The 57,671-nt window shown below is 51.4% G+C and carries 45 protein-coding genes and 1 pseudogene (1 of these 46 only partly in view); 12 read left to right on the forward strand and 34 right to left on the reverse strand.

The window, feature by feature from the left end; all coding sequences use genetic code 11:
* Positions 1-840: 840 nt before the first annotated feature.
* Positions 841-999: a hypothetical protein gene (locus DFP94_RS25515; RefSeq protein WP_181873118.1), complete on the forward strand. Its 159-nt coding sequence runs from the start codon at positions 841-843 to the stop codon at positions 997-999.
* 76 nt (positions 1,000-1,075) lie between these two features.
* Here the strand turns inward: DFP94_RS25515 and pgmB are convergent, their stop codons facing one another.
* The 13 genes from pgmB to DFP94_RS11985 all read right to left on the reverse strand — a co-directional run bounded on the left by pgmB (position 1,076) and on the right by DFP94_RS11985 (position 21,867).
* A complete protein-coding gene (gene pgmB / locus DFP94_RS11925) occupies positions 1,076-4,096 on the reverse strand; it encodes a beta-phosphoglucomutase (protein ID WP_181873119.1) in 3,021 nt (1,006 codons plus the stop codon).
* Positions 4,097-4,147: 51 nt separating this feature from the next.
* Positions 4,148-5,242 carry a carbohydrate ABC transporter permease gene (locus DFP94_RS11930; RefSeq protein WP_114496691.1) on the reverse strand — a complete coding sequence of 365 codons (1,095 nt, stop codon included), beginning with the start codon at positions 5,240-5,242 and terminating at the stop codon, positions 4,148-4,150.
* Positions 5,242-6,324, reverse strand: coding sequence for a carbohydrate ABC transporter permease (locus DFP94_RS11935; RefSeq protein ID WP_114496692.1), 1,083 nt, complete (start codon positions 6,322-6,324; stop codon positions 5,242-5,244). The genes DFP94_RS11930 and DFP94_RS11935 overlap by 1 nt, the downstream gene beginning before the upstream one ends.
* 488 nt (positions 6,325-6,812) lie before the next feature.
* Complete coding sequence (locus tag DFP94_RS11940) at positions 6,813-8,228, reverse strand: ABC transporter substrate-binding protein (protein WP_114496693.1); 1,416 nt, start codon at positions 8,226-8,228, stop codon at positions 6,813-6,815.
* 329 nt (positions 8,229-8,557) lie between these two features.
* Positions 8,558-9,562 carry a LacI family DNA-binding transcriptional regulator gene (locus DFP94_RS11945; RefSeq protein ID WP_114496694.1) on the reverse strand — a complete coding sequence of 335 codons (1,005 nt, stop codon included), beginning with the start codon at positions 9,560-9,562 and terminating at the stop codon, positions 8,558-8,560.
* Between the two features lie 230 nt (positions 9,563-9,792).
* Positions 9,793-12,204 (reverse strand): ABC transporter permease, encoded by a 2,412-nt coding sequence (locus DFP94_RS11950; RefSeq protein ID WP_114496695.1) that lies wholly within the window; start codon positions 12,202-12,204, stop codon positions 9,793-9,795.
* Positions 12,205-12,208: 4 nt separating this feature from the next.
* Complete coding sequence (locus DFP94_RS11955; RefSeq protein WP_114496696.1) at positions 12,209-12,967, reverse strand: ABC transporter ATP-binding protein; 759 nt, start codon at positions 12,965-12,967, stop codon at positions 12,209-12,211.
* 118 nt (positions 12,968-13,085) lie between these two features.
* Positions 13,086-14,525 (reverse strand): sensor histidine kinase, encoded by a 1,440-nt coding sequence (locus tag DFP94_RS11960; protein ID WP_114496697.1) that lies wholly within the window; start codon positions 14,523-14,525, stop codon positions 13,086-13,088.
* Between the two features lie 2 nt (positions 14,526-14,527).
* On the reverse strand, positions 14,528-15,253 hold the full coding sequence (locus tag DFP94_RS11965) for a response regulator transcription factor (protein WP_181873120.1): 726 nt from the start codon (positions 15,251-15,253) through the stop codon (positions 14,528-14,530).
* 34 nt (positions 15,254-15,287) lie between these two features.
* Positions 15,288-17,702: an outer membrane protein assembly factor BamB family protein gene (locus DFP94_RS11970; protein WP_114496698.1), complete on the reverse strand. Its 2,415-nt coding sequence runs from the start codon at positions 17,700-17,702 to the stop codon at positions 15,288-15,290.
* Between the two features lie 620 nt (positions 17,703-18,322).
* Positions 18,323-19,069 (reverse strand): IS110 family RNA-guided transposase, encoded by a 747-nt coding sequence (locus DFP94_RS11975; RefSeq protein ID WP_342768247.1) that lies wholly within the window; start codon positions 19,067-19,069, stop codon positions 18,323-18,325.
* A 212-nt stretch (positions 19,070-19,281) separates the two neighbouring features.
* The gene (locus DFP94_RS11980; protein ID WP_114496699.1) at positions 19,282-20,595 is read right to left on the reverse strand and encodes an S-layer homology domain-containing protein; all 1,314 of its coding nucleotides are present in this window, start codon (positions 20,593-20,595) and stop codon (positions 19,282-19,284) included.
* A 309-nt stretch (positions 20,596-20,904) separates the two neighbouring features.
* Complete coding sequence (locus DFP94_RS11985) at positions 20,905-21,867, reverse strand: DMT family transporter (protein WP_114496700.1); 963 nt, start codon at positions 21,865-21,867, stop codon at positions 20,905-20,907.
* Between the two features lie 118 nt (positions 21,868-21,985).
* Between DFP94_RS11985 and pdxR the strand changes: the two genes are divergently transcribed.
* Entirely contained in the window at positions 21,986-23,473 is a 1,488-nt protein-coding gene (pdxR, locus tag DFP94_RS11990) for a MocR-like pyridoxine biosynthesis transcription factor PdxR (RefSeq protein WP_114496701.1), read from the forward strand.
* A 42-nt stretch (positions 23,474-23,515) separates the two neighbouring features.
* On the opposite strand, the gene DFP94_RS11995 is transcribed toward pdxR, so the two are convergent.
* The 4 genes from DFP94_RS11995 to DFP94_RS12010 form a co-directional block, all read right to left on the reverse strand.
* Positions 23,516-24,286: a protein-glutamine gamma-glutamyltransferase gene (locus tag DFP94_RS11995; RefSeq protein ID WP_114496702.1), complete on the reverse strand. Its 771-nt coding sequence runs from the start codon at positions 24,284-24,286 to the stop codon at positions 23,516-23,518.
* A 369-nt stretch (positions 24,287-24,655) separates the two neighbouring features.
* Positions 24,656-25,099, reverse strand: coding sequence for a hypothetical protein (locus DFP94_RS12000; protein ID WP_114496703.1), 444 nt, complete (start codon positions 25,097-25,099; stop codon positions 24,656-24,658).
* 193 nt (positions 25,100-25,292) lie between these two features.
* On the reverse strand, positions 25,293-27,038 hold the full coding sequence (locus DFP94_RS12005; protein WP_114496830.1) for an ABC transporter transmembrane domain-containing protein: 1,746 nt from the start codon (positions 27,036-27,038) through the stop codon (positions 25,293-25,295).
* A 28-nt stretch (positions 27,039-27,066) separates the two neighbouring features.
* Entirely contained in the window at positions 27,067-28,827 is a 1,761-nt protein-coding gene (locus DFP94_RS12010) for an ABC transporter ATP-binding protein (RefSeq protein ID WP_114496704.1), read from the reverse strand.
* 156 nt (positions 28,828-28,983) lie between these two features.
* On the opposite strand from DFP94_RS12010, the gene DFP94_RS12015 reads away from it, so the two are divergent.
* From DFP94_RS12015 to DFP94_RS12025, 3 genes are all read left to right on the forward strand, one after another.
* Positions 28,984-29,853 (forward strand): LysR family transcriptional regulator, encoded by an 870-nt coding sequence (locus tag DFP94_RS12015; protein ID WP_114496705.1) that lies wholly within the window; start codon positions 28,984-28,986, stop codon positions 29,851-29,853.
* A 355-nt stretch (positions 29,854-30,208) separates the two neighbouring features.
* On the forward strand, positions 30,209-31,147 hold the full coding sequence (locus DFP94_RS12020) for an aldo/keto reductase (RefSeq protein ID WP_114496706.1): 939 nt from the start codon (positions 30,209-30,211) through the stop codon (positions 31,145-31,147).
* A gap of 285 nt (positions 31,148-31,432) precedes the next feature.
* Positions 31,433-33,292 carry a hypothetical protein gene (locus DFP94_RS12025; RefSeq protein ID WP_114496707.1) on the forward strand — a complete coding sequence of 620 codons (1,860 nt, stop codon included), beginning with the start codon at positions 31,433-31,435 and terminating at the stop codon, positions 33,290-33,292.
* Positions 33,293-33,413: 121 nt separating this feature from the next.
* On the opposite strand, the gene DFP94_RS12030 is transcribed toward DFP94_RS12025, so the two are convergent.
* On the reverse strand, positions 33,414-33,635 hold the full coding sequence (locus DFP94_RS12030; protein ID WP_114496708.1) for a helix-turn-helix domain-containing protein: 222 nt from the start codon (positions 33,633-33,635) through the stop codon (positions 33,414-33,416).
* The gene (locus tag DFP94_RS12035; RefSeq protein ID WP_114496709.1) at positions 33,587-33,928 is read right to left on the reverse strand and encodes a sigma-70 RNA polymerase sigma factor region 4 domain-containing protein; all 342 of its coding nucleotides are present in this window, start codon (positions 33,926-33,928) and stop codon (positions 33,587-33,589) included. Before DFP94_RS12035 ends, DFP94_RS12030 begins: the two co-directional genes overlap by 49 nt.
* A 183-nt stretch (positions 33,929-34,111) precedes the next feature.
* On the opposite strand from DFP94_RS12035, the gene DFP94_RS12040 reads away from it, so the two are divergent.
* Together DFP94_RS12040 and DFP94_RS26285 are read left to right on the forward strand one after the other, a co-directional pair.
* Entirely contained in the window at positions 34,112-34,324 is a 213-nt protein-coding gene (locus DFP94_RS12040; RefSeq protein ID WP_181873121.1) for a hypothetical protein, read from the forward strand.
* 280 nt (positions 34,325-34,604) lie between these two features.
* Positions 34,605-35,438, forward strand: coding sequence for a methyl-accepting chemotaxis protein (locus tag DFP94_RS26285; protein ID WP_114496711.1), 834 nt, complete (start codon positions 34,605-34,607; stop codon positions 35,436-35,438).
* A gap of 84 nt (positions 35,439-35,522) precedes the next feature.
* Here the strand turns inward: DFP94_RS26285 and DFP94_RS12050 are convergent, their stop codons facing one another.
* Positions 35,523-36,518, reverse strand: a complete 996-nt coding sequence (locus tag DFP94_RS12050) for a Gfo/Idh/MocA family protein (protein ID WP_114496712.1) — start codon at positions 36,516-36,518, stop codon at positions 35,523-35,525.
* An 89-nt stretch (positions 36,519-36,607) separates the two neighbouring features.
* Positions 36,608-37,603, reverse strand: coding sequence for a Gfo/Idh/MocA family protein (locus DFP94_RS12055; RefSeq protein WP_114496713.1), 996 nt, complete (start codon positions 37,601-37,603; stop codon positions 36,608-36,610).
* 173 nt (positions 37,604-37,776) lie between these two features.
* Here DFP94_RS12055 and DFP94_RS12060 point away from each other — a divergent pair, with 173 nt between their 5' ends.
* Complete coding sequence (locus DFP94_RS12060) at positions 37,777-38,274, forward strand: hypothetical protein (RefSeq protein WP_114496714.1); 498 nt, start codon at positions 37,777-37,779, stop codon at positions 38,272-38,274.
* 451 nt (positions 38,275-38,725) lie between these two features.
* Here the strand turns inward: DFP94_RS12060 and DFP94_RS12065 are convergent, their stop codons facing one another.
* Complete coding sequence (locus DFP94_RS12065) at positions 38,726-39,607, reverse strand: DUF6612 family protein (protein WP_114496715.1); 882 nt, start codon at positions 39,605-39,607, stop codon at positions 38,726-38,728.
* A gap of 227 nt (positions 39,608-39,834) precedes the next feature.
* On the opposite strand from DFP94_RS12065, the gene DFP94_RS12070 reads away from it, so the two are divergent.
* Positions 39,835-40,407 (forward strand): SLOG family protein, encoded by a 573-nt coding sequence (locus DFP94_RS12070; protein WP_114496716.1) that lies wholly within the window; start codon positions 39,835-39,837, stop codon positions 40,405-40,407.
* Positions 40,408-40,477: 70 nt separating this feature from the next.
* On the opposite strand, the gene DFP94_RS12075 is transcribed toward DFP94_RS12070, so the two are convergent.
* The 5 genes from DFP94_RS12075 to DFP94_RS12095 all read right to left on the reverse strand — a co-directional run bounded on the left by DFP94_RS12075 (position 40,478) and on the right by DFP94_RS12095 (position 46,357).
* Positions 40,478-41,908, reverse strand: coding sequence for a YfcC family protein (locus DFP94_RS12075; RefSeq protein ID WP_114496717.1), 1,431 nt, complete (start codon positions 41,906-41,908; stop codon positions 40,478-40,480).
* A 56-nt stretch (positions 41,909-41,964) separates the two neighbouring features.
* On the reverse strand, positions 41,965-43,563 hold the full coding sequence (locus tag DFP94_RS12080; RefSeq protein WP_114496718.1) for an amidohydrolase: 1,599 nt from the start codon (positions 43,561-43,563) through the stop codon (positions 41,965-41,967).
* 137 nt (positions 43,564-43,700) lie between these two features.
* A complete protein-coding gene (locus DFP94_RS12085; RefSeq protein ID WP_114496719.1) occupies positions 43,701-44,414 on the reverse strand; it encodes a GntR family transcriptional regulator in 714 nt (237 codons plus the stop codon).
* Positions 44,415-44,515: 101 nt separating this feature from the next.
* Positions 44,516-45,331 carry a fructoselysine 6-kinase gene (locus tag DFP94_RS12090; RefSeq protein ID WP_114496720.1) on the reverse strand — a complete coding sequence of 272 codons (816 nt, stop codon included), beginning with the start codon at positions 45,329-45,331 and terminating at the stop codon, positions 44,516-44,518.
* A gap of 57 nt (positions 45,332-45,388) precedes the next feature.
* Positions 45,389-46,357, reverse strand: coding sequence for an SIS domain-containing protein (locus DFP94_RS12095; RefSeq protein ID WP_114496721.1), 969 nt, complete (start codon positions 46,355-46,357; stop codon positions 45,389-45,391).
* 365 nt (positions 46,358-46,722) lie between these two features.
* Between DFP94_RS12095 and glgP the strand changes: the two genes are divergently transcribed.
* Positions 46,723-48,339, forward strand: a complete 1,617-nt coding sequence (glgP, locus tag DFP94_RS12100; RefSeq protein ID WP_114496722.1) for an alpha-glucan family phosphorylase — start codon at positions 46,723-46,725, stop codon at positions 48,337-48,339.
* Between the two features lie 201 nt (positions 48,340-48,540).
* A pseudogene (locus DFP94_RS12105) lies at positions 48,541-49,694 on the forward strand (phosphodiester glycosidase family protein).
* An 88-nt stretch (positions 49,695-49,782) separates the two neighbouring features.
* Here DFP94_RS12105 and DFP94_RS12110 read toward each other — a convergent pair.
* Positions 49,783-50,772 (reverse strand): Gfo/Idh/MocA family protein, encoded by a 990-nt coding sequence (locus DFP94_RS12110; RefSeq protein WP_181873122.1) that lies wholly within the window; start codon positions 50,770-50,772, stop codon positions 49,783-49,785.
* Positions 50,773-51,057: 285 nt separating this feature from the next.
* Here DFP94_RS12110 and DFP94_RS12115 point away from each other — a divergent pair, with 285 nt between their 5' ends.
* A complete protein-coding gene (locus DFP94_RS12115) occupies positions 51,058-51,810 on the forward strand; it encodes an SGNH/GDSL hydrolase family protein (RefSeq protein ID WP_245954752.1) in 753 nt (250 codons plus the stop codon).
* Between the two features lie 108 nt (positions 51,811-51,918).
* Here DFP94_RS12115 and DFP94_RS12120 read toward each other — a convergent pair whose 3' ends face one another.
* The 6 genes from DFP94_RS12120 to DFP94_RS12145 form a co-directional block, all read right to left on the reverse strand.
* Positions 51,919-53,463 carry a helix-turn-helix domain-containing protein gene (locus DFP94_RS12120; protein WP_181873123.1) on the reverse strand — a complete coding sequence of 515 codons (1,545 nt, stop codon included), beginning with the start codon at positions 53,461-53,463 and terminating at the stop codon, positions 51,919-51,921.
* Positions 53,464-53,583: 120 nt separating this feature from the next.
* Complete coding sequence (locus DFP94_RS12125) at positions 53,584-54,207, reverse strand: nitroreductase family protein (RefSeq protein ID WP_114496725.1); 624 nt, start codon at positions 54,205-54,207, stop codon at positions 53,584-53,586.
* Between the two features lie 11 nt (positions 54,208-54,218).
* Positions 54,219-55,208 (reverse strand): FecCD family ABC transporter permease, encoded by a 990-nt coding sequence (locus DFP94_RS12130; protein WP_114496726.1) that lies wholly within the window; start codon positions 55,206-55,208, stop codon positions 54,219-54,221.
* Positions 55,205-56,215, reverse strand: coding sequence for a FecCD family ABC transporter permease (locus tag DFP94_RS12135; protein WP_114496727.1), 1,011 nt, complete (start codon positions 56,213-56,215; stop codon positions 55,205-55,207). The genes DFP94_RS12130 and DFP94_RS12135 overlap by 4 nt, the downstream gene beginning before the upstream one ends.
* A gap of 24 nt (positions 56,216-56,239) precedes the next feature.
* Complete coding sequence (locus DFP94_RS12140) at positions 56,240-57,259, reverse strand: ABC transporter substrate-binding protein (RefSeq protein ID WP_114496728.1); 1,020 nt, start codon at positions 57,257-57,259, stop codon at positions 56,240-56,242.
* A gap of 206 nt (positions 57,260-57,465) precedes the next feature.
* Positions 57,466-57,671 carry the 3' end of a CYTH domain-containing protein gene (locus DFP94_RS12145; RefSeq protein ID WP_114496729.1) on the reverse strand. Its footprint extends 292 nt past the window's final position, so only the last 206 of its 498 coding nucleotides appear in the window; the start codon falls outside the window, past its right edge; the stop codon is at positions 57,466-57,468.

Here is a 57,671-nt window from a genome sequence, read left to right on the forward strand (position 1 = left end):
TACCTTAACCTGACGCTCCGCTTGAATAGGGCTAGGATTTGCTTTCCGGCCAGCGACATTGTTGGTGCGAGCGGCTACTGGTTTTTAAGGTGCGTCGAGTGGAGTAAATATGATTCGGGAGGGCATTGGGGCGAGGGCCTGCCGGTTGGTTAGTGCGTAGGATGGATGGAATGTGGGGGGTTGCGAGTAACTGGGATGTTGGAGGAAGGTTGAGCCGAGAACGTCAGTTGGTTAAGTGCGTGGGATGGATGGAATGTGGGGGTTGCGAGTAACTGGGATGTTGGAGGAAGGTTGAGCCGAGAACAACCAGTTGGTTAAGTGCGTGGGATGGATGGAATGTGGGGGTTGCGAGTAACTGGGATGTTGGAGGAAGGTTGAGCCGAGAACAACCGGTTGGTTAGTGCGTGGGATGGATGGAATGTGGGGGTTGCGAGTAACTGGAATGTTGGAGGAAGGTTGAGCCGAGAACAACCAGTTGGTTAAGTGCGTGGGATGGATGGAATGTGGGGGTTGCGAGTAACTGGTAGGTGAGGAGACGTTCACTTGAGGGGTTTCTGAAAAATGGAAAGTTTCATCGCGCTACTGAAATGTTGTAGCGTAATAGCTCCTTCTGCCCAAAACAGGGATTGCAAAAAATAACTGGATAACCTGCAGTTAATTAAGACTTCGGAGCCTTCCTCGAGCAATTAACTGGAAAAACTACAGTTAATTCGGAAGAATTTGTCCTGTAGTCGCAAGACAAACATAAATAACTGGAGGATTTCCAGTTATTTCTTCCAAAATGTATATTTAGGGCAAATTAGCTAGAGGTTTTCCAGTTAATTCTTTCGCGAGCCGAAAATGACGCGGAAAACACGACCAAAGGCCGCTTCGTCCGACATGCGGTCGGCGGACGAAGCGGCCTTTGAGTTATGGCGGTGCGATACGGGCCGATTGCTGCCGCCAAGAGACCTCGCGGCCAGCAGCCCTCCCGGGGCTCGGGGAGCGCTGCGCTGCTGATATGGCCGAAGCCAGGCGGCCACCGGCTCGCGCGCCGCACAAGCAGCGCGGCTCCGGGCACCGCCCGTGAGGGCCGCTAGCGGAACAGCGCCAGCAGGCGTTCCGCGCTAAGCTCGGCGGTCGACGCGAGCAGCAAGTCGGTCCCGCTGAGCCGGTCGGCGCTTCCGATGCCGACCGCCTTCATCCCGGCGGCGTTGATCGCCGCGATGCCTGCGGCCGCGTCTTCGACGCCGACGCAGTTCTCCGGCGGCACGCCGAGCAGTTCAGCCGCCCGGAGAAATATCTCCGGGTCCGGCTTGCCCTTGGTGACGCCGGCGGGGTCAGCCACCGCTTGGAACCAGGAGCCGGCGTCCAGCCGCTCCAGGATCAGCGGGGCGTTGTGGCTGGCCGACGCCAGCCCGGCGGCGATCCCCCGCTCGCACAGCGCGGTCAGCAGCTCGCGGATGCCCGGCAGCAGATCGCCGGGTGTCAGCTGACCGATCAGCCGCCGGTAACGGTCGTTCTTCCGCGCAGCGAGGTCCTCTTTTTCCGCGGCGGTCCAGGAACGACCGCTCTTCTCCAGCAGGATGTCCAGCGACTCGCTCCGGCTCACTCCCTTTAGCCGTTCATTAACATTCCGGTCAAAGGGAATGCCCAGTTCGTCGGCAAGCTCCTTCCAGGCAAGATAATGATACTCCGCCGTGTCCGTAATCACGCCGTCCAGGTCGAAAACCACCGCTTCCAGCCGTGCAGCCAGTGAAATCGCAACTTTCTTTCCCGGTGGCAGATGGAGCAGCTCCCCCTTGTGACGGATCGTAAATGCCTCGCCCTCAAGCAGCGTGTATCCAACTTCATCTCTCCCGATACAAACCTCCAGCAATCTGCCGCGGTTCGTCACTTTGAACCGGCAGCTCTCCCACTGCGGCGGCAGTGAAGGCGAGAATGAAAGCATGCCGTCCCCGAACAATCGCAGACCGCCGAAGCCGTTCACGACCGACATCCATGAACCCGCCATCGCGGCGGTATGAAGACCGTCTTTTACATTCTTATTGACGTCGTCCAAATCCATCCTTACCGTCCGGTTAAAATAATTGTACGCCCCCTCCAAATCGCCGATCTCCGCAGACACGATGCTGTGGATGCAGGGCGATAAGGATGAATCATGCGTAGTCAACGGCTCGTAATATCGGTAATTCCGGATTTTTTCAGCTAAGGAGAACCGATCTCCGAGCAAAAACGTCGCCATCACAAAATCAGCCTGCTTCAGCACCTGATGGCGGTAAATAACGAGCGGGTGGTAATGCAGCAGCAGCGGATACTTATCCGCAGGCGTGCCTGCAAAGTCCCATTTTTTCTTCGACAAAAAGGTATCATCCTGCGCATAAATCCCCAGTTCGACGTCAAACGGAATAAACATAAGGTCGGCCGCTCTCTTCCAATCCGTTACCTCAGTCTCCGTGAGCCCGATTTCCCGCTGCAGACGGCCGTAATGCTCCGGAAAACTCTTTTGCAGCAGACTCACCGTTTCGCAGGCATACTTCAACTGTTCACGGACCATCAGGTTCGTATAGGCGTTGTTATTGACGATGGCCGTGTACTCGTCCGGTCCGGTTACGGCATCGATGCAGAACGCCCCGCCTCGGGCCGGGTTGAAATGTCCGAGATCAGCCCAGAACCGGGACGTCTCGAACAGAATTTCCGCGCCTTTCTCCGCGAGGAACATCACATCTCCCGTAGCCAGCACATATTGCCTGATTCCGTAAGCAATATCGGCATTGATATGCGCCTGCGCCGTTCCCGCCGGGAAGTAGGCCGAATTCTCCTCACCTGCGATGGTCCGCCAAGGATACAGCGCTCCTTTCTGCGACATCTCCGCCGCGCGTTCCCGCGCTTTGTCCAGCGTCGCATAGCGGAACTCCAGCAATGCCCGGGCAATCTCCGGCTGGGTAAACGTAAAGAAAGGCAGCATGTACATTTCCGTGTCCCAAAAATAATGCCCCTCGTAACCTTCGCCGGTCAGCCCCTTAGCCCCGATATTCGTAACGCCGTCACGTCCCACCGACTGCAGCAGACCGAAGGCATTGAACCGCATTCCCTGCTGAAGCGCCGGATCGCCCTGAATCTCCACATCCCCCCGGCTCCAGAACCGCTCCAAATACGAACGCTGTTCAGCGGCCAGCGCTTCGAAGCCCCGTTCCTCCGCTTCCGCCAGCACCTCCGTATTGCGGGCAGTGAGTTCCTCCTCCGGATAGTCCCTGGAAGTATGGTAGGCAATAAACTTGGTAAGACGCGCCGTCTCCCCGCTTTCCAGCGGAAACACATACTGGATCCCTTTACGGGGGCCGTCCGCGATTCTTTTATCCTCTACTTCTCCCGGAGCTTCCAGGGAGTGCCGTATTCCCGTCACCAGAGCAAATCCGGTATGCCGCGTCCGGTGCTTCATCCAACACCCGGCGGCATCCCTTCCGCTCTCTTCCAACAGCAGGCTGGGCTCCAAGCGGCGCGCTCCCACTCTCGGATCGCCCTGAGAACCTCCTTCCGGTCCGGCGACCTCCCCGTTAATCATCGAGATCAACCGCACTTCTCCATCAAAATTAAGCGCTGTAACCTCATAAGAGAACGAAGCAAGGTGCTTGCGTTCCAAAGACACTAGGCGCCGGATTTGGATCCTTACCCGGTGACCGGCTGGCGATTCCCATTCCACCAGCCGATGCAGCAGTCCGCCTTTCATATCCAGCTCCCTACTATGCTTGTGGACGGTTCCGCTCTGCAAGCTGAAGGAATATCCTTCAATCTCAAGCCGGACGATTTTGGCGTCCGGCACATTCAGCATCGCGTGGTTACGGGCCGGATATCCGTACGCGCCTTCCGGATAATGGATCGGCTCCGAATCATAAAATCCGTTCAAGTAGTTTCCGGTAACCGATGTGCCCTCCGTTCCATGGTACCCTTCTTCAAAATTGCCGCGCAGCCCGATATAGCCGTTCCCGAGCGCGAAAACGCTCTCGTTTCTCTGATGATTTTTCTCGGAATAACTCTCTTCCCGGATACGCCACGCTTCGTAAGGATACAAAGCTTCCGGATGCGTGCCCTGCTCCATCTTAATCTTGGTTTTCATCGATATGAGGCTCCTCCCGAAACGAAACTGGTTTCTGAAAAGACAGCAAAATCAGCCCTTCACCGAACCGCCCATCAGCCCTCTGACAAAGTATTTTTGCAGCAGGAAAAAGATCGCGAGCGGCATCAGCATCGAAATAAACGCGGCCGAGGTCAGCAAGTGCCAGTCATTGCCGCGCGAGCCGACGAGATCGGCAATTTTCATCGACATGACCTGCACGCCGGGCTGGTTCCCGATAAAAATGAGCGAAACGAGATAGTCGTTCCACACCCACAGGAATTGAAAAATGCCAATGGAAGCTAGCGCCGGTACAGACAGCGGTAAAATCAGCCTCGAGAAAATCGTGAAATGGCTCGCCCCGTCTATAAAAGCCGATTCGAACAAATCCTTTGGCAGTTGGCTGATGAAGTTATACATAAAATAGATCACGAGCGGTAGGCCGAAGGCTGTGTGTGCCAGCCAGATTCCGAGGTAACTCCCGTTTAGGCCCAGGGAAGTATAATCCTTGAGTACCGGAATCAACGCCACCTGCAACGGAATGACAAGCATGGCGATAATGACGACGAACAGCGTCTTCCTGCCGGGGAAACGGAGCCATGCAAATGCGTAAGCGGCAAAAGAAGATATCAGGACCGGAATCACCGTGGCAGGGACCGCGATCGTCAGTGTGTTCCAGAACGCCTGGGACAAGCCACTGCCTTTTTGCACCGTTTCGCTGCCGTCGGCATTTTTCAGTTTATACTCTTTCCCGGAAAGCACATTTTTGTAATTGTCCAGCGTCAGCGCCGGCTTGAATTCCCAGCCCTGCTCCATCACGCTTAGCGTACGGGCTCTGCGGTTCTCCCACATCAGGCGGTCGCCGTCTACGGTCACCCCCGATTTCAGTTGATCATCGGAGAACGTTTTGCCGGCCACTTCGATCGGCTGCCGCAAATCCGTTTCTTTGGACAACTGGATGCTCTCGCCGGATTTCTTCCATTCCTGATGGGGGAACACGTTCCACCAGCCGGTTTGAAGAATGTCCGCCGCAGGCCGGAAGGAAGAAATAAACAAGCCAAGGGTAGGAATCAGCCAAAGCAGGCAAATGAAACCAAGGACGAGATTGACGACGGTTTTGCTTCCTTTTCTCTTTTTTCTGCCGACCATTAAAATCCCCCCTGCTTGCGGAACTGACGCAAATTAATGATGATCACCGGCAAGACGGCAATGAGTAACACGATCGCCAGGGTCGAACCGTACCCGAAGTTGCGGTACATGAAAAACTGCCGGTAAAACTGCGTAGCTACGACTTCCGTATCGTATTGACCGCCTGTCATAACCATGACGACGTCAAATATTTTCAGCGTAAAGACGATAATCGTTGTGGTTACCGTAAGAATTGTCGCGGAGATATAAGGAATCATGATGCCGAAAAAGATTTTCACTTCCCCCGCCCCGTCCACGCGCGCCGCCTCCAAAATATCCTCGGGAACACCCTTAATGGCGGCGGAGAAAATCACCATGGCAAAACCGGTTTGCATCCAGATCAGTATGAGAATGAGAAAAAAGTTGTTCCATGGCTGGATCATACTGGTCCAGGCCTGCGGTTCGCCCCCGAAAAAGGTAACGATCGCATTGAGCAACCCTATTTGCTCATCACCAGGCTGGTAGTAGTAGACAAACTTCCAGATCACCCCGGCGGCCACGAAGGAAATGGCCATCGGCATGAAAATGATCGATTTAGCCAGTTTTTCGAAGCTGCTACGGTCCGCCAATATCGCGATGAGCAAACCAAGACCTACGCAGGCGAGGGTCCCGACGAACACCCACAACAAATTGTTTCGTAGCGCAATGCCCATCAATCGGTCGCTGAAGATAGCGGCGTAATTCGCCAGACCGACGAATTTTTCCGAGGATGCATTGAAAAAACTCAGGTAAAGCGTACGTAGAGCGGGTAAAACCAGCAGCCAGCCTAGCAAGATCGCCCCCGGACCGATGAAAATATACGGCAGAACTTTTCGGCGCACCCGCTCGGGGTATTGTTCGGCCGCGAAATTCAGCGTATAGTACAGCAGATACACGCCCAGTACGCCCCAAATGACCGCCAGCACGGCCGTCACCAGCGGGTTCAACGTCGAATCGCGGAAAAACATAAAGATCGCGCCATGAACCACGAGATTGCCCAAAAGGATAACGACCGACAATAGCACGGCTTTCAGGCTAATTCCCTGCTTCGCTTGTGCACTCATAATGGCTCCTCCTTAAAGTTTTGCGGAGCAAAACTGACTTCGTAAACATGTGCTTAGTTTGCGGAGCAAACTACTTCGTAAACATTCGCCAAGTTTGTTGGCTTCGATGAAAAAAGAGGGGCCTACTCACGGTTAAGTCAGCCCCTCTCCGATTCCGGTGCCTTTCGGCAGGCACTTCCATTCCCCTATCAGCTCAAACCTAACGGACACCAGGGCCGCTATCGGATCAAAAAAAGCGCTTTTACAAATCTAACGGACATACGGGCCCTTAACTCACTCCATTGACCCGAAAATATACCTTCAATATGCATTTAAGGGCTGTCATGTCCGTTAGAATTCGAAATGCTGTGATTTCGGCGTTTTAACGTCCGTGGTGTCCGTTAGCTGTTGATCGCGCCTATTATTGAGCTATCAAGCGTAATCAGTGTGCTATCAAGTGTAATCAGTGAGCTATCGAGCACATTCAGCAGGTTTTCGAGCGTGATCGGTTAGTTGTTCCAGCCCGCCTGGATCTGTTCCAGCGCCTTATCCAAAGTTGCCGTTCCGCTCACATAGTCCGTCATGCCTTTCCAGAACGTCCCTGCGCCGACTTGGCCCGGCATCAGGTCCGATCCGTCGAAGCGCAGCGTGGAAGCTTCCTGAACGAGCTTCGCCATGCGGCGGTCGGATTCCGAGCTGTACCAGTCCAACGCTGCGTCGTTCATCGGCGCGATGACGCCGCCGGATTGCACCCAGGTCTTGATCGATTCGCCGGTTGTAAAGAATTCCATCACCGCGCGCACTTCCGGCCGGTCGTTGAACATCGCGTAAATGTCGCCCGCGACAAGTACCGGTTTGCCGTACTGCTCATCGATCGGCGGCAGATAGAACCAGTCATAGTCCACGTCTACTTTGGCCGTTTCCGGGAAGAAGCTTGTGATAAAGTTGCCTTGACGGTGGAACCAGGATTTCGGCGGATTATCGAACATCGGTGCAGGAGCGTCGCCGAAAGCGGTCGTTACGATCGATTTGGTACCTCCGTATACATAGTCCTTGTTCAACCAGATCTCGGACATCACTTCCACCGCATGTTTCACTTCAGGAGAGGTAAAAGAAAGCTCCCCTTTCACCCATTTGTCGTAATTTTCAGGCGACGTGGTGCGGAGCATAATATCTTCCACCCAGTCGGTAGCAGCCCAGCCCGTGGCGGCTCCGCTTTCGATGCCGATATTCCAGGCCGCGTCCCCGTCCTTGGCGATTTGCTCGGTCAGGGCCATCAATTCGTCCCAGGTTTCGGGCACTTCGTAACCGGCTTCCTCAAATTGCTTTTTCGGATACCACACCAAGCTCTTCACATTGCTGCGGTTCCAAATGCCGGCCATGATTTTGCCGTCTTTGCCGTCCATCGTCCCCATATCCAGCCAGCTTTGATTGTAGTTGGCTTTCAATTTCTCCTGATCCAAAATCGTGGTCAGGTCGATGACTTTGCCGGTCTTGGCAATCGAAGCGAGCAACCCCGGCTGCGGAAAGTCCGCGATATCTGGTGCATTGCCGCCGTCAACACGAATATTGATCGTAGCTTCAAACTCCTTGGAGCCTTCATATTGAATATCAATGCCTGTTTTCTCTTCAAATTCTTTAATGCTATTTTCGAACTTCACCTGGTCGGCATCCACAAACGGACCGAACATTGTGACCTTGGTACCTTTATATTCGCCCTTCATTGCCAAATCCAGCGGGGAACCGCCGCCTTCGCCACCGTTATTCGCTCCGCCCTGATCGTTGCCCGAAACCTCCTTATTGGTCGGAGCGGGCGGCTCGTTTTTTGAGGCGCTATTTCCGCCTCCGCAGGCGCTGAGCACCATCGTGAATGAAAGACAAAGTACGAGCAGCAGTGACCATTTGCGTCCAGAAGTCTTGTTCATCTTTTCAACATCCCCTTTGATTTTTTAGAATCAGTTCAAATTTTACAGTCTTCCTCTGAGGGTCTTGTTTGTCCCGGCAATGCTAGGGCGAATCACCTCCTTGGCAAACTTGCAAAGCTTTTCAAATCACAAAACAGGCGTATATCATCAACAAAAACAGTCAATTGCTAGCCACTAATCCCTTGAACGCCCTCCTGCCACATACTATGTATGCGTTTGCAAAGCGGTCTATTCCTAAAAGCTTCTACGCGCTTCCACCGGTATGTAACATTGATCCGGCATCTTTGTGAAAAGCTTTTCAAACTTTGCGGAAAAGAAATGAGCGACTCTCATCTTTCCCTGGTGGATTCCCTTACGATCAGTTTATGCCGCATCTTTTCCCGGGTGACATTCACGCTTCCCGTCGTAACCAGTTCATGCAGCTGTTCCGCGGAACGGTAGCCCAATTCGTAAATCGGCTGGGCAATCGTCGTGAGCTTCGGAATAAACATGCCGGCCATGCGGATATTATCGAAGCCGACAACGGACACTTGTCCGGGTACCAGCACATTACGGTCCTTCAGATACGAGATCGTTCCCATAGCAAACTCGTCAGCGACGCAGAACACGGCGGTGGTATCCGGATATTGGGAAAAAAGCTCGTGGGACGCTTCATATGCATGTTCAAACCGGTGACTCGCATATTTGACCTTCTCGAGGTTGTGCCCCAAACCGAATTCCCTAAGCGCTCTGGCAAACCCTTCGCAGCGGGGCGGTCCCGAAATCGAATTCGCATGGTTGAAGCCGATCATTCCGATCTGCTTGTGGCCTAGCTCAATTAAAAACTTGACCGCATCGTAAGCAGCGGCTTCGTCGTCAACCTCGACGCTGGGAATGTCGTAATCGTCGGAATGCGATGACACCATCACGAACGGAATCCGGCAGCCCACCAGCTTGTCGTAGTATTCGGGAAACAGCATATCGCTGGCTAACACGATACCGTCCACCTGCTTTTCATGGAAAGCATCGATATAAGACAACAGCCGCTCCGAGTCCCGGTCCGTATTACAAATCATGAGACCGTATCCCAACTTGATACAGGCATCTTGCATCCCCCGGATCATGCCGGCGTAATACATGTTTTCAATGTCCGGAACGAGCAAGCCGAGCGTATAAGACTTTCGATATATGAGGCCCCGCGCAAAAGAGTTTGGCTGATACTGCAGCTCCTCAATCGCATCGAGCACTCTCAGACGCTTGCTCTCCACTACGGTTTCCGGCGCATTCATCACGCGGGATACCGTGCTGATGGAGACTCCTGCCATCTTGGCAACATCCCGAATCGTTGGTTTCATTCTCTCTACTTCCTTTTTTGAAAAGCTTTTCAAATGCAGTATAGCAAACCTGTTTTTAAATAACAAGCATTTTTTCGAAGCGCTTACATAACAGTGAGTATCTAAAACTTTCTCAGAAATTTTATAGTGCAAAAGAAGCCCCCATTACCATTACCGGAGGTTCCCCAATTACGGATAACCGCCAGTACGGCGATGGAGGCTCATGCATTTATTACAAGCTTCAGATCTTTTTATTCCGCCGCCAAATCCCTGGCGGAAGAGGTGACTACAATTCTTGATGACAGCCACGATCCCAGCAGGGCTACTATTACGCTCACGAGAGCAACAACGACAATTCCTCCACCATTCAACAGAAGCGGGAGCCGGACAAGGCCGTAGGAGATCAGAATTTGCTCAAGCAGCCGAGGAAGCAGATATATGCCGCATACTGAGCCAATAAATGCTCCGATCAGTGAAAGGACCCCAATCCCCAGACTGACAGCGGCTCTGATTTTACGGGAAGTCATGCCGAGCGATTTGTAAATTCCGTAAGTTTTGCTCTCTTTTCTGATTTGAATCCGGCAGAAACTATAAATGATCAGAAAGGTGACCAGACAAAACAGCAGTCCCATAAAGCCCATTGGAGCGATCAAAACAACCTCCGCCTCTTTGTAAACCGAATCCAGTAGCGTCTGTTGGGTCACGGCCGACAACGAGTCGCCATACTTCCGGTTCAGGTCCTGCACGATTTCGTCGGCTTGTAACTTATCGTACAGATTTAGATAACCCATCTCCATTTCACGGTAATCCGGTCGGTAACTTCTCACCGCATCCGCGGTTACTCTAGCGGAATACGACATATTGGAGATCGCTTGGTACACCCCGCTCACCGTAAGCGTGAGCTTGCGTCCTTCCAGATAGATCTCGACCACATCCCCCGGTGCTTTCCCCAGCGTTCTTGCAACGTTGACGCCCAACGCAATCTCGTTCCCGTTGCGCGGGTTATGCCCCTGAATTGTTGCAAAGCCGAACTCCTCATATCCGCCTTCCAATACGCCGACGTAAACGTTCAGCGATGGGGAATGGTCCTCCTTCGTCTCTGAGGCCTCCAACGGAAACACCCCTGTCATATCGTCGTTCCAGCCGACCGACTTCACTCTGGAGTCCGACTTCATATCCGCTTCGAAACGCTCCCCGGAGAATGCGGCTTGATTAAACACCGTAACTACGGCAGGCGCAGCGTCATATCCCCACAAAGCTGAGGTCCGTCCGATGTTAATAATGCTATACAGAAGGACAAACCCTAATACAAGCACGGCTGAACTAACGGTCGTCAGCAGCAGCATCACCGCGGCTGCCTTTCGGTTGCCGCTTAAATTCCGCAGCGCAATTACGCCGGTCACCGGTATTCTCCCGAAACTGAGTCGGGAGTTGTTGTTCCGGGGATTCAGGCGCCTTGCCATCCGGCTGTATTCTGCTTCGGACATACCGTACCGGATTGCCTGGACCGGTTGTACCTTCCGGGCCTTCCCGGCGTATAACCATACGCTGATCAGGACAAGCAGGAAAATAAAGCAACCGACAACCCATCCCAGGGACAATCCTTGTACTTGTAATAAATCATCCCCCGTTTTCAAATACTGCAGCGATCTGCTCACAATGCCGACAGCCAGCAGCCTGCTGATCAAAACTCCGGGTATAACGGCCGCCAAAGCAACCAGGCCATATTGCAGCACGTAAGCCGCTACAGTTTGTTTCGAAGTTAGACCCAGTGAACGAACAATGCCGATCGTCCGATAATGGGTCATAATCGCCTCCGAAACGGTAAATGCGACCGTAAACAAAGCTACGAGCATCATAACCGATCCGAGAAATATCATGATAAATCCAATGACCTTATTAATAATCAGGTAAAAAGAGGATAGTTCTTCGAATTCGCTTTTGGTTTCCAGATAGGGGGTACCGAGGTAGGATTCGAACCGTTCCCAGATCACCGGACTTTGACTGTAATTCTCATATCTCAGCCCCATCATATATTGGTCGCTCCCCGGCAGAGAAGCCAGTTCCCGGTCGTAATCTTCGCTGTTCATCCAAATCCGGGCATTTATCGTGAACGGCGAACCAAAAGCCAGGTCAACCACGATACCCGACACCGACAATTCGAAGCTACGGCTGCCTGACTGAAAGGTCAAGGTATCTCCCTCTGTAATGCCGTGAGTGTAGGCCAAGGAGGTGGGTATCCATATCGTTCCCTTGGCGGGAGTCAGCGTTTCGGTACCTTGGGCAAAAATCAATTTATCCACATTAGCGGGTTGCTCCGGCGTATCCATCATAAACATATAGAGATTGGAAATCTCTTGTCCGCTATAGGTTAATCCGTCCAGATTACGGAACGGAATCAGACCGGTTGCTTGAACATCGGGCTGCTCTTCCCACCACTTCTGAACCACCTGGGGATTGTGCAGCTCATCCCCCATCGTTAATATTTGATGGGCGCCGGCGGTCTTTTGATGCATATCGGTATATAGGTTCCCCGTGTTGGCGAAAACAAGGGCCGCCGTCGTCAATAGCAGCGTGGACAGCATAATGAGCAAGGCAATCAGTCCGTTTTGAATTTTCCTCTTCCGTAAGTAGGAGCGGCAAATGATCCAGATCGGCTTCATACGCTCACCCCTTTCCGGAAACGAGGGAAAAGATGACGGACTCTCTGGTTTGCATATCCCGTTCATCGAATTTACCGAATTCGAGCACTCCGCCGACTTGCCCGTCCCGGATGAATATAAGCCGGTCAGCGCGGCAAGCCGCTTGAATATCGTGCGTGACCATGACGACCGATTGTCCCTTCCGGTTCAATTCCGTCAAAATGTTCAGCACAGCGACGCCATGTTCATAATTCAGGCTCCCTGTCGGTTCGTCCGCAAAAACCACTTCCGGAGCATTGATCAACGCCCTTGCAATCGCCGCCCGCTGCTGCTGTCCCCCCGAGGTCTGGAAAGGCAGGCGGCCCCGCAAATCTCCGATGCCCATCGCGCTCATGAGAGTCTCCGCCTTGCCCTTTACTTCTTTTGGGAGATTTCCCGAGATATGTCCCGGCAGAGTTATGTTCTCGAACAAGGTTAAATCCGGGACCAAATTGATGCTCTGATAAATGTAGCCGATTCTTTTGGCGCGAAAATCCGCCATTTTCTTCTCATTAAATACATCGATCCGCTCTCCGCGGAAGTGAACCTCCCCCGCCGTCACGGTATCAAGACCGCTGAGCATGTACAGCAGCGTGGACTTCCCGGATCCGGAATTTCCCATGATTACCGTAAAGTCACCTTCGTAAATCTCCAGGCTTAAATTTCGGATGGCATGGAACTGTTCGCTCCCGGCGGAATAAGTTTTGCATAAATTCACAGCTTCTATAATCGCTTGCTTCTTCAAAGGACACCCTCCCCAAACCTGCTGCGAACAGCTGCTATTTCGTGGTTATACAACCATTGTAGAGGGCATTTCTTACCATCCTCTTATCGATTTATGAATAAAGTATTACTGCCCCTTCCTAATCCACCGGGAGAGTAAAATGAAACTCCGTTCCTTGTCCTTTGTTGCTACGAAAGGAGAGGATTCCCCCATGCGCTTCCACAATCGTCTTACAAATCGACAGGCCTAGTCCCGCTCCTTCCGTACGGCGGTAATGGCCTCCCTCTTCTCCGCTCTTGCCTTGAAAATAACGTTCGAATATAAAAGGCATATCCTGCGGCAGAATACCATCGCCCGTATCCGCCACCGTTATCCGCAACTGTCCGGTTTCAAGCTCGATGCTAATGCTTATCCTGCCGCCTGTGGAGGAAGCTTTAAGCGCATTGACTACGAGATTGGAGATCACCTGCTCCATCCGGTGTGCATCTGCCAAGATTAGGACGTCAGGGATCGTTAAGGGGCCTACATACGTGATTCCACGTGTTTCAACAAGGTGTCCTATAGGCTGCAAAATCTCTTCAAACAGCGGCCTGCTGTATTGCTCTGTCAGATGAATCGAGATCTGGCCCAGCTCCCTTAAAGCATGAAGGAGCAAATCATCAATCAATTTGGCCATTTTATCGCTTTGAGAATTCATGACAATGGCATATTCACGTACGGTGTCCATATCCGGACTGACGCCATCCCGTATAGCCTCTATGTACGCTTTCACGGTAGCCAGCGGCGTTTTCAAATCGTGGGAGATATTCGTGATCAATTCTTTTCTGGCCCGCTCCCCTTCGTCTCTCCGGCGGTGCAGGTCCATGATCTCCAGACGCATTTGATCAAACACCGCATACATCTCGCCGACTTCGTCAGCTCGGCCATACTCCACCTTTTGACCATAGTCTCCCTTGAGAATAGCGGCGCTGTAATCTTTAAGCCTAGTCACGGGTGCGATCATACCGTGATTTATTTTTCTATGTAATACAAGCAGCAATCCGGAAAGCCCGATGAAAGCCAGCAGCATCAGAACGCCGGGTACAATCACAAGCGAGACTTTTTTCGAAAGCAAGGCTTCCTCCGCTTGTAACTCGAATATCGCATTGCCGACTTGAGTTTGACTGTCTTGATCCACAACCGGGAAAGCGATCTTGTAGGTGCTGCTTCCAGTCCGGGCAGTGGACAAATCAAAATGTACCGCCGTTTTCGGATTGATTCGGTCGAGAGATCCGTTCGGAGAGGAGTTGAAAATTACACTCCCGTCCAGCCCGGCAAACAGAAGGCTCACTCCGCGCTGCCGGGCTAAATTCTGCAACGATTCGCGGGCGTTATTATCCCCGGCCAGCCTTTCGTGGTTCTGTTCCAGATAAACCATCAGATCGCTGACGGTCAAACGGGCCTGATTAATGGCCGCGTTCTCGCCAGGCTTATCCGAACGCATCAGATCCATAAGCAAATAACCGCCGCATGCGGTAATAATTACAATACATACCACCGCGGCGGTGATCCATCGTTTTGTCCAGCTCTTTAAATCCATAATTAAGACTCACTCGCTCCCGTAACCTGATCGTCGCTAAACTTGTAGCCCACGCCCCAAACAGTCTTGATAAAAACGGGACGAGCCGGGTCACTCTCGATTTTTTCGCGGATTCTGCGAACGTATACCGTAATCGTGTTTTCATCGCCGTATGCCCCGTATCCCCACAGTTCATCCAATAACCTGCTCTTGGAGAACACCTGATTTTTATGGCTGGAAAGAAAGAACAACAGCTCGAACTCTTTGGCCGAGAGCGAAATTTCCCGGTCCGCAATCGCGACCCGGTACCCTTTTTTGTCGATCACTAGATCTCCAAAGGTCAATAATCCGTCTTGCCGGGTAGCAGCATGGAGCAAACGTTCGTTTCTCCGCAAATGTGCGCTTATTCTTGCAACCAGCTCACTGAGAGAAAAGGGCTTGGTCATGTAATCGTCCGCCCCGAACCCGAGCCCCAGCACTTTGTCCGTATCGCTGCCCCTGGCACTGAGGATCAGAATCGGCGTGTCCAGCTTTTCGCGGATTTGTCGGCACAACTCGATTCCGTCCGCATCGGGAAGCATAATGTCCAAAATAATAAAGTCCGGCTGCACGGCCTCGATCAAATGAACGGCCGTTTTTCCGTCGCCGGCCACATGGACTTCGTATCCGCTGACGCGAATATAATCTTGCATAATTCTGGCCATGTCGGCTTCATCTTCGACCACCAGTACTTTTCGCTTCACATCCATAACTTCCTCCAACGCTTACCGCCAGAATTTAAAATTATTGTACCATAGCGGTAAATGGGGCAACATCGTACTTGAAAAACCCGCCGTTCGCCGTTCCGACATACAGCTCGTCACCGTGCAAGTTCAACGTCCCGCTCCGGTGATCCTGTTCGCGCAGTTCGGCATATCCCATTCTTGCGTCCCGCAGGCGTCCGAGCACGGAACCGAGCTTCTTGTCGAATATCAGCAAGTCCGAACCGTAAGGAAACAGCAGGGTGTGATCCAGCACCGCAAAGCTCCCGGCCGCATAACGCGACAAATCCGCGTCTTCCGCAGCGGTATTGGGCATGCGCCATAAGTAAATCCCCGTTTTCATATCGATGGCAGCCGGTATTCCGTCTACGGCAAGATAAAGCGTTTCGTCCCCGATGGCACCTTTGGACCCTTTTCCCGGAATCGTGAGCGTTGTCTTCTCCGCCGTAACGTCGTAAAGCCTTGTCTCAAACTGTGTCGCACCCCAATAATCGCTGTTATCCAGTGGATGCTGAATCAACAAATACCGCTCATTCAACACTTCGAAACGCTCCCCTGGAGATGATTTGTATTCACCTCGGGAGGTGCCCGTTTTCAAATCCAACAATCGCCAAGCATCGCCCACTAGAATCCAGCGCTTATCGGAATCGGGACCCGCGAAGTGATCGATTTGCGGCCCACCCGCAAAATAAGGCTCAAAACTGGGGTCGTCCAATCGGTCGCCTTCGGCCTTGATCTGCCATACCGGTTCTCCCGTCATGAGATCAAGCGCTTCAAGCTTGTTGTTGTCGCGAATCAGCACATAGGGGTCATCGGCACCTTGATTCAGAATCTGGGCCTCCCTGGCTACGTCCCTCTGCCAACGCTCCTTGCCGGTTTCGTTGTCGAGCACGCTTAATACCGAGGGAACGGAGACGTCCTCCTGCCCCGTATCCTTCCAGTTCACCAATATGACCGATTTCTTTACCGCCCACATCCCCATTTGGAACTCGTCACCGGATTTCCGTTCCCACATCGTTTTACCGTCGGACATCCGGATGCGCCGGACCTGGTTGACATACTTCTGTTCGGCGGGATTATAGGAAGTATAGACGTAGGCATAGTCGCCGGAGGATTCCGGCACTGCGTTTAGGACGCCGAATCCCGCATCCACTTGCCAACGCGTCTTTCCGTCCGCACGGCCGACGGCATACAGGGATGAATCATAATGCATGCCGCTGTAGCCCCCGTCATCCCCTTTGATAAGCAGCGTGTCTTTCCCCGCTCCGAGTAAATAGGTAAAGGCGAGAGTGCCCTGATTTCTCCACTTCGGCTTAATGTCGAGAGTTTGCGGGAGCGGTGTTACGGAATAGTCCTGGGAAAACAAATAGTCATCCCCGGCATAGACTCGGCTCCACGCTTCTCCTTTACCAGGAATAGTCCAATGCGTACGAGCCAGCTTTCCCGAAGGAGAAAATGTCACGGTGAAATGAGCATCTCTACGCTCATATCTCCAGGCCTCGCCAAGGATCATCGGGTCTCCGACCACGGTTTGCAAGTCTTCGGAAGATTCCGTATAGGTCGGATCGCCAAGCAGTTTCTGCACCGTTTTCGTATCATCGCCGAGCTTTAGGGACAGTTCGGTAATGCCGCGGATCGTATCCAGAGAAACTTGGGAATCTGGCCCCAATAAGGGGGCCGGAACCGGCTTTACACTCGTTACGTCCTTGTCCCGGACCCACAGCAGAGTCGGACGATATACTTCGTACCCCTCATGCCAATCAGACGGAGTCAAGATGACCCCGTACCAGTCATTCCATTTGGCTATCGCCACCATTTGGCCTGCTTCCGAAACCTTGTCATGCGTCCACTGTACCGAACTTGACGGTGCAAGCGACAGCTTGGCTTCAGAGGTCAGCGTTACGTTTTGCGGTGCCAGGCTCACGGTCTTTGCTGAAGCTTCCGAAACATACCAGAGCGGAATCCAGAGCGTCCCTCTATCGTACGTATGAAAAGAACCCATTTTACCGGATAAGGAATTAATCGTCATTTTTTCCCCGGACTGTCCGAAATATCTGACATGCAAGGCTCGCGGGTCGCTTGTGGCGCTTACAGGTCCAGAAAATAATGGCGCTGGATACCTGATTGCGATGGAGTCGCCCTGCTTGGGCAGCAGCGTGCGGTAAAGTCCAGATTGTGTCAGGGCGTTCCCGGCAGCTTCAGATGAACCGGAGATCAGCGACATGTCTCTCATGCTGCGTTCTGGTACGGCACGTTCTGATGCTTTCTCAGCAACTTCCTCCTTGACCTCAGCGGTCGCTGACGACATCATCAAAAGAAAAGCCCCGGCTGCAGCAAAACCGCCCATGCCTAATCGGCGAATCCATTCGTACCGTTTGGCTTGATTTTTTAACTTTATGGTTTCGGACACATCCTGCATCCGTTCAATTGCTCTCATCACTGCAGCCCCCTCTTTTTTCCATAAACGCTTTATTTAATAGACGTTTAAATTTGCGGAAAGTTTTAAAACTAGCCTCGCCTCTTCATTCAGGCAATAAACCGTAGGGTATCCCTCTTACTTGATCGTGGCCTATGGTGCCGCTTGCCGAACTTCGACTGTGTAGCGATGCATGATCACCGACATTCTAACGGACACCGGAGACCTTATTGAGATAAAAAACGGGACTTTTACCGGCTAACGGACACAGAAGCTCTTAAGGAGCGTTTTTCGCATAAAAACAGGGGTATCGGACCCATTTAAGGGCTCTGGTGTCCGTTAAAATTCTAAATCGGCGATTTTCCGAAGTTTAACGGCTCTCATGTCCGTTGCTATGAACGTTTTTGTCAAACCCTCGGTTTTAATGCTGCCTGAGCACATGGCACGAGAGCAAAAATACGAGCGACGGTTGGCACGCTGCTATCCGTGGGTTGGTTACCACATGTTATGCCTTCGTCAAGGAGAGCTTTTGCAAGCTAGAAACGCACGTTCAGTTTTTGCAAACTTAGTGCAAACGGACAACGCAAATTCTCTCCTAGACCTTCGTTTGCTCCCGGGCCTTGTGCTCAGGCGTGAGCTTGTCAAGCATCTTCCTTGACAAGCGCTTTGATTAAATCAACACTTTTCCTATTCCTCACCGGAGATGAGGAAGCCTGTTCAACTAATGCCCTTTCTAGGCGCCCCATGCGCTGTTCGATTTCATCTAAAGCGTGAAGCAACTCGCTAAACGCCACTTGCATAGGCTCGTAAGGGAACGTAAGCTGCCCTAACCAAGCACGATATTTCTTTGTCCAACGACGCTTTATGGTAACTGGCGGCTCAATCTGGTGACGAAGAAGGAACTTCAAAATCCGCTGGCGTGCCCGATGCGCATCCTCTTTGGCAGATTCCCGCGCACGGACTAATTCCCGCAAAGCCTCATCTTCCCGCCCAGGTACGTAAATGGGAGTTAACTCTCCCGCACGGAACAAACGAGCGAGTTGCTCTGCATCTCGTCGATCCGTTTTCACTTGGTCGCCGGGGCGTTTGGGAATAAGCGAAGGAGCAATTACGGCACACTTGACTCCCATGGAGGTAATCCGGCGGTAAGTTTCGTAGCCGGTGGGACCTGCCTCATAACAAAACGAAAGAGTATCCGTTGGTCCCAGTTCTTTAATGAGTTTACGCAGCGCTGCCGCCGAATGAGGAATACTCCCGTAATAACGCGGAGACTCCCCGTTTGAATCGGCAATAGCAACTACAATTTTTTCTTTGGATACATCTAAAGCGACGAATTTTTGTGGTAGACTGCATAGTATCAGCTCTCCTTTGCTATGTAGCTCTGAAATGGTTTGGTTTGTACACTATCCATTTTAACCTACGAGATGTAGCAATATGGAGGGCTGTCTTTTGTTACGTTCATCATAGCTAGAGGATGCAGAAGACCGAGACGAATAAAAAAATAACCGCCAAGGTGATAAGGTATCGCCCTAACGGTTATTACCGGTGCATCCTGCTCTGAAAATTTACGTTTCGTGCCGCGTTATCCGGGGATCGCGTTCTATTTGGTTGCCGCTACGGAAAATACGACGGTTTTGGCCGCATTGTCCACGAGGACGTTTACCGTATAATCGCTGAGGTTCGCCTGTTTGGAAGCCAGCGGTCTGCCCGCCTCCACTTCCGTACAGATGGCGTCGAACCAGCGGTTGAAGGCAATGGCATCGTAAGTAAACAGCTGATTCGCAAACAGCTCGATTGGCTCTTTATTGCGGGCTAACGTCCCTTCCCGCAGCCGGACCGTGATGCCGTAAGTATTGTATGTCGGATCCAACCAGATCGCGACTTCTTCCGTGGCTGCGCTCGCACTGGCTCCAGCTCCCGTCGTCCCGGCGCTGGCCGCCTGCTGAACCGCTTTCTTCTCCTTCTCGTCCTTATACAGGCGCAGCGTCGTATCGAGCAAATCAAAATTAGTGCCGCGTAGCTGTCCGGCCTGTTGCAGCGTGTTATAGGCATCCCACATTTTCTGATCCGGGAAGGCGACGATTTTTTGTCCCCCGCCAACGGTCGGCACCAGCCGCTGCAGCTTCTCTTTCTCCGGCTGAACCGGAAGCCGCTTCGACTTGTCCGTCAGCCGGTTCAGGATAACAAGCGCTTCGGCCCGGGTAACGTAACGGCCTACGCCGAAGTTTCCATCCGGGTAGCCTTCCATGATGCCTTTGATGAGCGATTCCGCAATGAATTTCTGTTCGCGCTCATTAGCGCTGGTCAGATCTCCATAGGCCTGCGCCACTGATCGGCTGAATTCCGCATCCTCCAAATATTCCGTCTCCTGCAGCGTATAGAATAGAATCTCCGCCACGTTTTCACGGGTCATGTCCGACTGGAAATCGCCGTAGCGGCTTTTGTTCAGGAAGTTCAAGTCGCTTGCGACGTCTAGGTATGGCTTAGCCCAATATCCCGTCAGAGATGGCTTGAAGTCAAAGTAGCGGTAATCCTGCTTTAAAATCGTCCGGTTCTCCTCCGTCAGCGAATCCAGAAAGCCGCTCCGCCAGCTTCTCTCCTGATTGGGGTGCTGCTCGCTGTAAGACAGGATCAGCATTTTAACGAACTGATCCACTTTGACCGGTTCGCCTGGCCGGAAACTTCCGTCGGGATAACCGTCCAGAATCCCTTGGCGCACCATCTCCACAATCGCCGGCCGAGCCCAATGCCCTCCGATGTCGGTAAATGATGGCTTGGACTGTGATTGAACCGCTTCCGCATAGGTCGCGGTTCCGCCAAGCAAGCCGGTCAAGCCGCCAAGCAAGCAAATCGTTAGAAAAATCCGGAACGCAATGCGAACCAGACCCTGCTGATTTTCGTGTTTTCCCTTCATTAGTTAGCCCCCTGCATTATATAATGGCAAGCTGCGAATGCAGCAATATAGTTACCATTATCCAGAAAACCACAATTCGCGAACGTTGTGAATAGGCCGGGCGGCTACCGCATTTGGCCCCAGAAAAACCCGGAAGACACGCTCCCCCCTGTCCGAACGCCTTGTTTATCTGGATTGGATTCCCAGTATCGGGCAGGAGGATGCATAACTTATTACCTATACCGCATTTCCCGTCCATTTCTGTTCATTATTTGTCCATATTTTTTACGTTTTCCGTCCTATTCTCACCGCTTGGCCACGGACTCTCATTCATACGGCCTCCCGATATCTATCGGCTGATTCTTCAAGACCTCGAGACGCGTTTTTGCCGGGTTGGCGTCCGATAAACCACATGCCAAGAATCACGGCTAATCCTCCCACAGCTTGAGCATAGCTAACGCTCTCATTGAGCAGGCCAAGCGACAGCAACATCGATGTCAAAGGCATCATCCCCGAATAGGCGGCCGCCGTATAGGTCGAAGTGCGCTTAATTCCTGCATACCAGCAAATGAATGCCAACACGGTTACGACCCACCCGTACCATAATAATGACAGCCACCCTGTCAGGCCGAGGTCGGACAAGCCTGATAACGGATGCTCCATGAATGCAGGAATCACGGCGAAAACAAAGGCGGCGATCGTGACCAGCGTCGTTTGTACGATAGGATCAACCGAAGAATCCCGGCGTGTTTGGTCTCGGCTGCCGGCACGCGACAAAGTATTGAACAGGGATTCGCTGGCGGCAGCCCCTAGTACCAGCAAATTACCGCCCAAATGACCGCTCAGAAAGAGATATCCGGAAGATGGCGACCATTGAATCAGCAGGATGCCGGTTACGGTAAACAGCGTGCCCGCCAGGATTCCGACAGTTAAACGCTCCCTAAGAAATAACCAGGCCATTAAGGCCGTAATCGCCGGAGCCGCTCCGGTCAACAAACCGGCTTCCCCTGCACTGGTTCCATGAAGGCCGGCCAGAAGCAAAGCCCGGAACAAAAAAATCCCGAAAAAGGCTTGTAAAACAACCATTTTCCAATCGGTAAACGTCATCCTTTTAATTGCCGCAATCAGCCGAATACGGTAAAGCGGAACGAGGATCAGCAGACCGAGTAACAGACTGAGTGCGGTAATTGTAAAGGGACCTATATGGTCCGATACGAGGCGGGCGGCAATGACGGAAGTGCCGGCCAATGAAAAAGCCAGGAATAAATAGATCTTCCCCTGATTTAAAATCATGATCCCCTCTCCTTTCCAGACTAGCGGAATTGATCATGGTATAATAATATCGGATAACTGGATCTATCCAAGTGCCGCTTTATCCCTATTAATACCAGTCCAGTTTGGAGGAAAAAATATGTGGGGAATTGTTTTGCAGCGCGGCGAGGGGAGTCCTTCGTTGGCACGCCAAATTTTCCAGCAGATCAGCGGCTCCATTCTGGAGGGAACCCTTCCGCCGGACGAGGCTTTGCCTTCGACGCGTGAGCTTGCCAAAGCGCTGGCCGTGTCCCGCCATACGGTAAGCGAAGCCTATGACATGCTGATTACGGAAGGCTATGTCACCAGCCGTCAGGGAGCAGCGACCCGGGTGACGGAGCATCTCTGTCTGGACCGTTCCCGCTCTTCTCGACCGGAGCCGTTAGTCACTGAAACGTTCCACCCGCTCTCTTCCGGAGTCGCTGCCGATTTCAAAACCGGGCAACCCGACCTGCGTCCTTTTCCCAAATATGTTTGGAGCCGGCTTCATTCGGACGCGTTTAGCCAATTGACTCCGGATTTGCTCGGTTACAGCGGACCGGACGGATTCTCTCCGCTGAGGGAGGAAATCGCGGATTGGCTTTTCCGGAGCCGGGGCCTCCGGGTGGACCCGAAAAACATCTTTATTACCGCTGGAGCAACCCAGTCGTTAAGCTTGCTGGCGGACTTGCTGTACCGCGATGAAAGGGAGTTCGTCCTAGAAGACCCGTGTCACACGGCGGTACCTACCTTGCTCCGCAATCGGGGGTATGCTTATCGACCGGCCCCGGTAGATGAGCACGGCCTGATGGTGGAGGAGACCGGCTTCGACTGGGACTCCGTGGATATTTCCGCCGTCTACGTGACTCCCTCCCACCAGTTCCCGCTCGGCGGCATCCTCCCGGCCAACCGAAGGACCGCTTTAATCCGGCATGCACGGGATAATTCTTTTTATATTATCGAAGATGACTACGACAGCGAATTCCGCTATCAAGGGGCCCCGGTAACTCCGCTGTATGCACTTGATCCGGAGCGGGTGATTTACGTCGGGACGTTCAGCAAAACCGTGTTTCCCGGACTGCGTCTCGGCTTTTCCATTTTGCCGGAAGCGTTGCAAAAAGGGTGGAAGCATTTGCGGCTGTATGCCGACGTGCAATGCCCTGTCGCGGAACAGGCTGCCTTGGCGGAGTTTTTGCGGACCCGAAAAATGGATCGTCATATTAGCCGCATGCGCAAATTGTATGGGCAACGGCGTCAGGTTTTGCTGGAAGAGGTGGATAAAATTTTCGGGCAGGCCGTGGTGCAGACTTGGGGGGATGCTTCCGGATTGCACCTGGCTTTGCAGTTTGCGGAAGGAAATTTTGACAGGAAATTCGTTCGTGAAGCGAAAGACTCCGGAATCCGCATTTCCACCATCGATAAATATTCCCTCACGGCCGGCAAACACACGGACAAACTGTTGCTCGGCTATGGACATCTCGAACCCGAAGAAATACGAAAAGGCGTTGCCCTGCTTTACGATTACTGGCGGCGACAATCGGGGATAGCGGGCGGAAAATCCAAGCGCGACGACCAAAGCTTCGACATAGAAAAACAGCCTCCTAATTAACAAAATTAGGTCAGGCTGTTCATCTTTTTTCGCACGCGCGATTCACCATCCAAAGGCATAAACCCGGCTTCCGATCCTTGCAGTCACGGTTTTCAACCTTTGAATGTAGGCAAAGTCCAGCGTCTCTATATCGTCCGTCTGATACGCGGATGTCATGCTTCCCGGTCTTCGTCTGGTATTAAGCAAGGCAATGATCTCATCTGGTGTGCGGATTCCCATGCCGTGGGCAAAAATGGTTCCGCCCGGAAGCAGGATTCCGTTCTCCCCGCGCCATTCCGGCGTCATGGGATTGAAATCGGGGTTTTTAAAATAGAGGACATCGCCGGGATAGGCTTCCATCGCTGAAACAATCCGGAGATCGCTGTCATACTTCCAATCGTATAGAAAAAGACCGGCAAAATATGCATTGAACGCCGGCTCGCCGATGGCATCCAGTACGCCCTTGTACAGCACGATCACCATGGCCGTTGCGCATTCGAAGGCATAGGCCCTGCCGTTTCGAAAAATATCGCGGATTCCTTCAGCCGGCGTCACCCCGCTTCGCAATCTAAAGCCCCCGTTTTGTTCCCGGATCCAAAGCTCCTCATTGCACCGCGAATTCTTAAACGTCGCGAATTTGGCGCCGCTGGCATGCAGTGCCCTGGCCGCCTCCACGATCGCACTCCTCGTTTTCAATTCAAACTCCAGTTCACCAATGGAACCGTAGCGATAAGTTACCGGACTTTGCTGTTTGTAGCGCAGAATTTCCTGCTCCACCCCGGTCAGCCTCAGCCGCCCCATTTGTTCAGCCTCACCCGGCGGAAGAATAATCATGTGGTCCACCTCGCAGATTGCCGGAAGCACCTGACTTCGAGCATCATTCTATTTGGGTTATTGTACGCGAGGAGGAACCGGAGCGTGCCTATTTTATTTCATTTAGTTCACTTACCAACTCTGCACTAATCATTTTCTACCCATTCTTAGGGACCCGTCAACGTCAGTTCACCTGAAAATAAAATATCATTGATTTGTACTTCAGAATCGACCTGCGATTTGTCCACTTTAATTACCGTTAATCCGCTGATCGATTGACCCTTTTCCGCAGTTTCAGGATTAATAATATTACTATCCTTGAATGTAAAAGGATCGAATCCTCCCGGTTAAGGGTAGAACCCGATCCTTATTGAGCCGTTTCCTTCCGGTTTATTCCGCCGGCATTCCGTTTTCGGGTGCAGGTCGCTTGGCTTTCATTTTTGCAGGCAACTGCCAAGCCGTAGCCACGGCCAACACCACGAAAACAATATCCATTCCGCTGAACATATCGATAAAATTGTCTTTAAAAACCGTAAAAATGTCGCTGTTAAAAATTCCTTCTAACCCGTTAGTCAAAAAGTAGGCAAAGGCGAAATACTTGCCCAGCAAGATGCCCAACAGACTGGCGATGACAGCTACAAGCTGGTGTACGGCTGTGACTTTTTTGGAGAACTTGCTTACCGCCAGTGCGGCCAAACCTCCAATCGCCCAAGCGACGATGCCCACCTCATATTCCGTCAACACCACGATCAGCGCCCATAAGGCTCCTCCAATAATCGCCGCGGCCAGGGCCGCCAAAACCGGTAAAACCAATGAACTTTTTTCTGATTCCATTTGATATGAATCCTCCTTGCAGTACAGACTGCCCATCCAAAATTTACATAAAACTATGTATAGATACACTTATTCTGCAATCTATCACGATATCCCTTTAATAGAGTAAATATTACTTTTTTTCAAATCAAAAAAGTCTGCTACAAGAAGCTCAAGGAACTTCATGCGGCAGACTATTTATAATCAACGAAACTCAAGCGTTTGCCGCAGCAAACTGGCTATTATACAGTCCTGCATAGTACCCGCCTCGGGCAAGCAATTCGTCATGATTTCCGCTTTCCACGACGTCGCCGTCCTTCATGTAGAGAATCAGGTCGGCTCCGCGAATTGTGGACAGCCTGTGGGCGATCACAAAACTCGTTCTTCCTTCCACCATCTTCAGAAAAGCCTGCTGAATGCGGATCTCGGTCAAAGTGTCGATACTACTGGTAGCTTCATCCAAAATCAACATCGGCGGATCAACCAGCATGACGCGCGCAATTGTAAGCAACTGTTTCTGTCCTTGGGACAGGCTGTCGCCGGACCCGCTGATCACCGTGTCATACCCGTGAGGCAACCGTTTGATGAAGCCGTGCGCATTCGCCGATTTGGCAGCCGCAACGATTTCCTCATCGCTGGCATCCGGCTTTCCGTAGGCGATATTTTCGCGGATCGTCCCTCCGAACAGCCACGTATCCTGAAGCACCATGCCAAAGTTGCGGCGCAGGCTATCACGAGTCACACGGTTAAGGTTAATACCGTCGATGGATATCTCTCCGTCATTTACATCATAGAAGCGCATCAGCAGGTTAACCAACGTTGTTTTGCCCGCTCCGGTTTGACCAACGATGGCAACCCTCGTCCCCGGGGGCACCGTCAGGTCCAGGTCTCGGATCAAAGGACGATCCGGCTGATAGGCGAATTGGACATCACGGAAGGTAATGGTCCCCTGTTCCGGTTTGATGTTCAGCGCATCCTCTCGATCCGGAATTTCAGCGGGTTCGTCCAGCACCTGAAAAATCCGCTGCGCCGAGGCGGTCGCCGACTGCAACTGCGTAATTACTCCGGTAATTTCATTAAACGGCTTCGCGAACAAATTCGCGTAAAGCAGAAAACTGGACAAGTCCCCCACCGTTATTCTGGACAAAATGACAGTCACGCTTCCGATCATCGCAATGATGGAAAAGGTCACGTTATTAACCAACCGGGTCGCCGGATTGGATAAAGAACTGATAAATTGCGATTTTACCCCAGCCTGGTACAGCTCTTCGTTTCTGGTCGAAAATTCGGCAAAGGAGCGGTCTTCGTAGTGAAAAGCTTGCACCACTTTTTGCCCGCCGACCATTTCCTCCACATAGCCGTTGAGCGAGCCCAGGATGCGGGCCTGATCGCGGAACAGCTGCTGGGAACGAATCGTAATGAACCTGGCAACATAAAAAGCCGCCGGTGCGGACAACAGCACCACCAGCGTCATAAGCGGACTGGTATACAGCATGAGCCCGATTGCTCCGACAATAGTAATCACGCCTGTAAGCAGCGTGGAAAAGCCCTGCAACAACCCGTCCGACACCGCATCCATATCGTTGACAAAACGGCTGATGCTGTCCCCTTGCGGGTGATTATCGTGATATTTTAACGGCAGCACGTTCATGCGATCAAACATTTCACCGCGCAGATCGTTTACGGTTTGATAAGCCAAGCGATTGGTCAAATAGGTAAGAAGCCACCCGAACAGGCTGCCGACAGCGTAAACGAGTCCAAGAAGGGTAAGCAGCCTGAATACTTCCTCAAATCGGACGGCCCCTTTCCCGATCATTTGATCCATCGTCCGCCCGATCATGTACGGACCGGTCAGACTGGATGCAACGCTAATCATTGCGCTTACGACAGCCCATACTGTATACCTTTTGTATTTTCCGGTATACTTCAGCAGCCTTTGCCAGGTTTGCTTTGTGCTCATTGTTTCCACCGAATTTTTTGCATTCATGTTATCCCGCCGCCTCCTCTGAGAGTTGGGAATCGCAGATTTCCCGATAAGCCCGGCAATCGCGGAGGAGTTGGTCATGCGTGCCGATCCCGGCAATCTGTCCGTCCTCGAACACGATGATTTTATCGGCTTGTTGAATCGTGCTGACCCGTTGTGAAACGAGCAGGACGGTCATTTCCCCGCTGTTCTCCCTAATCGATTTTCTCAATGCCGCATCCGTTGCGAAATCAAGCGCGCTGGAAGAGTCGTCGAGAATCAGAATTTCCGGACGGGAGGCAAGGGCCCGGGCAATGGTCAACCGCTGCTTTTGACCCCCGGACAAATTAAGCCCGCCTCTGGCCACGGGCGTTTCATAGCCTTGCGGAAGCTTCGAGATGAATTCGTCCGCCTGGGCGATGGTCGCAGCCTGCTGTATTTGCTCCTCGGACGCCTGTTCGTTTCCCCAGCGGATGTTATCGGCAATCGTTCCGGTAAAAAGCAATGCTTTTTGCGGCACGACCCCGATCTTGCTTCTAAGCTCACGCAACCTGTATGTTTTCACATCAAGCCCGTCGATCATGACTTCCCCGGAAACCGTATCATAAAATCTTGGAATCAGGTTGACGAACGTCGATTTCCCCGAACCCGTGCCCCCGATGATTCCTACTGTCTCGCCGCGTTGAATTTCCACGGATATACCCTTCAAGGCAGGATCCCCCGTCGCACTGTAGCCGAAGGTTACATGGTCAAAAAAGATGGCCGGTGCAGCCGGCTTTGAACTATTCTGGTAAAGTTCCGGCTCGTTCACTGCCGATCCTGTCTCGCCCGGATCCGCAATAGATGAAGTCGTATCCAGCACTTCATTGATGCGTGCCGCCGAAGACGCCGCTTTGGTAAAAAGAATGATCAAATTGGACACGACGATCAGGGCCAGCAAAATTTGCGTGACATAGTTGATGAACGCAATAATTTCGCCTGACGACAGCGTACCCGCATTGATATGAACTCCTCCGGCCCACAAGACTGCAATAATTGCGGCATTGACGACGAGCGTGGTAACCGGGCTAAGCAAAGCGGATACCCTGCCTACTCTAATGGCGATAGCGGTAATATCATCAGACGCTTCGCGAAACCGCTCCTTCTCCGCCCGCCGTTTGGCAAACGCGCGAACGACCCGGACTCCGGTTAGATTCTCGCTTAACACGACCGCAATCCGGTCCAGCTTCTTCTGATATATCCGATATAACGGAGCTGATTTCGTGATAATAAAATACAAAATAACGGCGAACACGGGAGTGGCCGCTATCAATATAAGCGACAGCCTGAAGTCGAGCAACATCGCCATAATGATGGCCCCGATGCAAATAAACGGTGCACGAATGACGAGCCGGATCAACATGGCTACGGCAATCTGCATCTGGTTCACGTCGTTGGTGATCCGGTTGATCAGGGACGGCGTCCCGAACCGATCGATCTCCGCATAGGACAAACTGGACACGTACTTGAACAATTTATTGCGCAGCGTTGTTCCGAATCCTTGCGAAGCACGGGCGGCGTAATGCTGGCAAATTAGCGAACTCCCGAAACCGAGCAGAGACATGACCAGCATGAGTCCACCCATTTTCAGCACATAGGATATATTCCCGTTGCCGATTCCGTGATTGACGATCAGGGCAACGATGGTCGGCAGAAGCAGTTCTAGAATCGCTTCCAGCAGCTTGAACAAAGGACCGAGAATACTCTCTTTTTTATAAGCTTTCAAATAAATTGCGAGTCTAAACAAAGTACGATCACCCATCACATGAAGTATTTATGTACAATTGACTTTTATAAACTAACTTATATGATTATGGCATACCCCCTCCCATATTAATAATATTGCTTTTATATCCCTTCCATATAGAAAATATATACCAAAGAAAAGGGGTCGTAGATTTCTATGGATATTAGACAATTAAGATATTTCCTTGCTATCGCAGAAGAAGGACAGATCACTTCGGCAGCGAAAAAACTGCAAATGGCCCAGCCCCCGCTCAGCCAGCAATTGAAACAGCTTGAAGAAGAGCTTGGCGTCAAATTGGTGGAACGCGGTCCCCGCAGTGTTCATCTCACCGACGCGGGCGAAATGCTGCGGCGAAGAGCGCAGCAAATTATCGAACTAGCCGATTCCACCTCCAGGGAAATCAGCGATTTCGGCAAAGGATTAAACGGGACGCTTCCGATCGGTACCGTCTCTTCCTCGGGGGCAACTTTACTAACGGATAGATTGTCCGAATTCAACAGAACTTACACCGGAGTCAAATTCGAGATTCACGAAGGCAACACCTTTCGGATTATCGAACTCCTTAAGAGCGGTATCATTGAGGTGGGCATCGTCAGAACGCCTTTCCATACGACCGATTTGGAGATCAAATATGCCGAATCCGAGCCGATGATTGCCGTCATGCATCCCGATTATGACTTGAATCCGCAGCAAGAGAGCATAAAAATTCATGAACTGCGTGACCGTCCGCTCATTATATACCGCAGGTTCGAACAACTGATCCGGGATACGTGCCGGAAATCGGATTTTGAACCGGATGTGTTTTGCAAAAACGACGATGCGCGGACAACCCTGCTATGGGCTAATGCCGGCCTGGGAATCGGAATCATCCCCAAATCGGCGTTGAAATTGGCCAGCCACAATCAACTGATCTACAAGGAAATTCAGAGCGAGGCGCTGCGTACCCGAATCGCGGCAGTTTGGGCCAAGGACCGCTATCTCTCTACGCTCGCGAGGAAGTTTATTGAGAGTTTCGGGGAGGAGTGAAGGGGGCACACTTCTTGAGGTATATAAAGCCGTATGCTAAGATAAGAATAATAAAAGGGACCGGTTGCAGCCGATCCCTCCGTACAACAGCCGCTAAAAGAGCGGTCAGCTTCGGAACGATTCAGAAATAGACCGATTCCTACCAGGGCGGTCTATTTCCTTTTATGGAAAGAAAGTATGATTACAATCAATGTCGCAAACGATATCATTAGCGACCATACTTTTTTCTCGTAGTTTATACTTCCTCTTCCAAAACTCGCACTTAATAGAACTTTTCGTCCGCCCCCCTCCCTTTTCCCCTCCTCTCACCAACTTTGCTATACTATTTACCATCAACCAAAAAGGAGTGGAACACATGGCCACAAAAAACAGACTGGGCAAAACCGATTTATACGTCAATCCGATCGGGCTGGGAGCGAACGCGGTAGGCGGGCATAACATTTATCCGAACCTGCACGAAGAAGTCGGGAGGCAAGTGGTCCGCACCGCTTTGGAGAACGGCATCAACTTTCTGGATACGGCGTTTATCTACGGGCCGGAACGATCCGAGGAACTGATCGGCGAAGTGTTAAAGGAATACGGCCGGCGGGACGAGGTAGTCGTAGCCACGAAAGGCGCCCATAAATTCGTGGACGGCAAGGTGGTCATGGACAACTCCCCGGCGTTTTTGCGGGCATCGGTAGAAAGCAGTCTGCGCAGACTGCAAACCGACTATATCGACCTGTTCTACATTCATTTTCCCGATGAATCGACACCCAAGGACGAAGCGGTCGGCGAGCTTAAAAGATTGAAAGACGAAGGCAAAATCCGCGCGATCGGCGTCTCCAATTTTAGCATCGAGCAAATGCGGGAAGGCAACAAGGACGGCCATATCGACGTGCTACAGGCAGAATACAACCTGTTCAAACGCGATGCGGAAAAAGAACTGCTCCCTTACACGAAAGAGCACGGCATCTCCTTCGTTCCGTACTTCCCGCTGGCCGCAGGCCTTCTCGGCGGAAAATACACCCCGGACACGACCTTTGCGGACGGCCGGGCCCGGAATCCGATGTTTCAGGGGGAAGCTTTTATCCGTAACCTGCAAAAAGTCGAGCAAGTCCGCCGCATCGCCGAAGCCAAAAATGCCGAGGTCGCGCATGTAGTGCTGGCTTGGTATTTAACCCGTGATTCAATCGACGCCCTGATCCCCGGAGCCAAGAAACCGGAGCAGGTACTGAACAACCTGAACACGCTTGACGTCATTTTAACGGCTGAAGAAATTACGAGCATAGACCGAATCTTCCGTCAGGATTAAAAAAGGTTGGAGCAACAAAAGCGAGCAACCTCTAGTTCCCCTCCCCCAGAGATTGTCTACAATAGACAACATTTTGGGGAGGGGCTTTTTATGCGATCCCCCGCGAGCAATCTAACTCATCTTGAAGTAGATCCTTATCCATTCCGGACATTAAGACCTGGGCACACCGCCCTAGCAGCTTCAGCTAATTAAGGATAAAGCTGGATTTTCCGCCCCTTCCTATTCCGCAATAATAAAATGGGGTAATGTTTCCTGAAGAAAACATTTTTGGAAGGGGAACTGCTAGTGTTAAAGCAATTGTCCAAGCTGGTTGTACTATCTCTGACATGCATTCTAATTTGGTCCGGAGGAGCCGGGCACGGTATAGCCGCAACCGCATCCGATCCGGAGGTCTCAGGGCCAGCAACTGAGTGGAGCGCCCTGTATGGAACGAACGCCGCTTCTTCGAACGGGCGGTCCGTAATTCCCACAACCGACGGCGGTTATATCGCCGTAGGAGAAGTCGTAGACTTGAATTCCTCCGGCTATGCCGCCGAGCAGAAGATCTACGTCGTTAAGGTAAACGAAAACGGTGGCATAACCTGGGAGAAAAAGCTGCTTATCGGTGCGGACTCGGGCAAAGCCGGCGGCTCCGCGTACAACGCGATCCAGACTCGGGATGGAGGATATTTGGTCAGCGGGGCGGTTACCGATTACTCCGGCAAGCCGCTAAGAGTACCGTTTCTGGCCAAGCTGGACAGCCAAGGCACGCTCGAATGGGAGAAAAACTATGACACATTGTCGCCTTCTACGGATCTTTACGGAGAATCCATCGCCGAATCGACGGACGGCGGATTCGTCATTACCGGCTTCAGTGCCAACTCGTATGCCCTGGCTTCTGCCTATGTACTGAAGGTGGACGGGACAGGAAATGAAGTCTGGTTCAAAACGTTCCGCTTCGGCGACGATAACCAATACTTCAATGCGCTCATTGCGTCGCCGGATGGAGGGTATGTAGCTGTCGGCACCATCGAGAGCATGCTGAGTTCTGAACAGGACGCCTCCGTAATCGTTAAGCTGAATGACCTGGGTGAAGTGGAATGGGAGAAACGGCAACCTTTGCCCGGCTCCAACCGTTCCGCTCATTCCGTTCAACTGTCCCCGGACGGCGCTTACCTGGTCAATGGTATGCAGCAGCAAGGGAATGAGCAGCAGGCTTATGTTACGAAAATAGATGCCGAAGGGGAGACACTTTGGGGAAAGACATATAACCTCGGCTACGATAATAATGATTATATGACGCAACTTCTCCCTACGGAGGATGGATATGCGTTGTTGGGATATCATGCTTACGGCAGCTATCCCGATCATAGGATGGAATATCAGATCATCACGCTGAATTCGGACTGGGAAATGGTCACTAAGCGTCCGTTTAAAGATTACAACCTTGCCGGAGTAGGCAAAGGAACGGTTGCATCGGATGACGGCTTTGTACTGACCGGGCAAATCAAGGAGAACGATAGTTACCGGATGCAGGTCATCAAAGTCTCCGGTAATGACCTGGGGTCGCCAACAGATCCCGAAATAACGGAACTCCGCTTCGACACTGCGGAAGGAGCCGAGTTAAGCATTGGGGAGCTCAGGCCAAGCGTGATTAACGCCGTCTATGCTGACGGCACCTTCACCGATGTGACAGCCGTTGCTTCCTTCGCCTCGCTGAATCCTGAGATAGCCAGCGTGGACGCTTCGGGTGTGATTACCGGCCTATCCGTAGGTGGTACGGTAATTACTGCGGGATATGGCGGGTTTGAGGCGCAGCTCAATGTCCGCGTGACGGACGGACCCAGCGGCCCGCTTCCGATCACCGGAAAGTACTATCTGGATTCCGAAGATTACTCGCTTTCCATAGGCAGCGAACTCGATATCCAAGCCTGGTTCGAAGATAAAGACGGGAACACTCGCCTCGTAAACGGGGAAACGGAATTTACTGTGACCAACCCGGATGTCGCCCTCATCAATCAAGAAGGCATCATTACGGGTATCGGCCAAGGACTAACTTCCGTGACCGCTGTATATCAAGGCAGAACTTATACCGCAAGCGTATTGGTGGTGCGGCCTTATATACCGGCAGGAGTGGACGATGAGACTTTATCGGATTCCCATTGAACGCCCTTCCGGTTTCTTGGCAGATCTAAATTACAGTTCAGTTTTGATCCGCAAAAAAACTGCCGGGAATCTTCCCGGCAGCCTAATCCCCTGAATCCAGGGGATTTTCTTATTCCTTCCTTCACTTCTCTTCCCGCTCCTTAATCAGTTCCAGGAACTCCAGAATGATATCGGAAACGGCATCCTCGGTTGGCGAGTGGATGTATTTGCTGACCCGCATAATATCTCCTTTATACAGCTCAATCAGTTTTAAAACCGCATCGGGATCGTTTTGTTTCGCTTTTTGCAGCAAGATCAGGAACTCATCATCCGGGACAACTCTTGGATCATTTTGCGTTTCCATTTGTTCACCCCTTGCTGAGTCATATTCAATTCCAGGGCAACTTCGCGCTCGGTCTTGTCTTGCAGATAAATCTCATAAATGATCGTGCGCCCCGTACTGGATGGCAGGGCATTGATCAACTGACGGATCAACATTTTGTTATCAGAAGATGAGTCAAAACTGGATATGGCCGGTTCGAATCCGTTGAATGAACATTCCCGTCTTTTCACGACTTTGGCTTTGTACTGTACCCTCCAGGCGATCCGGTATACTTCCCTACGATACTGCTCGTACGCGGTTGTTTGTTCCTTCAAAATTACCTCCCCCTTCCATATTTCATCTTCTATGTATAGGGAAATGCGAGGGGTAGTCTTACAACCATTAATATGTGAGTTAATTTTAATTATAACATTTTTTCTAATTATTGGTTGTTATTTTCATTCCTTTTTTCTCTATATAAGTGAAAGGGAATTTTCAAAGAAAGGAGGTCCTTGAACATGCAGGTCACGGATATCGTATCGATGGTCGCGAATGTCGGTTTTCCCGTTACGCTTTGTTTTATCTTGATCAAATATGTGCTGCAGACGGTCGGAGAGAAACTGGACCATATGAATTCTACTATAAGCGAGCTGACCCGGGAGATTAAAAGCATGGAAGAGAACAATGACGGACCCGGCCCGGCAGATCAGGCCGGTGCAAAACATCGATGAGCTTAAGCCATCCCAGAGTGCACACCGGATCTTGTTACCGGAAGAGCGAAGGCAGCCCGGCCCCGTTCCGTACATGTTCCTGGCCTTTCCGGCTGCTTCCTGCTTTTCCAGGTCACCTTAGAGCCGTTTCCCCTATCATTCTATTCGGTTACACCCTTGCCCTATAACCGATTCTTATTAATTTTGCATGAAAATTCCGGTTATACTTTGCTCTATATTGTTATATCCCATCACACGCTATATAATCTATTTAAAATTTGATATAGGCGGTTGATCACAGATGAGTATTTTGGATAGCCTTATTGCTTCCGTACCCTACATGCAAAAAATGATCAAAGGAGATATCATGATCGGAATCACCGATCTGGAGAAATTCCTGCTTTATGAGCCGTCCCGAACTATTGATTTTAAAATTCGGCCTGGGGACCCTATCCCGGAGGACGATCGAAATCTTCGCACCGCTCTTGCCGGACAGTTCTCCTCCACCCAACTTCCCGCAGATATTTACGGTATTGCTATTTTAGCGTCCGCGATTCCCGTCCGGGATGAGGAGGGAAAGATCGTTGGAGCGCTGGCTACGGCGCAGTCCATGGAAAACCAGCTGAAGCTGGAAGAAAACATGATGATTATGGACCAGATCACCGGGAAGCTCGTTGACATGGTGCAAACGGTCGCCGCACATTCGGAGGAACTCACGGCGACCAGCGAAAATATGCTGTCCAACACTAAACAAACCGTTGAGAACTCGTCGGAAATCAACCATACGATCGAATTCATTAAGCAAATTTCCGAACAGACCAACCTGCTTGGCCTGAATGCCGCAATTGAGGCTGCAAGAGTCGGCGAACACGGAGCCGGTTTCGGAGTCGTAGCCAAGGAAGTCCGCAAGTTGTCGGTCAGTACACGGGAAGCAACTACCGATATTTCCTCGACTTTGACTAATGTCCAGAATTCGATCCGTCAGTTGGAAACGGATTTCTCGCAAATCGTGCATTCTTCTCAACAGCAGGCTGAACTGGTAACGGATTTTATGACCGTCATCGACCAGTTGAATACGTCCACCCAACAGATGAAAGCCTTTGTGGAGGCGTTCATGCATCAATCCGAAGAGTAACGCAAAGAAAACGGCAGTCCGGCTTTCCCGAGAGGGAAAAGAACAGGCTGCCGTTGTCGTATATAGCCAGGATGATGGCACTTCTTACTCAAATGGATATTTTAGTCCCCATTGCGCCCGGATCTCATCCAGCAGCTTCAAGATACCCAGCGATTCTTCCAGCGGGATAGCCGGACTTTCCTTGAGGCCTTCGAGCAGGCAATAGCCCACTTCCTCCGCTTCAAAGGCGTACCCTGTGGATGATCTTCCGTCGCGATACTTCTCTTCTTCTTTCCCCGTCACCCGGAGGACGGCTTCCTTGGCATTGAGGAAGGAGGGAATATGAATCATCCCTTCCGTTCCGTGAATATACGCGTCATTATTCAAATTCAGCCGAACTGCCCCATTCAGCATAGCTACTTTACCCTGGCCGTAGTCCAACATAATGGAGAATTGCTCGTCCACTCCGGTTTCACCGATTTCGGCTGTACTCCAAATTTTGTCCGGCTTGCTGCCGAATATCATCGAGGCAAAAGAAACCGGATAGATTCCTGCATCCAGCAGAGCCCCGCCGCCAAGCTCGGGGTTCAGCAGCCGTCCCTGCGGGTTCCAGTCGCTGCGAAAGCCGAATTCGGCTTTAACCAGTTTAACTTCACCGATTCGTCCATCTTCCAGCCATTTCCTCACTTGCACGATGGGTGGCAGGAAGCGGGTCCACATGGCCTCCATCAAGAACAATTTTTTTTGCTTGGCCGAAGAAATCAGTTGCTCCAGTTCCAAGCTGTTTACGGTAAAAGGCTTCTCGCACAGCACGGCTTTGCCGGCGTTCAGAGCCGTCAGAACGTTCTCCTTGTGATAGGGATGCGGAGTCGCTACATAAATCGCGTCAATGTCCGGATCGTTCACCAATTCCTCATAACTGCCGTAAGCACGCTCCAATCCGAATTTCTCAGCAAATTTTTCCGCACTTGCCAGCGTTCTTGATCCCGCGGCCAAGCCCTCGCCATTGCCGACGTGGACTAAATCCTTGGCAAATTGCTCAGCAATCCAGCCTGTCCCCATAATTCCCCATTTGATTTTCTTATTCGTGTAATCCCCCATAGTCGGTCTTGCCTCCTGACGAATTGTTTTCTCCATGATTTGATATTACCAAATGGAGCAGGTCAAAAACCAATGTCTTCGCCACCGTTTTATTCAAAAGGGTACCTTAGCCCCCATTGCGCGCGCATCGTATCCAGTTGTTCCATCACCCGCAACGATTCATCCAGCGGCATAATCCCGCTTTCCGTTTGCCCGGCGAGAAGGCGTCTTCCGACTTCCTCCGCCTCGTACTCGTATCCCTTTCCCAGACGATCATCACCGTAAGTCTCCACAAGTTTCCCACCCTCGTATAGCGATACCGAGGGAGCCTTATTCATGGAGGGTAGCGTGATGCAGCCTTTCGTTCCATGGATGACTGCCTCATTGCGCATCCCAAGCCTTATTGCTCCATGCAGGGACGCCACCTGCCCGGAGTCATAGGTTAAGAGGGCCGAAAACTGTTCATCGACCTCTGTCCTGCCTATACGTGCATGGCTATAGATCTCCCTCGGCTGGGCACCGAAAACCATCGATGCAAAAGATAACGGATAAATACCTACATCGAGCAGCGCCCCGCCAGCCAGTTCCGGACTAAGCAGCCTTCCTTCCGGATCCCAGTCCGCCATGATCCCGAACTCGGCCTGCACGAGGCGGACCTCTCCGATCCTTCCGGCCCGTACCCATTCCTTGGCTTTTTGCATGGGCGGTAAAAAGCGCATCCACATGGCCTCCATTACAAATACCCTTCGCTCCCGGGCAGCGGAGATCAGCAATTCCAATTCTCTGCTGTTAACGGTAACCGGTTTTTCGCACAACACCGCCTTTCCGGCCCGGATGCTGTTCAGGGCGTTCTCCAAATGATAGCGATGCGGCGTTGCGACATAAATGACATCAATCTCGGGGTCGTTTACCAATTCCATGTAACTCCCGTACGCACGGGGGATTCCAAATTGAGCGGCAAATAGCGCCGCATTACCGGGCTTACGGGAGCCTACCGCATAAGCCGCCCCGTTACTTGTATGGGACAAATCGGCGGCAAATTGCTCCGCGATCGTTCCCGTGCCCATAATCCCCCACTTTATCGGTCTGTGCCCTGCCTCTTTCATATGCCCTCCCCCTTAGTTTGCGTTCTTAAAACTTGTACCCTTTATCGGCAAATATGAAATAGCCCTAACTCTCGCAGCGTTCTCACATTCACATTCTTTGATTCGCCATGGCAAAATCCTTTATACTGAAGATATTGAACAATTGTTACGATAATATGTGCCGGAGGCGGATCATGCTTACCTTTGAACAAAAATTAAACCTATTGGATTCTTATCCCGAACTGGAGCGAAAAGATGTATCACTCGGCCGGGTGAACTATCAATTGGATAAAAGCGTCCACGACAAAAAAACCGTGGCATATCACCTTCACCCTAACGGCAACGGCTTCATTTATGCCGGACTGCTTCAGGATTATGACTTTGATGATAAAGGCTATGTAAATATACGGGATTATTCCGAAGAAGAATTGCGCAGCCTGCTGGACAAAAGTATTCGCTCGCTATCCGAGAGCGGGGAGGAACCTGAAACAACGGCTGCCAAGCCGGACATTCCGCGCAGTGATTCTCCGGGCGGCATGTGGACCGATTCAAGCGGCGGGACGCTTACCCTGAAATATGAGGATGATCTATGGTATGTCTACTCCGGCATCAATCTCGAGATGGTATTCGAAACAAGAGAGGAAGCAGGCGAATACTTAGCTGAAGAAGGCTTCACGCCTCTAAAAAAATAAGGATCAAACGCAGCCCGGCAAGACGGAGCTGCGTTTTCTTTTATTTAAAAAACAATTTTCTAAAATTGTTCAAAAAAATGTTTGATTTTCGTCACAAAATGTTCAATAATTAAGTAAGACACAAATTGTTCACAATTAACCAACCATTGCGAATTAAAGGAGCTGACTACACATGTGGGAACCAGGAAGCAGCAAGTTCAAGAGCGGCACATTTGGCTGGATTATCTCACTGGGTATCTTCTATGCCGTCTTCTATACGGCGTTCACCCTTTACTCGATTCACGGGCAATAAACCCCGTTTCTTGTAACCGTTGTCACAAGGTTGAATTTGATAAGCCTACGGCCGTTGCCGCAGGCTTTTTTGCATTTTTGCATGCTTCTTTAAAGGCAGCGATCATAACAAAACGGCTGAACCCGGTACATTCCGGGTCCAGCCGTTAATCGAACAGTTTTATTGCGCGCTATCCAGCGCTTCTTGAGGAATTTCGATTTTGTCAATTTCGTCGTATTTCGAAATCGTGCTATCCATAGTCATATCCAGAGAAACGCTCTGCCCTTCAACATCCATGTTCATCGCCATGGCCACGGTGGATTTGCTCGGCAAGAACGTCTCTTTATTTACCGCATACGAAATTTTAATGTTTTTAATATCCATTTGCTCAAGCATAGCCGCTGTTTGTTCGTTTTCCCCGCCGGACTGACTCATCAGGGATTTCGCAAGCTCCTTCAAACCATCGCCGGAAAGGTCAGCAGACAGAACGAATTCGTCCCCTTCTTCGACCACCTTGGCTTCATTGGCAATGGATTTGAATTGTTTGAGCTGCGCTTCGGGACTGGCCGATTGCTCCATGCTTGCCAGCAGTTCATCGCGGGTTTCGTCCGGAAGCTTGACCCAGGCTCCGTTCATCTTGGAATAGATGCCCTCTTGGGTAATATATTGCTCAACGTTCTGGCTTCCTTGCTCTCCCATATTCATGTCCATAATTTGATACATGGCGAGAGGATCCTTTACCATGTCAATTTTCATCGTCATATCGACCTTCTGTTCCTGCTTCTGATCGCCTTGCGCAATTACGATATTCTGATTGACCTTGGCATCCATGGAAAAGCTCTTCAGCTTTTCGCTTGCTTCGGTCGCCTTTTGAATCATCTCATCAACTGTAGGCACTGCTGCTTCTGCCGGTGCATTTGTCCCGGTTTCCGCTACTGCCTGATTCGCCGAGCCGTTAGCCGCTCCATTCGCTTCTCCGCCGTCGGCTGCCTTTTCCTTGCCGCATGCTGTAATACCTAGTACCAGAATTGCTCCCAATAACGCTGCTGTCCATTTCTTCAACTGAATGTTCCTCCTAAAATTATGTAGTCTCTTGATATTACCCAAAACATACCAGTCCGCAACAGGGAATAAAGTCTCAATTTTGCGATTTTTAAGAGTTTGCCGATTGGTAAAATTGACCTATCTCTTCCGGAATATCGTAGTTCTTCTGAAGACTGCGTTATAATAGAAAAAACGCTGCTTCCCCCGTTTTTCCCGGAATCGGTTATGAAAGGAAGAGCTTTGCTTTGAAAAACTTGCTGGTCACCGGTTACCGTGCGCACGAACTCGGCATATACAACAATAAGCATCAGGGAATTCCTTATATTCGGCAAGCGATCGCCGCTCGCCTGATCCCCCTGATCGAAGATGGGCTGGAGTGGGTGATCACTCCCGGCCAATACGGCGTGGATTTATGGGCCTGTGAAGCCGTCCTCGAGCTAAAGAAATCTTTTCCCCATTTAAAATGTTCCATCATTACCGCCTTCAGCAATCCCGAAGAACAGTGGAACGAAGAGAAACAAAATTATTATCGCGAACTGATCCGCAGTGTCGATTACTATGGTTCCATAAGTAAAGAAGGCTATCAAGGCGTTTGGCAATTCCGCGCCCGCGATGAGTTGCTGTTCCGCAAAACGGACGGCATTCTGCTCGTTTATGATGAAGAAGCCGGTGAAGCCAGCCCGAAATACGTCAAGGAGCGCGCCCTGAAAAAGCAGATGGAGGAAGGGTATGTTTACATTCAGATCGGTCCGGAAGAAATTCAGGCGGTAGCGGACGATCTGCAAGTTTGGGAGGACTATCCCGAACTCGAATCATAAGGCCTCTTTATATTACATCGGCCTGCCGTTTCTGCGGTTGACAGTCGGCAGGCCCATGCATTCTTTTATCTTACATTCCAACAGAAGCCGAGATCGCCGCAAATACGGCTGCTATAATCCACAGGACCACAAAGAGCTTCATTATTACTTTCAACCACTGCCCAAAATTAATCCGTGCAATAGCCAATCCGGCGAGCAGCACTCCGCCTGTCGGCGATATAAGGTTCGTCAGGCCATTTCCGAACTGGTAAGTCGTAACGATCGCTTCGCGGTTAATTCCTACCAGATCGCCGAGCGGAGCCAGAACCGGCATAGTCAATGCCGCCTCTCCCGAAGAAGAAGGCACCAGGAAAGTAATGACATTGTGCACCAGCAGCATAATGGTAGTGAAGGCGTAACTTGGAAGACCCTTCAGCATATCGGCAAGGGAATTCAGGATCGTGTCGATAATCATCCCATTTTCGGCTATGACAAGGATTCCCCGTGCCAAGCCAATGATGACGGCGGCATATACAAATTCCCCGCATCCTTTAACAAAATTTTCTGCCATCTCCCGTTGGCTCATTCTGGATACGATTCCGGCAAATAATCCAAGCGCCAGGAAGAGCGCCCCGATTTCCGTCATGTACCATCCTTTCGCCAATATCCCCCATACGATCAGGCCCAGAACTACAACAAATCCTATAATAATAAACCGGTCACGTTTGGAGAAAACAACGGCTTCGCCAGTATCTTCCTTCAGAAACAGTGGACGCGTAAGCAAATCGTTTTGAAACACGATGGATTTCTCCGGATTTTTTTTCACCTGGCGGGCATACCACATCGTAAATGCAATCGATACGCCGGTAAAAATAATCCATTCAATAAATCGCAGCCATAATTGGGGGTTTCCCTGGACCCCGGCCACCCCCTGTGCAATCAGGACCGAGAATGGATTGGTCGTGGAACCGACATACCCGATCTGCGTACCCAGGTAAAGAATTAGAATGGCCGTCATAGAATCGAAACCGAGCGCAAACATTAAAGAAATGAATATCGCATACAGCGGAATGATCTCTTCACTCATGCCAAACGTCGAGCCGCCGAGGCTGCAGATCGACATAGCGATCGGGATCACAAGAATCCCTTTACTTTTGAGCCTTCGTGCCAGTGCCAGCAGACCCCGGTCAATCGCTCCGGTCTGAAGAATGATGCCGAAAGCGCCACCCACAATCAATACAAAGGAGACGACATCGGCCGCGTTTATAACGCCTTCCATCGGTGCGCTTAATATCTGGGGAATTCCCTGCCGCAAATCTCCGTCAGCGCCGCTCTTGGAGACTGTATGATATGTGCCCGGAACGATCGCCGATTTGACCATGCCGTCCACGGTGACCTCTTGGCGGTCAAACTGCCCGCTTGGCACGATCCAGGTCAGCACGGCCATCAAAATAATGATGAAAAAAATGAGCGAATAGCTGTGAGGTAGGGACCATTTCCTTTTATTCTTTAACGTTTCCATATTAATCCCTCATTCCGGAATTGTATAAGTTTAAAATAACGTTATGATACGTATTGTTAGAAGTCATATTCTTCCCCGATTTGATTGATCTCATCATGAGTGATTTGTCCGCCGAACAGCGTCAAAACCGCCTTTGCACTTCTCAGCTCATGAGGAGGTGTTTGAAGCAGGTTCCGGTCGAACACGACTATATCAGCATATTTCCCCTGCTCAAGGGTACCTGTTTTGTTTTCCATAAAATTATGCTTGGCTCCATTGACAGTCCAGGCTTTCAGCACTTCCGCCGCTGTCATTCCCTTCTCAGGAAACCATCCTCCTTCCGGAGAAGCATCCGGGAATAACCGGGCACTTGCCGCATAGAGCGAATCAGGCACGCTCGTGATGAATAACGGGAGATCGGTGCCGATCGTAACCGTAACACCCGCGTCCAGCATCCCTTTATAATTATAGAACCTGTCTTCTTTATCTTTTCCCGCTACCTCCGCCATATAAGATGCTTCATACGAAGGGTTAAGCAGCAAAATCTGCGCGTATATTTCGGCAAAAATGTCTTGCTCCGCCATTCTCTTTAAATCGTCAGGGCACGGGTATTCCATATCGCTTATGGAGTGGCGGGCATCCCTTACGCCATTTACTTTACGGCATTTCTCGAATATCGATACCGCATGGCGAATCGCTGCATCGCCTTCGGCTGTCAGCGTGCACTTCAGCCCGTTCCGATCCGCCTCCATCACCGAAGCCTCGATTGCTTCATAATCCACCGGCCGCAGGTTAGTCACGCCCGGCATATCTGCGTAAGGCTCCAGCATGTCTCCCGTATGGTCGGCCACCACCCCGTCAACCATGATTTTAAAACCTTGGAACCGGAGCAAGTCGCCGTTAAAGTTAGCTTTACATTTCAGACCAAAGGCAATATCGAGCGGCTGCTGTACCGGTTCCAGCGCAAAGTGGACGCGCAGGGGAAGTTCACCATTTGCAGCAAGCTCTGTTAATACCGGCAGGAGGCCTTCGTAGTTATCAAAACCGATATCTTTAATGGATGTGACTCCCCGGCCCGCCAGCATTCGGCAAAACTCCAAAAATTCTGATTTCAACTCTTCCCGGTCTTGAAGCATTTCCTTCAGCAGAGAGGCTCGGGCCTCAGCACTGCATTGATCAGGAGTAAAGCCATACCTCTCGACCGCTATCCGGTTCATCCAGCAGTAGCTTTTGTAACGGTTAATAGCAACGACGACCCGGTCCGGAAACACGACATCCAGCAAAGCTTGCTCCGGCAAATCGCCCCACGAATCCTGGTCCCAGCCGTAAGCGTATACATTTTCGTCTTCAGGCAGTTCTTCAGCATAACGGATCAACAATTGTAGCGCTTCCAATTCTGACTCGGCTTTCGACAAATCCAATCCCCGGTGCATAGACATATACCCGGTGAAAAAAACATGATTATCGTGGATCCCCGGCATAATGAGCTGATTGCCAAGATCATGGACTTTCGTCGCCGGCCCAATCCATTTCCCCGATTCTCCCTTGGGTCCGACAGCGTATATCAACTCGCCTCCAACGGCAACAAACCCGGGTCGTGCCTCGTCTTCCAATCCCGTGAAAACTGCGTTCGACATTAACACGATATCTGCATAAGCTTCGCTTGCTGTTTCCATGTCATCCCTCCTTAATACGAATCTAATAATCCGTCCTTTTGCCAATACGTATCATAACGTTATATTCAATTTTTTACCGCTCCTTATTTTTTGGAAGGAGCTGGTTCAAGACGACACTAGGCAAAAGGACGGAACGGTCAAAGTGTAAACTGATATCTGTCACCGATCATGTACTGCTTACCTACATGAACAGGCATTCCCTGCTGGTCGCAAATTACCGTTTTCAAATAAAATAACGGCTTTCCGATTTCCGTCTCGAGTAGAAGGGCCTTTTGTTCGTCGGCCAGAACGATTTCCAGCGTGGATTCGCCCGGCTGATTCGGATCGATTCCGTACTTCTCCCTCAACAGCTTATACAGTGAGCCTTCCAAAGGCTCATCCATCAAATAGGAGAACCGGTTGTACGGGTAGTAATTGTTCTCCAGCATGATCGGGCTCTCCCCGGCGTATCTTTTCCGCTGAATATAGAGTGCCTTTTCTCCCTTGCCCAGTTGAAGGCTATTCTGAAGATCAGCGCCTGCGTCGATGACCTCCCTACGGATTACCTCACTACGGGAAGTCAGTCCGTTTGCTTCGCAAGACGCCGTAAACCCGATGAGATGCTCGATTTTACGGCCAATTTTAGAGCGGTTGACGAATGTCCCCTTCCCCTGCTGTTTGGTCAGGTACCCCTCTTGGGCCAGTTCCTCGACCGCTTTGCGAACCGTGATGCGGCTAACATTGTAGCGTTCGCTTAATTCTATCTCCGTCGGAATCTTTTCCCCCTGGCTGAATAAGCCGTTGGAAATTGCCGATTGAAGCGCTTTCTTCAATTGAACGTATAAAGGCTCGGGATGCTCTGAATTTAACATATATACCTCGCTTGTTATATAACGTTATAGTCTCTTCTCCAAAGAGTAGCAAACGTTTTGCTTTTGTACAAGCGAGACTTCGCGGTCCAGAAGAAAATACATCATTCAAAAGGTACGCCGAAACCGAAGGAGCCTTCCGTCAAACAGCTCTCTGCCGCAAACCGGGCGCCTTCACGCATGGCGATTTGAATATCATGGTCCTTCAGATAGCTTAACAGGAATGCAGCGATAAAAGAGTCCCCTGCCCCCATCGTATCGACGGCCTCAACAAATGCCGGGGATTGATAATAAAAGCGGCTCCCGTCATAGACCATCGATCTTTCACTGCCGCGGGTGGCGATAGTAAATTGGCCTTCCCTTTTCCATTTCGCTTGGATGTATTCCCGTGTAGCTTCATCGGACAAATGACTGCAGGAAAAGAAGGCAAAATCCGCGTATGGAATATACCGCTCAACCTGTTCATCTTCGAAATCATCGGAAAAATCAAAGGAGATCGGCACACCCAGCGATCTAAGCTCGGGAAGCAGGTGCCCGGTATGGCTGTAAAGTCCGGTGTGCATGACGGAAAAGGTTCTGATATAAGCTCGATCCTCTTCATCCAGCTTCAACGGATTGAGTCTGGTGACCCCGCCTTCATTACTCCCCAGGAAGACCCGGTCTCCATTTTCCAGGGTCACCCTGGCGCAACCGTTCTCTCCTTTACAATGCCTGCTTCTCGAAATATCAATCCCAATTTCTCGCAAGGTTTTCTCGACATGATGTGCTTCGCGGTCATCCCCGAATACGCCGATAAATGCAGCCTCTACCTCTAGTTTTTTGGCAAACACACTAAAATTCAGTGCATTGCCTCCAGGATACATTGTTTTTAAATGGACGTATTTATCCACCACATTATCGCCAATTCCCAATACCTTCATCTTTTGCACCTGCTTTCGGCAACTTTCAAAACATTCGCATTTTGAATACTTAACTGATTAGTATGCCACTTTCCCCATGTAACGGCGGGTTTCCAACGGATGGTTACGTACGTCCGCCAGCGCTTCACGGTAGACGCACAGGATGCTGTAGAACAAGACGGGATTGAAAAACTCCACAACCTCATCGGCAATGGTGCTGATTCCCAGTTCCTTCGCGTCCACGACTTCCACTTTCTCCGCATATTTCTGAAGGAATGACAAAGCGCGTTCGTCAAGGGCGCGAGTGCGTCCTTCGTTCATCATTAGAATAAACGGCGTTTCCTTATCCGTCACTTCAAAAGGACCATGGAAGTATTCTCCGGAATGAATCGGCGCCGCATTCAGCCACTGCATTTCCATCAACGAACATATAGCAAATCCATAGGCATGGCCATAGGAAGCCCCGCTGGTAAGGATGTAGAAGAGCTCTTCGGCCCGGTATTTGTCTGCAAAAACTTTAGCCCTCGGAGCTACCAGTTTTTTCCCTTCTTCAATGATTCCGTTGATTTTTCCCATTCCGTTGTGGAAGGCTTCATAATGATCATAACCTTCAGCATTCTTCAAAATTTCCACGCTCAACTCCAGAATAATGGCCATCGGATTGTTCTTCACGTCACTGTCGGCGCCCCACTCATACAAAAACGGAAAATCCGAGTATTTCAATAAATCCGCTTCCTTGTTATGAGTCAGTCCGATCGTATGCGCCCCCTGTTCTTTGGCGGTTTTGGCCGCTCCCACCGATTCCGGTGTGTTGCCTCCGTGCGAGCAGACAATGACAACCGAGTCCTTGTTCAGACGTTTTGGCCGTGCATGAATAAACTCATTAGCGGTATACAGGCCGGTCACGATTTTCTTGGCCTCGCTCTCCAAAAAGTATTTCGACGGGTACATATCCACCAGGGAACCGCCGCAGGCCACGAGATATACTTCAGTAATCCCATTTTTTGTCTTCTCGCTGATTGTGCTGATCACTTTAGAAACGTTCATGTAAGATCTCTCCTTTTATATAACGTTATATAACGTATTGTTTACATTTCCAATATAACCGCTTTCAAAATGGTAGTCAAGCAAAAAAATATTATCCGGGACCCGCATCAAATGCAAACGTTTGACTATTCCAAATGAAATCATCAGGAGTATTTTGCCATCGATTTTGCTTTTTTTTCGATTTCGTCAATTTTTTTGTCAATTTTAGCTTCTTTTTCGAATAAGATATGGTAAAATATTTCTCGAAATCGCTTTCACATTGGGACTCTCTTTTCTAAAAGACAAACGTTTGCACAAATTGCATTCTACTTGATTTGAAAAGAAACTGCCGATGTATCCATGAATAATACGAGGAGGCTTACCGAATGAACGAGAAGAAATTGCCTACTGTAGCTTATTTCAGCATGGAGTACGGACTTCATTCCGACTTTAAAATGTACGCGGGCGGTCTGGGAATACTGGCCGGAGACTACATTAAGGGCGCAAAAGATATAAACGCGCCGATTGTTGCGATCGGAATCAAATGGAAACAGGGTTATACGGATCAGAGAATTGATGAAAACGGAAAACCTTATGACACGTACCACAACTATGTTTACGATTTTCTCGAAGACACCGGCGTAAAAGTTACCGTCAAAGTCCGCAACACCGACGTTGTCTGCAAAGTATGGAAAACCGAACAGTTCGGCAACAGCTCGCTTTATCTGCTCGATACGGACATTCCTGAGAATGGCGATGCCTGGATTACCGGTCAACTTTACGGCTGGTTCGGCGAAGAGCGGATTGCCCAGGAAATCGTGCTCGGCATCGGCGGCGTGAAGGCCATGCGTGCGCTACAGATCCCGATCGACGTGTACCACTTCAATGAAGGCCATGCCGCATTGGCCGCTACGGAGTTGATCCGCGAAAAAATGTGCGCCGGCAAAACTTTTGAGGAAGCCTGGATGGCTACGCGCGAAGAAGTCGTCTTTACGACCCATACGCCGATTAAGGAAGGCAATGAAACCCACCCTCTCGACCGGCTTGAGTATATGACCGCTTATAATGGATTGACCCGCGATCAAATGGAGCGTATCGGCGGCAATCCGTTCAACATGACGGTCGCCGGCTTACGTCTTTCGCGCATTTCCAACGGGGTAGCCGAACTTCATGCGGACACTTCCAACAAAATGTGGAAGGAAGTTTCCGGCCGTTCCGAGATTATCGGAATTACGAACGCCATTCATACGCCGACCTGGGTAGATGAGCGCATGACCGCCGCTTACGAGAAAGGCGGAGATTTGTGGGCTACCCACATGGAAATCAAGCGCGAACTGATTCAATTTATTAAAGAGCGCTCCGGCATTTCCCTGAATGCGGACAACCTGCTGATCGGCTTCTCCCGCAGAGCCGCCCCTTACAAACGCAGTGACTTAATTTTCTCGCAACCGGAAATCATTGAACCTTATCTGGAGTCCGGCAAAGTCCAGATCGTCTTCTCCGGCAAAGCACATCCATTGGACGACACCGGCAAAAAAATCGTCAGCAACCTCGTGTCGATGATGAAAAAATATCCGAAGAGCGTAGTTTTCCTGGAGAACTACGATATGACGATCGGCGCCCAGTTGACCCGCGGCTCGGACATCTGGCTTAACAATCCGCGCAGACCGCTGGAAGCAAGCGGCACATCCGGGATGAAGGCCGCAATGAACGGGGTGCTCAACTGTTCGGTCCTGGACGGCTGGTGGCCGGAAGCCTGCATCGATGGAGAGAACGGCTGGCAAATCGGCGACGGCTTCGAGACGACCGATTTTGAAGTGCTCGATCGTCATGACAGCGACGCCTTGTACGACACCTTGCTAAACCGCGTACTGCCTACTTACTATGAAAACCGCAACAAATGGGTGCAAATGATGAGCAAGAGCATCGAGACTACCCGGGAAGCTTTTGCTACCAAGCGGATGCTGGAAGAGTACTTCAATAAAATGTACATTAAGGCCTAATCCATTTATATAATAATGCGACTAATTGATAGCCAGGCTGCGGTTCCTTGTGGAGTCCGCGGCCTGGCTATTGATTTAGGCATGAGATATTGACAGGCTGAATGGAAATATCCAATCAGCCATCCTATTTATCGAAACCGGGGCTTGTTCCGATATTACATTAGTAAAACTACAACACAGAAAAAGGAGAACTTTACCAGCATGAAAAGAACAGTCATCCCGGGATTGTTGGCCCTACTTGCCTTCATTTGCCTCATTCCATCCAGTCTGGCTGCAGCACCCGCAGCAGCGCCAAAGAGCGTGGTGCTGATTGACGCCAAGAGCGGCAGAGCCTTTGCGCCGATCTCGTTTTTGAAAGGATTTGCCGGTGCCGAGGTCCAGTGGACCGATGCAGAGAAACGCATCGATATCGCTGACGGAGATAACCGCCTCGCTCTCTTCACCGGAAAGACGACGGCGCAGGTCAATGAGGCGCAAGTCAGCTTAACCGACGCTCCGTTCAGCGAGAACGGAACGACCTACGTCCCCCTGCAGTTTGTAAGCCAGATGCTGGGATACTCGCTGGAATGGAGCAAGAACCCCTCCGTGGTCAGCATCAGCCGCGACGGCAATACGGTCGTTCTGCCGGCCGTGACGCGCGGAGCGTTTCCAAGCGGCAGCAAGCCGATCGTTAGCGCCAGCAAAACCTTCAAAGTCGGCAGCCGGTCATTCTCCGTCCAAATGATAACGGTATCGCTTTTGCATCCGAAGATCGGATTGGATGTCGTCCTGGCGGGGAACAAAGCCGGTAACGTAGAGGATTTGAGCAGTATCGCCAAGCGCAGCAAGGCAGCCGTCGCCATCAACGGCACTTTTTTTGACGCATATACAAAGATAGCTATAAAGCACCTTACGGATACATAGTGAGCGGCGGGGAAATTGAAATGAAAGCCTCCGGCGACCGACGCACGATTTTTACCTATGATAAAAATCTGCTGGCCGATCTGATACCGGGCGGGGATTTTAATGAGCGATTTGCACAAGGCACGGTTCAAGGCGCATTGCAGGCCGGCCCCCGTCTGCTGGTAAACGGCAAGGTGTCCCTCGACGTCAAAACAGAAGGGTTCAAGGATCCGAAAATCCTGACAGGCGGAGGCGCCAGAAGCGCTCTGGGACTTACGCGCGACCATAAGCTGATCCTGCTGACGACCGGCGGAGCAACCATCCCGCAGCTCGCCGAAATCATGAAGCAAGCCGGAGCGTATCAGGCCATGAACCTGGACGGCGGCGCTTCCAGCGGACTTTATTACAATGGGAAGTATTTGACGACACCCGGCAGGAAGATAAGCAATGCGCTTGTAATTACGTACCAATAGGACAATGCAGCTAAAAAAGTCGATCCCTCACGTAACGGGATCGACTTTTTTTCGCTGAGGACCTAAGCGATGGTCTATGTTCACTTTTTCAGAATTCATCCGCCGGAAATTTCAGGCCGATCTGACGCCGGGCATCTTCCATGATTTCCGCGACGATTAATGAGTTTTCCAGCGAGTTTACACTGCTATCCCGCTTGCCGGATTGCACGAGCTCAATAAACTCCCTTGCCTCGTAAAACATCGACTCCTGCATCTGCGGTTGCCGAAGATCTTCCACGGTGCCGTCCCGATACAGTATTTTTACGTCGTATGGCTGATTTACCTTATCGATGACGAGCGTGCCGTTTTCGCCTTGAATTTCGGCAGGAGCGTACGAGTCGGCAATTTTGGAATACATGATTACGGCATCCATATCGCTATACCGCATCAGAATGCTTCCCTCTCCATCTACGCCCGATGACAGCATAATGCCGGTCGCCTGAACCGCTTCCGGCTTTCCGAACAATGTCACCATCGGATAAATGCAATAGGTTCCCAAGTCCATCAATGCGCCGTTCGAATAAGCGGGATTGAAGGCGTTAAGCACATTCCCCTGCTTGAACGCATCAAAGCGTGAAGAATATTGGCAGTAGCTGGCAAAATACCGGCGTACCCGCCCGATTTTGTACAAATTATTCGTGATGACCCGGAAGTTGGGCATCAACGTGGATTTCATCGCTTCCATCAGCAGCACGTCATTGTCGCGCGCAGCCTGAATCATGCTCCGGGTTTCGGCAACGTTGGAAGCAAGCGGCTTCTCGCACAGCACATGCTTGCCATGATTCATGCAAAGGATCGCGTGCTCCGCATGAAACGAATTCGGACTGGCAATATACACGGCATCGATCTCTTCGCCGGCCACCATGTTTTCCAGATTGGTATACACTTCAGGACTGTTACTATATTTAGCGGCAAATGCCCTGCCCTTCTCTTCCGTGCGCGAATATACGGCAGCCAGAATAAATTGTTCCGTCTCCTCAGCCGCTTGAATAAAGCGTTCCGTGATCCAGTTCGTTCCGATAACTCCAAATCGAAGCACTGAATTCATCCCCCTTTTTCTAAATATTCTCTAATGTATTCTCTCATTAGGTGACACTCCATGTCCACATGCTGTCTTAAAATGATTCGAACTTCTCAATTTTTGAACGGAATAACCAAGAGAACACGGTATGCACCCGGTTTCTATGAACTAATTATTATTTCCATAATTATGGAGGTCATGCAACCGGTCAGTAACTCCCGGCTCAGTATTACGCTTGCGTTTCAGCCATCAATTAAACTAAAATAAATGTATACGATAGCTTAATGGAATGAGGTGATCCAAGTGAACTGGGAAAATCAGGAATTAAGTAATGCGTCAGCAAAATACATGATCTCGGGAGACTCGATTTCCAAGGGAGTCATTCTTGACGAAGTAAGGAATAAATATGTGCTTTTAGAGGACAATTACGTTTCGCTTCTGCAGGATAAACTAAAGGGAGCGGTTCGAAATACAGCCAGATTCGGCAACACCTTGATCAAAGGAATGTCCAACCTGAAAAAAGACGTCCTTAAAGATAAACCGAACATCGTGTTGATCGAATACGGCGGCAATGACTGCGATTTCAACTGGAATGAAATTGCCGATAATCCCGATGGGGAGCACAGCCCCAAGACGGATTTCAATATGTTCGAAAAGATGCTAACCGAAGCGATTCACTTTCTGAAAAGCCAGCAGATCACTCCGGTCTTGATGAGTCTGCCGCCTTTGAATGCGGATAACTATTTCAAATGGGTCAGCAAAAACAATCCGGAGGCGGAGAAGAACATCCTAAAATGGCTCGGCAGCGTCACGAAAATTTATTGGTGGCAGGAACGTTACAATTCCACCATCCTGAAAGTATCGGAAATGACGAAGACAAAGTACATAGATGTACGGGGGGCTTTTCTGGAGCATCCCGATTACACGAAATTCCTTTGCTCCGACGGCATCCATCCGAATCAGGCCGGCCATAGGATCATTTGCGAAAAAGTGCTGGAATTCGTGAAAAATAACTATCAGCACTTGTTGCGTGATCATCATGGCGGACTTGCGTAATAAATCCAACTGCGGAACTTTCCAAAATTCAAAACCCGGCCGGTTCAAATACGAACCTCGCCGGGTTTTCTTATGGAATGCCTACCCTTGCCTTACATGGCAAGGAGCTTACATATCCAGCAAATCATCGATAATCTCTTCGCGGCCGACCGGGGACCAGCTCATGCCGATCCAATTGGGGATGATCCGGGTCCGGTTATTCCGGACCGCCTGGCTGTTTTTCCAGACACCGCTCTCCAGTACGCGGTCAAACACCCGCTCCTCCTCCATCAGCACTTTATGTTTATAAATGAATAAGTAGTCGCTCTCCAGCACGGGCAGATTGTGAAGCGGGTACTCGAAATTCTGTTCACCCAGAGGCACGCAGCTTCCGGGCTTCAATCCCAGTTCGGCGTACAGCAGTTCGTTCAGCGGGTGATTGACGCAGCCTTGGATCCGAATTTTCCGGTTATACAGCCGCAGCAGCGACACGGAGTCGTTACCGATAAGCTCCGTCAGCTCTTGCCGGGCATCAGCGGCTTTACGTTCCAGCCGGCGGCAGTTCTGCTCCGCTTCGTCCTCGCGCCCTACCAATTCGGCAATGATCCGGTGGTTTTTCCTCCAATCCAAGGTGAAATCCAGGAAGACGGCGGGCGCGATCTCTTTCAAGGCGGCCTGAAAATGGCGGTGCCGGTGATCCCCGATAATCAAATCCGGAGTCTCGCTCCGAAGCTCGCTTAACTGCCGCGCAATCCACTTGTGGCTGAACTCCTCGCTCTGGTCGGGATATCTGGCCCCGTTCATGACATAAACCGCCCCGGTTCCCAAGGAACGCAAATTTTCCTGGTAGTGGTAACAGGACGCGACGGCGACGCGCAATTCCTTGCGCTTCATGTAAATCGTCGGTGACACCCCTACCTCCCGCTTAAACAGGCGGCTGAAATAAAACTCGTTCCCAAAGCCGGACTCCCCCGCCGCTTCCTTCACGGAAACGTTCGGACGGGACAGCAGCTTTTTCGCGTGGGCGAGGCGGATGTGGCTCAGATACTCCACGGGGGTGAGGCCCTTCTCTCGCTTAAAGCTTCTGGAGTAAGAACTGGGCGTAAGCCCGGCGATATTAGCCAAAGTGTCAAGAGCCACCTTAGACCGAAAATACCGATGCATATAGCCGATACTCTCTTCCAGCCCGCTGTCCCCGGAAGTATCTTTGTTCACCCGTGGCAGATTCAGCGCATCGTAAATCAGGCTTTGGCCCCGCAATTGAAATTCCTCCCGCCCGACGCCGGGTTCCCGGCTATCCTCATATAACCGGCACAACTCCTCGAAGAATGGTCGTACCGGATCAAGATCCAGCTTGCCGGGCGCCTCCCGGAAGTTGCCCAAATTTCCCGAGTCCGCCAGCCAGCGCTTTCCGTACCTTTGAAGTTGCAATGGCCGGATCAGCATCAACTGGTATTGCAGGATACCAGACTCCAGGTTCAGCTCCAGAGACAAGCCCGGCGTCAAAAAGTAACAAGCTCCCCGCCCGATTTTCTCGATCCTGCCGTCAATATTCACCCATCCGCTACCCTCCGTGACCAAACACAGCATATAAACCGGAATGATGATGCTTTGGCCGGAGGCCGGGACATGCTTCGGGCAGGTTCTTTTATGAATCGAGGAAAATAACAACATAGGCCATCCGTGTGACCCCGGCTGTCGATTCCTGAGTTTCGATGTCGATGACATATCCAAGACCTCCAGGTCAAAAAAAATCATTGATAATGATTATCAATGATTTTAAAGGATTTTGCATCATTTGGAAAGCGGAAAATGGTCCAAGACCGTCAGTCTGCTTTCCGCCGCCTCCCGTGGCCTTGCCGGAGGAACGGCCTCCGCGTACCCCGCCAGCAGGACGCCTATCACTTTTTCACCCGGCTGAATCCCCAGGTCCGAGCGAAAACGCGGGTCATGGATGTAAGGATTGGTTTTCCATACGACCCCAAGCCCCTGCTCCCAGGCAGCCAGTTGAAAATTCTGGATCAGGCAGCACACGGCACCAAAGTCCTCTTCCCGTTGTTTCGGCCGGGGATCCTCCTGCTGCAGAACGATAAGCTGGGCCGGAACGCCGGCCAAATAGGCGTGTCTCTGGGCTCCGACCTTTTCCCGCTCCTCGGCGGTGTAGGTTCGGAGGACGGCATCCGCAAATGCCGTCCGTGCTTCATCCATGACCAGTATGAACCGCCAAGGTTGCCGGTTCCCATGATTGGGTGCCCATACGGCTACGTTCAGCAGATCGATGATCTCCTCGCGCTTCACCGGATCCGGTTTGAATACCCGGACCGAGCGGCGCGCCATAATCAATTCCGCCACGGGCCGCTTCTTCGGGTCTAATCCCTGTTTTCCTTCACAGACTTCGATGTCTTTTGCTTGAACCATGCCATCCCCTCCTATTGATTTCTGCCCGCATAAAGCAAATAAATGAAGAACGGAGCGCCGATTGCTGCCGTAAATACCCCTGCCGGCACATCCAACGGCAGGAACAGCGTCCTGCCCGCCAAATCGGCCAGCATAACAATCAGGGCGCCCAGCAGCGCGGATACCGGCAGCACCCGCCCGAAATCGGCGCCGACGATTTTGCGGGCCATGTGCGGCGCGAGCAGGCCGACGAAGCCGATCGCCCCGGCGACCGATACCGCCGAACCGGCCAAAGCGACGCTGAGAAGAATCTGAAGCAATCGGGTCAGTTGCACCCGGCTCCCGCTGCTGGTGGCGATATCGTCGCCCAATTGCGAAATATTGACATGACGCCTCAGCAGCATGGACAGCGGCAGCAAAAGGACGGTCCACGGTAACAGCAGCAAGACATGCTGCCAGTTCGCCCCGTAGACGGAACCCGTCAGCCAGGTGTACGCCTGCCCTGCATCATTGCGCGGATTAAAGACGATCATCATCGTCGTGGCCGCCGACATCAGAGACGACATCCCCACGCCGATAAGGATCAGGCGGAACGGGGTCACTCCCTTTTTCCAGGCGAATACGTAGAGGACGAATGCGGCGGCTGCCGCTCCGGCCAGAGCGGATACCGGCAGCCAGCGAATGCCGATTACGCCGACTCCATAGGTCAAGAACGCGACCGCTGCCGCCGAAGCTCCGCCCGTGATCCCCAGAATTTCAGGCGATGCCATCGGATTACGGGCTACCGCTTGCAGCAAGGTCCCGGCAGCCGCCAGGGAAGCTCCGGCCAGCATGGCGATCAGCAGCCGAGGCAGCCGTAATTTCTGCACAATCATGGCATCCGCCTCCGGACCGGCCCCGGTCAGGCTGCGCAGCACGTTTCCGGGGGAGATGAATGTATCCCCCAGGCAAGCGCTGGCCAGAGCGGCGATAACGAGGCAGGCGAACAGCGTGCAGCCCGAAATCCATCTTCTCTTGTTCATGATTTGCCAATCCCTCTCCGGGCAAGGTACATAAAGAACGGAGCGCCGATGACCGCGGTCATGACGCCGACCGGCATTTCCTCGGGAATCATGATGTAACGAGCCGCGATATCGGCTAGCAGAAGCAGTACCGCTCCCAGCACACCGCAATAAGGAATCAACCATCGATGATCGATACCGGCGATGTGCCGGGCAACATGCGGCACGACGATGCCGATAAAACCGATCGGACCGGCAATGGAGACCGAGCCCCCGGCCAATACGACCACGATCGCCCCCATCCCGATTTTCAAGGCGGCGGTCCTCTGCCCTAATCCTTTGGCGGTGTCCTCGCCCATAAGCAGCACGTTCATGCTTTTGCCGAGCATCCAGGCCACCGCCCAGCAGAGCATCATATACGGGGCCACGGTAGCCAGCAGCTCGGGAGAGCGGCCCGCGATCGTGCCGGTAAGCCAGAACAGCACGGTGCTCAGCCCTTGCTTATCCAACGCCAAAATCCCCTGCGTGAACGAAGAGAACAGCGCGGTCAATGCCGCCCCGGCCAGCACGATCTTGAGTGGGGTCAATCCTTCCCGACCGGCGGAACCGAGAACGTATACGGTAACGGTAGCCGCCGCTGCGCCCACGAAAGACGCCCACATTAGAACAGGAAGGCTGGACACGGAGAACAGGACCGCCGCGCCGACGACAAAGAATCCGGCCCCGGCATTGACGCCCAACACGCTGGGCGAAGCAAGCGGGTTGCGGGTCAGCGTCTGCATCAGCGCCCCGGCTACGGCCAGGCTGGCGCCGATGACGGCAGCGATCAGAGCCCTTGGTACCCGGGTCGTGCGAATGATGATCTGCTCCGTGATGCCGGCGTCATAATGGAACAGGGAATCCCAAGCGGTACCGAAGCTGTAATTCGTAGCCCCCAGCATAATGCTACCCAGCATGGCCGAAAGCAGCGCCGCGATTCCCAAGCCCAAGCCTGCTGCCCTCCATCCTCGCATAGCCTCCATCTTCATGGTTGCACTCTCTCCGGTCATCATTTATTTGATATCGAAATAGGCGTACACATCATCGAGCATGGAATTGGCCGCCAACACTCCGCCGCTCAAGTTCCAGGTAATGACATCGACCTCGATATGCTTCCCGTTTTTCACGCCGTTCAGGGTGCTCCACAACGGATGGGAAGTCCAGTCGTTTCTTGTGTTTTCTGTGCTGGGATCATCCGGACTGATGCGTGTAATGTCAAAAATATAATCCCCGTCCAACTGAGCCATCTGCTCCTTGGAAGTCAGATTGACCACCGCCTTGCCCTCAACCCGTTGGGCTTCAGGCCGGCCGATGCCCAGCTCCTGGAAGATGGTTCCGGCAAACCCTGTGACATAGAATCGCGCGCTCCCGTCCTTTTCGAACCGGACGATTGATACCTCCGTATCCTTTAGGCTATCCCCGGCCTTCGTCTTGAAATCCGCCACCCTGTCATCCCAGTCAGCGATAAGCTTCGCCGCCTCCTCATCCATGTACAACGCTTTGGCCCCGATCTCCAAATTGTCCTTCCAGTCAAATATCTCTTCCGTAATCAGCGTCGGCGCAATGTCTTTCAATTGCGGATAAATTTTCTCATGCCGCGTTTTCGTACCGATGATCAAGTCTGGCTTCAAGGCCACGATCGCTTCCAGGTTCGGCTGGTTTTCCTCGCCTAGATCTTTCACACCCTCCATTTTGTCCCGTAAAAACTCGTACCAAGGCTTTTGCTCCCACGATTCGACCGCGCCTACCGGTTTGACTTCAAGAGCAGCCGTGATGTCCACCATTCCGTTAAACAGAACTACGACCCGCTCCGGCTTTTTCTCCAGCGTCACCGTTCCCAGGGCATGCTCAATCGTTCTCGGGCCCTGACCGCCATCTCCTCCGGTCGCTTCGCCCTCGGCAGCCTGAACGGACTTCGCCGTATTGCCTCCTTCCGTTCCCCGGTTTTCCGTTCCCGCGCTATTTGAATTGGCAGTGCAACCTGCTACGGCCAGTGCCAAAATCAACGCCATGATCATGTTGAAGCTTTTCATTTCTTGACCTCCCGCTAAGGTTTATTGATAATGATTATCGATATCAATATATACTCCAGGAATGAGATTGTACATGACCGATTTTGTCCCATTCCATCACCGATTTTGTCATTAATATCATTAAAAAAGCCCGCCCCCTACCGGGAACGGACTTTCTTGCGGCTCATTTTTTTGACCCTTGATTTGCTAGGCTTTGCTTCGCACCTTCACCACTTGCTTTGAAGGTCCCGCCAAACTTTCTTGTTGCTGTATTGTTTGTCCGTGCTGATATCCGGTCCGAACCATCCTGGCGGGTCAAAATTCAGGGCTTCCTCTTCCGAACCGAATTCCACTTCCAGCACCAGCATGTTGATTTGACGGTAATCGTCGATTTCGATCGAGACGCCATTCCAGCTTGCCGTGATCCGTTTTT

Source organism: Fontibacillus phaseoli (assembly GCF_003337355.1).
Taxonomy (GTDB): domain Bacteria; phylum Bacillota; class Bacilli; order Paenibacillales; family Paenibacillaceae; genus Fontibacillus; species Fontibacillus phaseoli.

Excerpts from the sequence above, each read along its gene's own strand:
- DFP94_RS25515 (WP_181873118.1), top strand. The coding sequence starts at position 841 with ATGACGCGGAAAACACGACCAAAGGCCGCTTCGTCCGACATGCGGTCG.
- pgmB (WP_181873119.1), bottom strand. The coding sequence starts at position 4,096 with ATGAAAACCAAGATTAAGATGGAGCAGGGCACGCATCCGGAAGCTTTG.
- DFP94_RS11930 (WP_114496691.1), bottom strand. The coding sequence starts at position 5,242 with ATGGTCGGCAGAAAAAAGAGAAAAGGAAGCAAAACCGTCGTCAATCTC.
- DFP94_RS11935 (WP_114496692.1), bottom strand. The coding sequence starts at position 6,324 with ATGAGTGCACAAGCGAAGCAGGGAATTAGCCTGAAAGCCGTGCTATTG.
- DFP94_RS11940 (WP_114496693.1), bottom strand. The coding sequence starts at position 8,228 with ATGAACAAGACTTCTGGACGCAAATGGTCACTGCTGCTCGTACTTTGT.
- DFP94_RS11945 (WP_114496694.1), bottom strand. The coding sequence starts at position 9,562 with ATGAAACCAACGATTCGGGATGTTGCCAAGATGGCAGGAGTCTCCATC.
- DFP94_RS11950 (WP_114496695.1), bottom strand. The coding sequence starts at position 12,204 with ATGAAGCCGATCTGGATCATTTGCCGCTCCTACTTACGGAAGAGGAAA.
- DFP94_RS11960 (WP_114496697.1), bottom strand. The coding sequence starts at position 14,525 with ATGGATTTAAAGAGCTGGACAAAACGATGGATCACCGCCGCGGTGGTA.
- DFP94_RS11965 (WP_181873120.1), bottom strand. The coding sequence starts at position 15,253 with ATGGATGTGAAGCGAAAAGTACTGGTGGTCGAAGATGAAGCCGACATG.
- DFP94_RS11970 (WP_114496698.1), bottom strand. The coding sequence starts at position 17,702 with ATGAGAGCAATTGAACGGATGCAGGATGTGTCCGAAACCATAAAGTTA.
- DFP94_RS11980 (WP_114496699.1), bottom strand. The coding sequence starts at position 20,595 with ATGAAGGGAAAACACGAAAATCAGCAGGGTCTGGTTCGCATTGCGTTC.
- DFP94_RS11985 (WP_114496700.1), bottom strand. The coding sequence starts at position 21,867 with ATGATTTTAAATCAGGGGAAGATCTATTTATTCCTGGCTTTTTCATTG.
- pdxR (WP_114496701.1), top strand. The coding sequence starts at position 21,986 with ATGTGGGGAATTGTTTTGCAGCGCGGCGAGGGGAGTCCTTCGTTGGCA.
- DFP94_RS11995 (WP_114496702.1), bottom strand. The coding sequence starts at position 24,286 with ATGATTATTCTTCCGCCGGGTGAGGCTGAACAAATGGGGCGGCTGAGG.
- DFP94_RS12000 (WP_114496703.1), bottom strand. The coding sequence starts at position 25,099 with ATGGAATCAGAAAAAAGTTCATTGGTTTTACCGGTTTTGGCGGCCCTG.
- DFP94_RS12005 (WP_114496830.1), bottom strand. The coding sequence starts at position 27,038 with ATGAGCACAAAGCAAACCTGGCAAAGGCTGCTGAAGTATACCGGAAAA.
- DFP94_RS12015 (WP_114496705.1), top strand. The coding sequence starts at position 28,984 with ATGGATATTAGACAATTAAGATATTTCCTTGCTATCGCAGAAGAAGGA.
- DFP94_RS12020 (WP_114496706.1), top strand. The coding sequence starts at position 30,209 with ATGGCCACAAAAAACAGACTGGGCAAAACCGATTTATACGTCAATCCG.
- DFP94_RS12030 (WP_114496708.1), bottom strand. The coding sequence starts at position 33,635 with ATGGAAACGCAAAATGATCCAAGAGTTGTCCCGGATGATGAGTTCCTG.
- DFP94_RS12040 (WP_181873121.1), top strand. The coding sequence starts at position 34,112 with ATGCAGGTCACGGATATCGTATCGATGGTCGCGAATGTCGGTTTTCCC.
- DFP94_RS26285 (WP_114496711.1), top strand. The coding sequence starts at position 34,605 with ATGAGTATTTTGGATAGCCTTATTGCTTCCGTACCCTACATGCAAAAA.
- DFP94_RS12050 (WP_114496712.1), bottom strand. The coding sequence starts at position 36,518 with ATGGGGGATTACACGAATAAGAAAATCAAATGGGGAATTATGGGGACA.
- DFP94_RS12055 (WP_114496713.1), bottom strand. The coding sequence starts at position 37,603 with ATGAAAGAGGCAGGGCACAGACCGATAAAGTGGGGGATTATGGGCACG.
- DFP94_RS12060 (WP_114496714.1), top strand. The coding sequence starts at position 37,777 with ATGCTTACCTTTGAACAAAAATTAAACCTATTGGATTCTTATCCCGAA.
- DFP94_RS12075 (WP_114496717.1), bottom strand. The coding sequence starts at position 41,908 with ATGGAAACGTTAAAGAATAAAAGGAAATGGTCCCTACCTCACAGCTAT.
- DFP94_RS12080 (WP_114496718.1), bottom strand. The coding sequence starts at position 43,563 with ATGGAAACAGCAAGCGAAGCTTATGCAGATATCGTGTTAATGTCGAAC.
- DFP94_RS12085 (WP_114496719.1), bottom strand. The coding sequence starts at position 44,414 with ATGTTAAATTCAGAGCATCCCGAGCCTTTATACGTTCAATTGAAGAAA.
- DFP94_RS12090 (WP_114496720.1), bottom strand. The coding sequence starts at position 45,331 with ATGAAGGTATTGGGAATTGGCGATAATGTGGTGGATAAATACGTCCAT.
- DFP94_RS12095 (WP_114496721.1), bottom strand. The coding sequence starts at position 46,357 with ATGAACGTTTCTAAAGTGATCAGCACAATCAGCGAGAAGACAAAAAAT.
- glgP (WP_114496722.1), top strand. The coding sequence starts at position 46,723 with ATGAACGAGAAGAAATTGCCTACTGTAGCTTATTTCAGCATGGAGTAC.
- DFP94_RS12120 (WP_181873123.1), bottom strand. The coding sequence starts at position 53,463 with ATGTTGTTATTTTCCTCGATTCATAAAAGAACCTGCCCGAAGCATGTC.
- DFP94_RS12125 (WP_114496725.1), bottom strand. The coding sequence starts at position 54,207 with ATGGTTCAAGCAAAAGACATCGAAGTCTGTGAAGGAAAACAGGGATTA.
- DFP94_RS12130 (WP_114496726.1), bottom strand. The coding sequence starts at position 55,208 with ATGAACAAGAGAAGATGGATTTCGGGCTGCACGCTGTTCGCCTGCCTC.
- DFP94_RS12135 (WP_114496727.1), bottom strand. The coding sequence starts at position 56,215 with ATGAAGATGGAGGCTATGCGAGGATGGAGGGCAGCAGGCTTGGGCTTG.
- DFP94_RS12140 (WP_114496728.1), bottom strand. The coding sequence starts at position 57,259 with ATGAAAAGCTTCAACATGATCATGGCGTTGATTTTGGCACTGGCCGTA.